This is a genomic window from Pseudomonas sp. GZD-222 (assembly GCF_049310525.1).
Taxonomy (GTDB): domain Bacteria; phylum Pseudomonadota; class Gammaproteobacteria; order Pseudomonadales; family Pseudomonadaceae; genus Aquipseudomonas.
On sequence record NZ_JBMOWO010000008.1, the window covers coordinates 1 to 48,946 of the forward strand.

Sequence of the window (48,946 nt, forward strand, 5' to 3'; positions counted from 1 at the left end):
CCGTGTGCCGGGGAGAGAACCATCCGCTGGGGGGGGGGGCCCTACCACACCCCCCCCCCCCCCCCCCCCGCTCCTACAGGTTTGGAGATTCTGTGAGGCAGATCAGTCGTAAATGACTTTCTTCTTCCAGTCTTCGGTGGTATCGGTCTTCAGGCCTTCGGTCAGCTCGTTCACTTCGTCTTCGGCAGGCTCCAGCTGGCTCAACACCTGGGCATTGGCCCGGGCCAGCAGTTTTTCCATGTACTCGAGTTGCTCGCGATATACCGCCGGATCGGGTTGCTTGCGCAGGTACTGGACACCACGTTCGAAGGCCAGGCGGGCATGGCCGGGTTGATTCTGCTGCAGTGCTTGCTGGCCGAGGTTGTTGAAAAACTCGATGTGCAGCAGGACCAGGATGTGGCGGATTTCCTTGACCCAGTACTTGGCTTCGTTGGTAGGCAGAAAGCCTTCCTGGGCGGCTCGGGTGATCTGGTTGTGCATGCCTTCGAGCAGAAAACGTACATCCTTGGCCCGGGCTTCGGTCTGAATCGGCGCAGGCGGGTTGTTCACTGGCAGCGCTTCACCCTGGGCGATCAGGCCTTCAAGTTCGCTGATGCGCGCACGGATGCTGCGGCTGTTCTTGTCCAGCGCCAGCTGGCGCTGGTTGAGGTTGAGCTCAAGACGGGTCAGCAGCAGCTTCAGGGCTGGGGTCATCAACTGGCCGGGGAAGGTCTCGGTGATCTCGCCACAACGACGCAAGCGGTCGGCCAGTTCAATCTTCAGCCGGGCACGCTCGAGCTTGTTGTTCTCGACTACGTTGTTCAGGTAGCCGATCACAATCAACAACGCGATCCCTGCCACGATAAGCAGGGTGATCATAAGTGGTGTCACCGTTAACGCCTCATACAGGATGATTTACCATTTGAGTGTAGTGGCTAAGCTTTTAGCCGGATAGAGTTGTTTAGCGGATGTCAGGGACTCCCTGATGGCATTTTGCTTTTTAGCTTGCCTCGCAAAGCACTGGGAAGTCATTGATTTAAATAAATTTATACACAGGGGTTGACGGGTTGCCAATGCATCCCTAGAATGCGCGCCACTTGCAGCGTAAAGCACACAGCGAAACGCGGCAGGGAGTGAATGTTGTAGTGTGTCCCCTTCGTCTAGTGGCCTAGGACACCGCCCTTTCACGGCGGTAACAGGGGTTCGAGTCCCCTAGGGGACGCCAATGCGGGAATAGCTCAGTTGGTAGAGCACGACCTTGCCAAGGTCGGGGTCGCGAGTTCGAGTCTCGTTTCCCGCTCCAGATTCAATCGACGCAAGTCGGTCAAGAAAGAGGCCCAAGGGCCTCTTTTTTTGTGCCTGAAATTCCTCCTTCCCCCATTCCCCGTACTTGCATAGCCCAGTTCCCGGGCCAACGCACCTGTCATTTCTACCAGTTTTCAAGTGTTCCGGATGCGGATTCAATGATCACCAGCGGCTGTCAAGCCTTGTTCATGATCCTGCATTGCGAAGGGACCCCTGATGAATCACTCAGCAACACTGCACCTTGCTTTGCTCGCCGATGAAAACTTCCCCGTGCCTGTTGTTCCGGCGGTCGTCAAAGACGATTCGGGAACTGACAACCCTGAGGGGGTGGTCATGCGCGCTGCGCTGGGTGAGGCGCTGGAGGTGATCGTGCCGGCATGGGATTTCTCCACGAGACCCGAAGCTCCGGATCTGCTGGAGCTCGGGTGGCGCCCGGATGGTGCGGCATTCACCACGGTTGATAGTCAGGAGTTTGTACCGCCCATAGCACCGGGGGATAAAACCTTGCATGTGCCAATGGACTCGTTGCAGACGGGGCGCTATTCGCTTTCATACCGTGTCACCCGTCGAAACAACACCACCGACTCTCTAATTAAACGTATCACCATCGACCGCTCGCCCCCTAATGACAACCAAAGGCCTTTGGCCGCGCGATTTCCGGATGAATTGGTGGGGGTTATCACCGATCAGTATCTGATCGATCATGGCGAGGTGATTCCCACGGTTCCGTCCTATCTGGACATGCGGGCGCTGGATCGGGCGCAGTTCTACTGGTCCGAGCTTGACCCGATGCCCGATGACACACCTGTGTTGGGCGAGCGGGTATTCACGCAGGCGGATATCGACGCCAGGCATCTACCGTTGACCATCGCGGAAGCTGCTGTGCGCGCCAGTGGCGCGGGCAGGCGGTACCTCTTCTACCGTCTGCACGACCTGGCCGGGAATGAGAGCCCCCTTTCCTACGCATCGCCAATCCAGGTCGATCTGGTTGCCGCGCCATCCAACTTGCCTCCACCACGAATTCCGTTATCCGCGCGGGGGTTCATCGATCGCCAGCATGCGCGTGAGGGGGCCGTAAACCAGGGCGGCGTTACCGTTGAGATCGACGCGTATAACAATGCGGAGCCTACGCACTTTGTCGTGATCGAATGGGGAGGGCGTGAACTCCAGGAAATCCCGGTCGACCCGAACGGATTTCCGTTGAGCAGCTATGTGCCCTGGATGGACCTGGTTGCCAACGGCCTGGGGCCTGAAAGCGCGCAGGTTACCTATCGGATTCGCTATGGCGGCTCGTACTCGCAGCCGTCTCCCGCCGTCACTGTGCCATTCGATTTCACCGTTGCCGGGCAGGACCATGTCAATGCGCCGGCACTGTTGAACACCACGCTGGCCAAAGTCGAAGTACGTGGGGCGGTTTCAGACCTGCCCAACCAGCTCACGGCTCAGGATGACGGGCACGATGCACGGTTGCTGGTGGCGTTGTTCGACGATCCACAGCCGGGTGACTACCTGGAAGTCTTTTGGGGGGCGGTGCTCGAGCCTGCTGCTCGCTATGACGTACAGCCTGGCGACGCAGCAGGCAAGCCTCTGGAACTGTCCGTGCCGTGGCGGGTCATCGAGCAGGACAAGAACAACGTCGCGCTGCCAGTTGCTTACATCACCAGCAACACTGTCAACCAGCAACAGGCGCCGGCCACTGCGGTGTCGGTGGTCATTGTGCCGATCGAGGGTCTGCCGGTACCTACGTTCCCGCATGCCGACCGGCAAGGCTATCTGAACTGCTGCGCCACGCCACGTTTATGGGAGGGGGTTACCCTGCGCATCGCCGGTAATCCGAACTTCGCCCAGGGCGACGCGGTCGAGGTGACCTGGCAAGGCTATGAAGACCTTGGCGCCAACCGGCCCATCCCGGGAACGCAACTGATCATCCCCAAGGTGTTGAGTGCGAGTGAAGCGGCTGATGGTTTCGAGGTGGTGATCCTGCCTTACAGCACGCACATCGAGCCGATGGAAGATAACGGATCCGCCGTCGCCAGTTACACCTTGACCAAGACCGATGGTGGTTTCGGCCGGTCACGACGCGAATTGGTCTATATCACTCGAACCATGCCCAGCGGGCAGGTCTGTGGTCCCGATAATGATCTGTGTAATCAAACCTGAAGTTTTTAGTTAGCAAATTTACTTGGTTATAGCCAGTAACAACACGACGTCACTCGCGATTTCGTGGCGTCTTTCTGCGGCCTGAAAAAGTCCGTATTTATCAACAAGAGGTTGCAAACATGGGTATCAAAGAGAAATTAACGGCCAAGCAGGCCCGCGCGCTCAGTCGGGCATTGAGGATGAGTACGCTCGATGATCTGGATAATCCGGTGTTCAATGTGGCTAATCCTTTATTGCCTGATACTGTGGATGATGACCCTAATCAACTTCACAAGGACATTCAGGGAACAAACCTGATACTTGATATTCCTGTGTTTGATCAGGGTGCTGATAACAGGCCGGGTCGAATTACTTTGTATTGGCAGGGTAATGCAATAGGTACGCCTCATGCCTTCACCACGCCCATTGCGCCGGGAGATTTTCCTGTTCCCATGACACTTCCTGCCTCGGCGACTCAGGCAGAGGGCAGTTTCAATCTACATTACGATGTCAATATTCGTGGGAATATCAGTCAGTCGCTGCCAATGGCTATCAATATTGATAAGACAGCCCCCAACGGCGGCCAGCCAGGAGGGCTGGTGACACTGCCCGCAGAAGTCGAAGCGAACGGGATTACCCGGGCGTACCTCGACGCCAATGGCAATAAGGTAGTGGTGACGGTGGATGGCAACTACACGGACGCGAAGATCGGGGACGTTGTGGAGGTGTGGTACGGCATCTCCATTCCGCTGGCAACGAAGGTAGGTGAAGTTACCCGAGCCAACCTGGCTGATCCGGTAACCTTTGACCTTCTTGAAGCAATGCTTGGGGAGGAGGGCGAGAAATCCCTGTTTTATAAACTGGCGGATCGCAAAGGTAATATTGGGCCGGATTCGCAATACAAGAGAGTCAATGTCGAGCTTACTGCCCCGCCTGCCGCGCTGCGTCCGCCCAGGGTGCCGCTGGCAGGTGATGGTCTGATTGATTATGCAGACGTCGTGGCGGGCGTGCGGGTGTTCATCGACCCCTATACAAACTGGTTTTCCCGCGATCTGGTGGTCGTCACCTTCGATGGCACCGATCACGCACCGCAGCAGATGCCGCAGAGCGGTGCCGATATTCTTCTTCCCTATGCGCTGGTGTTTGGGGGAAATCTCGGCGAAAAAGATTCAAGAGTCACTTACCGCATCGTTCGTGGGAGCAATTCCTTCCCCGAACAGACTGGCCTGGCTTTCAAGGTCGACCTGCGCACACCAGGTCCGGATCCGGAAGACCCTCCTAAAGAGGTGCACCCGGCCCTGAATGTGCCGGTAGTCAAAGGGGCGGTATCCCCGGAAAACCAGTTGCGCGATGCGGACCGGAACCAACCCGTCAATGCAACAGCGCTTATCTACGCCGGTTCTGCCGTCGGCGAGTATGTTCAGTTGTATTGGAATGGCGTGCTGGTGCCAGGCGCCCGTTACGATATTGACGGTAGCGAGGCGGACGATTTTCCGATGCCCTTCGTCATTCCCTGGGCCACCATTGATGCCGCCGGAAACGGTGACATTCCCTGCCACTATGTCCTCAAGCATGGTGTCAACGATAACGAACTGAGTTCGGCGGCGAGGACTGTCGATGTCGAGGGCGTACCCATTGTCGTGCCGACGCCCGCATTCCTGAACCTCGACCTGACGTTTCCACCTGACCAGATTCTCAACTGCCCGGCATTGCGTGTCGACAATGGCGTGCTGGTGGCGGAAATCGAGGTACCAGCCGGGGATGCGCGGTTAGCAGGTCAACTACTGACATTCACTTATCAGGGTTGGTCCGATGAAGCGGGTACCGTGCCTATTGATGACACAATTGATACGTTTGATTACACGCCTAGTGTGGAGGAGGCTGAAAATGGCTTCGTGGTCCAATTGCCCTATGAAACGGCCCTCAAGGAAACCCGCCAGGCCTATGGCAGTATTCATTACACAGTCGATATCGGAGGGGTGACGGTAGATTCCCCTCGGCATCTGGTGATTGTCGAGTTATGGCGTCCAGGTGGCTTCTTCTGTGAGATTCCTACCCCGCCAGCCCGTCGGTAGATAAAAAGAAAGGGAAGCTCATTGAGCTTCCCTTTTCTGTGTCTGTTCGAATGAGTGGCTTTAATGGGTGCAGCAGAGGGGCCGTTAGAAGTCGTAGCGCAACCCCAGGTTGACCCCATACGGCTGCTCGATATGTTCGCCATTGGCGTACTCCAGGTCGAGATGCACCTGCAGCCCGTTCTTCAGCCCCAGGGCCAACCCCGTTCCCAGTTCGCCGCGCGAACCGGACAGGTCATTGTTGAAGCGGTTGTTGTTGACCTTGACTGCATTACCCTTGGCGAACTCATGTGCCCAGGCCCCGCGCAGGTAGGGTTGCAGCTTGCCACCGTTTGCCAGTTCGAAGGTCCGGCCTGCGGTCATGCCGGCTTTGCCGAGCAGCGAATGGGTGCGCTCGCCATCGGCCTCCAGGCCGTTGTCGAGGCTGAAGTCCTTGCCCTGGATGACCACTGCCGACCATTGCGTGAAGGGTTCGATGAAGTAGCCGTCGGACAACGGAATATGACGCCCGAACTCGGCGGACACGCCGGTCCCGACATTGTCGTAGTCGCCTTTGCTGTGGCTGCCGTCATTGATCGCCACCTTGGCGCGGTTCTGGAAACGATTGAGCTTGGCCAGGCCGTCGAAGTAGTAGCCCGATTCGGCATCGAGCCAGGTGGTGTAGGCGCCGATGTAGTAGCTGTCGACGCTGCCGGAGGTGCCTTCGTCGAGATCCAAGTCCGACTTGCTGTAGCCCACCAGGCCGCCGGCCAGCCATTGCCCGTCACCCCACGGCAGGCGCCCGTCGGCACCGATCGACAGGCCATGCTGCTTCTGCTGGTAGCCGGTGCCACTGGCATCGGCGACGTTGTATTTGTTGCCGTAGCTGCGCATCCACAGACCCGGCTGGCCGCCATTGAAGCGCAGCTCGCCCATGCGGCTGCGCAGGGAGGTCAGCTCGCCGTACCACACGGTGGGTGCGGTGTTGAACAAGGCCATTACCGTGCGTGTGCCCGGGCTGACAGAGCGTTTTTCCGGATCGAGGAACCAGTCGGTACCGCCCGTGCCGTTACCCACCGAAGACAGCTCGTACGCCCAGGCGCCCACCGCAACGGGTTTGCCATTGTACAGGCTGAATTCGGCATCGCCGGCCGCAGTGCGGACCAAGGTCAACTGTTCAGGGTTGCTCGGGTCGACCCCAGAGTCGGCGATCAGCAACTGGTGATTGCCGCCGGCGTTCTGCGTGACATTCAGTACGTCGTGCTGATTGCTGCTGAAATCGACATTCATCGCGAACACCCCGCTGCCGCTGAGATTGGCGACGTTCAGGGTGTAGAAACTGTTTTCCGAGCCCATGTTGACTCGCCCACCGTTCATCGCCAGGGTGCCGAGCCGGGTGTCTTCGGTCATGGTGTAGCTTGACTGGTTGCCGATGCTCAATTGTTCGACATTCACCAGGCGACCGGTGAAGGAGGACCGGTTGGCAAGGGACAGCGAGCCCGTACCGCCAGCCTCGACCTCGAAGTCACCGTTCCACTGCGCTTGATCCAGTGCGAGGCTGGCGCTGCTGTCGGCACTGACCTGAACTTTGCCATTCAGTTCGCTGCGATTCAGCGAGACGGCGGCGGTGGACGCATCGCGTACCAGCAGCGCGACGTCGTCGGCACCCACGAGCGTGGCGCCGTTGCGTAATTCAATCGTGGCACTGGCCCCTTCTTCAATCAACAGTGCGGGGCCTGTACGCCCGGTAACTTCGGTGTTGTCTAGTACCAGCCTGGGATCAGTGAGATTTTCCGGATCGCTTACGATCAATATGCCGCTGGTATCGCCGCTGATACGGCTACTGGAGGCGATAACTTCCCCACCCAGAATATTGATACCGCTGCTGCCGGTGTCGCGGCCGGTGACAATGCTGTTGTTGAGCTGCAAGGTGCTGCCCCCCGTCACCACTGCGCCGGCAACGCCACCAACGATACGGCTGTTGTCGACCGTTACCTGCGAGCCGGTGGTTGAGCCGATCTGGCGATTCACCGCCAAGCCCCAGAAGTCGGCAGTAATATCCGCATCGTTCACGCTGGCTGTACTGTTGGTAACAATCAAACCGTCGAATGCACCACCGGCTATGGTTGCACCGTTGATCTGCAGATGGGAGCCGGAGTTGATGTTCAGGGTCCGGGTGGTTGCACCATTGACGGTCAAGCTACTGCCGTTACGCACGGTATAACCATCCACGGGCGTCGACGCGTCGATAACCAGGCTGTCGCCATTGTCGACAATGGCGGCGTTGACCAGCGGCGCGGAGAGTAACAACGGTAGAAAGAAGGGGAAAACGGACTTGATCGGGAAGGGCGGTTTTATATGGTTGTTTATCGACATAGTGGCGATCCTGATGGCTGGAATCAGAGACGGAATGGAATGGGGCCTATTGAATCGAGCCTCGTCAGTCAGGTCTGTAGGAAAATTCATCAGCTGGCGCGCCCAGAATCCATGCGCGAAGTACTCTCCTTATGTCGAAATTTGAAGGTGCCTTATTAACTAGTGTCTAAGTTTCCCCGTGCTTTGCCTACCTGCTGTTTTTGTCAGTAGACAAGTTTGTATATGTATGGATTGAGCTTTTAGTGTTGCTGAGTTGTTCCGCTTACCTGATAAAAATGCCAGTATGAAAAGCCAATTCTCAGGTATTAAATGATTGCCACTTATCTACTCAATGAAGAGGGTGGCCAGCATGCTGTTGTCAGAAGAAAATAAAGAGTTGGATAAAAACCAGGGGTTGTTTCTCTCGGCGGCCCCCCTGCAACTGGTGGAAGTGGAGATTCCCGGCAAGACCGGGCCAGTGCCCAGTGGTGAATGGGGGGTCAATGTCGCTGCGGCGCGTGAGAACTTCCCGCGCCAGGGCCTGCAGTTGTTCGTTCCCCCCTGGTCGAACATGGGGCGAGGCGATAGCGTCGCCGTGTTGTTGGGTGACACGGAGATCACCCGCAAGCCAATTTCTGCGGAAGAGGTCGATACCCGCCAGACCCTCTTCATCCCGCCCAATCGGTTGAGCAACAGCATCACCAGCATCAGCTACAAGGTCACACGGATTGGCCAGGCGCCAGAGGACTCCGCACCTACCCGGGTGCTGATCAAGCTTGACCGCCCAGGCGGCCAGGACCAGGACGGCAACACGCCGGGTCATTCCGAACTGAAACTGAGTTTGCCACAGGAGATCATCGAGGGCGGTGTAGACAAGGAAGCCGCTGCCGAAGGCGTGGTGGTCACCATCTTGCCGTACCCGTTCATGGCCGAGCACGACGAGATCCGGGTGACCTGGGGTGGCCAGTTCGTCACCCATACCGTGACCGTGGCCGAGGTAGACCGGCCCATTGAAATCAGGGTGGAGGAAGCGACCATCCTGGCCGCAGGGGACTCGGGAAGTGATGGTCTGGCTGTCGCTTTTGAAGTCTACGACCTGGTGGACAACCAGTCCGAGGACTGGAGTGCCGAGGTTCGCGTGATCGTAGATACCGAGAACTTGCGGCTGGCTGCCGGGATCCTTCAGGAAGCCGTGAACAATGTCCTCGATCTTGACAAGCTGGGCAATGCTCCGGCGACGCTGCGGGTCACTGCTGAGCGTCCCGATTTTGTCGAAGGTGATCAGATCATCGTACGACTCACAGGTACCAGCGCCGATGGCACGCCGGTTGATATCACCTATCCCCCACAGGTCGTCGACAACATTCCTCATGTCTACGACATATCAGTGCCCAATGCCGATGTCCGGCGCCTGGCCAAGACCCAAGGGGTTTTCAGTTACCAGTTGAAAAAAGTTGATAGCTCGTTCCTGCAAGCCAAGGGCCGGTTTATCACCATCATCGGTGAGCCCGCGCAATTGGTTGCGCCGCTGGCCAAGGATGAACAAGGGGGGAGTCTGGATCCGCAACTGCCGTTGACCACCATCGAAGTGCCGTGGGACGACAGCATGGCCGCAGGGCAGGTGATCGACCTCAAATGGTATGGCACCAAACCCGACAGCAGCGCGTACTTCCCGGAACTTCCACCTCACGACATTACCAATGGCGAAGCGAACGCCAAGCAACCCATTCCCTTTTACGTCGACGGCAGTCACCTGCTGGCCATCGAGGGCGGGACCCTGGAACTTTACTACGAACTGTACCCAGTGGATGACAGTGCGGTGCGCCGATCGCTTTCCACACCGCGCTACAACGTCGGGGAACCGAGGGCCGAGTTGCCGGCGCCGACTGTTCTCCATGCGCAAGGCGGTGCGCTCGACCCTGACACCTTGCCACCGAGTGGCACTAGCTTGGTCGTCAAAAGATACACCGGCATCGCTATCGGCGACGAGCTGCATTATGAGTGGGAGGGTTCAGTAACTGGGCCCTTTAGAGACTGGATCACGATCAACCGGAACAATTTTGAACGCCCCGAGTTTACCTTGGCAATTACCCTGGACAAGGTCAGAGGCGATCTGAACGGGACGGTCACCGCGTCTTACTGGGTCAGGCGCCAGGATGACAGGGTCAGCCAATCCGATCTGTTGCTTCTGCAAATCGGCGAAGCGCAGGAACAATTGCTCGACCCTGTAACCGTCGCCGAGCTGGTTGAGGGTACGTTGGACCTGAACGATGTCCGTAACGGGGCGAATGCCAAGCTGGATGCCTATGAGCAGATGGCAGTCGGCGATGTTGTCTATCTGGAATGGACTGATAACCAGGGCAACTCCTACACACCTGAGGGGGTGGACATCACTGGCAATATGCTCGGCAATCCGGTGCCGTTTGTAGTGCCCTTTGTCGAGATCGAAAAGAACCTGAACAGTACCGTTACTGCAATCTGTAGAGTGGAATTGGCATCGGGGCAGACGCTGCGCACCCGGGATCTGATCTTCTCCGTGCAGCAAGAGCAGGTGCCGGCCCTCGACCCTGTAACCGTCGCCGAGCTGGTGGACGGTAACCTCGATCTGCGAAATGTGCTCGAAGGCGCCAATGTTCAGCTCAAAGCCTATGAACAGATGGGCGCCGGTGATGTGGTGTTCCTGGAGTGGACTGACGATCAGGGCAATGAATATAAACCAGAGGGCAGGCCCATTAGCGGCGGGATGGTTGGCAGGCCGGTGGCATTCATCGTGCCTTATACCGAAATCCAGAAGAACCAGGACAACAGCGTCTCGGTGATCTGTCGAATCGAGCTGATCGAAGGCGGCGAGCTACGCACCCAGGCGCTGACCTTTGCGGTTATCGAAAGTGCAGCGCCAGCGTTGCCCGCGCCAGAGGTTGCCGAAGCAAATGACGATGGCGTGATCGACCCCACTACGGTGACTGCAGGGGCGACGGTGGTGATTGGCAGTACGGCTGCGTTGGTGGTTGGCGACAAGGTCAGGGTGGTGCTCTCTGGCAAGGTGGGCGATACCCGGACGCATACGGTGTCGACGCCTGGCGTGCAGCGCATCACAGTGCCTTATGCGGTTATCAAGGCCAACGAAAACACCAGTATCGCACTGCAGTATCACGTGCAGCGCGGCGGCACGGGGCCGGAGGCGCCTTCACCGATTGCCGAGTTCGATGTGCGTGTGATCATCGGTGGTGGCCAGCTGAAAATCCTCGGTGCCCGATTCAACCGCAGTACTTATCGCTCTTCCGGGTCACCTCGCTATCTGCAGGCCTTTCATGCGGTCAGCAATCAGCCGCTGCAGGCGGAGTGGAAGTATTCCACCGACGTACAGTGGACGGTCGCTAGCCGTTGGCGGGACATTCAGCCGCACTTGCCGCTGCAAGTACGCACCACTGATGACCAGTTGACACTCAACCCGGCCAACATCATGGGCAGTGGTGCCGACACCACGGTGAACGGCACCGCCGCGTTTGTAGCCCATCGTGATGATGGTCGTGTGCGTGGTTGGGGTAATCCGCTCTTCGGTGGACAAATAGAAAGCACGATCAGGACCCTGGATGACATCGTCGAGGTGAGTTGTACCACCAGTGCTTATGCAATCCGTCGGGTCAACGGGATTGTGATGGCCTGGGGCAATGCTACCAATGGCGGCGAGATGGGAGGCGTCTCGCGAGAGGGTTATGCCTCGGTAGTGGGCAATGGTGTGGCGTTCGCCGGCATCAAGACGACGGGGCATGTGGTGGCCTGGGGAGTTGCTGCCTCCGGTGGCAACGTTCCCGCCCCCATCAACGGCTACACCGATATCGCCAAGGTCGTGGCGGCGAGCACCGCGTTCGCTGCCCTGCGCACGACCGGGCAAGTGGTTGCCTGGGGCGTCGCGGCCGCCGGTGGTACGGTTCCAGACCTAATCGCTGCGCTGACTGACATCGTTGACATCAACGGTAATTTCAGCGCTTTTGCGGCCATGCGTGGAAACGGGACCGTAGTGGCTTGGGGGAATGCCACTTCCGGCGGTAACGCCGAGGCAGTCGCCGATTACACCGACATCGTTGAAATCAGTAGCGCCAACGCCGGTGCGTTTGTGGCCAAGCGAGCCACCGGCCATGTGCTGGCATGGGGCAGTGCACCCCATGGCGGAACCCTTCCGGAGGCCATTAGAGGTCTAACGGACATTATCGACGTGGCCTCCAACTGGAACGTGTTCGCTGCGGTACGCGCCAATGGCTCAGTGGTCGCCTGGGGAGGAACGGCGGCTACCGGGGGCGTGGTACCGGATGAGATCGCTGACTTGACAGATGTGGTTCAGGTAACAGGTTCTTCCAAGGCATTCGCGGTATTGCGTCGCAATGGCATGGTGATGGCCTGGGGAGACCAAACAGTTGGGGGCGACATTACGCCAGTGCGCGCTGATCTGGTCGATGTCCAGGCCGTCTATAGCAACACCCACGGTTTCGTTGCCTTGAGGCGCGATGGCCGGGTGGTTGCATGGGGACAAGCAGCGGGCGGAGGTGACAACTCGGCGGTTCGTGACCAGCTGGATGGATTCGTCTCTTATCGCGCCGCGCCGGCGGCCCGTGGGCGGGCGCTGTCCGCCCAGCGGGCGATCAGCGCTGCGGCCCTGGTTGGCTGACGCAGCGAGATTCATGGCCAATGCTCCGGTGCATCAAGGCGTGCACCGGAAGCTTTCCACACCTTTAAGGGTTATCAGCTATGACACAGTTCAATGCTGCTTTGCATCAAGGTTTCGAAAAACCGTACATAGAAGGGTACAGCGGTGATCAGCTCGATCCGGGGGAGTTCCCCGCCGACGGTGTTCAGCTGGTTGCGCCGCCCGCCAATCTTGCACCTAGGGATTATCTGTTCTTTTACATGGATGAAGATGAGCTCGATTGGACCCGTGTACCGGCCGCCGGGCCTGGTACTGGAGTAAAGATACATGTCGCAAAGGAGACGTTCACTGCTCGCCGTGGTCAAGAGGTCGACGTTTACTACCAGGTTTCGGCTACCGAGCAAGGAGCGCGCAGCGAATCGACGAGATGGCGCCTGACCCTGGGCAGCGCTTTCGAGGGTGACGTGCTACTGGACCTGAGCCCCCACGATTATGTTGTCTCGGCCGACAAGCCGCCGCGGCAGATTCCCGAGTTTGCCCAACTCAAGCGTGAAGCCAGCGGCGGCGTTGCGCCGTATCGCTACACCAGCAGTGAACCGAAGGTCGCCACTGTCGATGACAGCGGGCAGGTCACAGCCCTCGCCAATGGCGTATGCCAGATCACCGCCACCGACAGCCAGGACAAGGTCTTGCGCTACAGCCTGACGGTCAAGGGTATTCGCCGGGTGCATTTCCTTACCCCCAGGGCGGACTGGGCAGGTATGAAGCTGGCATGCGACGCGGCCAACCTCATTCCTGTGCCGTTGAGCCAGCTCAAACGCCTGTGGCGGCTCTACGACCCCAGCTCCCGCCCCGTCGGTGCTTACCTGGGTTACTTGCCCTATGTCTTCTGGACTGCGGACCAGCTTGGGGCTGGCACGGCCTATGTTTACGACCTCGATGGCAGCGATGCCGAGGGCAATGCCAGCACTCTGGATGAACGAGAGTACCGGCAGGTACTGGGCATCGATCCAGACTGAGGCACGATTGAGTGCCCTGCCTGGGTCACAGTAACGCTTTCACCCTTCTTTTTCTCTTTCATGCCAGGTCAGGAGTCCTCATGAGAAATTTCAGCGCCCGTCTTTTTCCACCTCGTCGCGAGGGCCAGGGCATTCTGGCTCCGCGCCCATTGTTCATTGCCGGCATGATTGCGCCGGTCGAGCACGGTGATGCGGGGATCAACATCGCCGTGGTCGAAGGCGATCCGAACGGTTTGCTGACGATAATCGACCCCTATCTGGACATGCAGGAGGGGGATCGGCTGACGGTGCTTATCGAGGGTGAGCGGGTGCTGGATTTCCCCGTGGAGCAGGCGGACGTCGGCGAGCGGCTGTTCTTTTACCTGCCCAAGGCGCAGTTCCAGCCTGAATGGGTGGAGGATATTCACTTCGAGTTGCTGCGTCAGGGCTCGACGGTGCCGGAGGAATCGGTGCCGTTACGCCTGCGGGTCAAGCTCAACCTGCCGGGCGGTGTCGACAAGGAACCGCACTTGCCTGGCCATTCCGAGCTGCTGCGCCCGCAAGTACCCCAGGACATCATCGACAACGGCGTCGATGCCGAATGGGCTGCCAGGGGGGTACCCGTCACCATCGACACTTACCCTGACCGGGCCGCCCGCGATACTGTGGTGCTGCGCTGGGGCAGCGTGCGTATTCCGCGGCTGATCAGTGAGAGTGAAGCCGCCGGGGATGAAGCGATCGAGATACTGGTCGACCAGGATGCCATCCTGGCGGCCGGTGATAGCGATGCCTTGGTGTTGCTTTACGAAGTTTTCGATGAGGTGTGGAACTACTCATCGGACTGGTCGCGCTCCACTGCGATTAACGTCGAAGCCGGCGCCTGGCGGCTTGATCCGCCGATCATCAAAGAAGCGGTCGCTGGTGAGATTGACCTGATCGCCCTGGGGCCGAATGACGTGACGGTACAGATTCGCCTCGATGGCGCGCCATTTGCCCTGGGTGACACCATCGAGTTCACCTGGATTGGCACACCGCGGATGGGCGCGCCTCTGGTTCACAAGGAGTCGCTACTGATCGACAACCTGCCTGCGATTCTCGACCTCAAGGTCCCCAACCTCGATATCCGTGCCATCGCCTCGGGTACGGGCGATGCGGCTTATGTGTTGAGGAAAGCCAACGACGACCCTCCGCAGTCGTCCAAGCGTGCTTTTGCCAGGGTTGTCGGCGAGCTCTCCGAGCTGCCTGCTCCGGTGATCCTGCAAGCCGTGGGTGATTTGCTCGACAGCAGGCTGGATTACGCCTGGGTTCAGCTCGGGCCTTATCCGGGCATGGCCGTCGGCGATGTCGTCAACCTGGTCTGGCAAGGCAAGCGCGCTGATGGCAGACCGTACCTGCATGAGGAGGAGGTGGATGTCAGCGACAATGCTGTCGGCAAGGCTCTCGAGATACTGCTAGAAGCTGCGCATATCTCCGTGCTCGATGGCGGCAGTCTGGAACTGTACTACCGTGTCAGCAATGAGCGGGCGGTGACTTATGATATCCGCGAGTCGGCACGCAGTTACTTCAACGTGCTCGAATTGCGCCAGGAGCTGCCTGCGCCGGTTGTCGAGGAGGCCGATGGCGATGTACTCGATCCAGAAGCGATAATCCCCAACGGTGCGACCTTGCGGGTCGACTACGCCGAGACCGAAGCGGGCGATGTGCTCACGTACTTCTGGCAGAGTGTTTACGCCAATGGCAACGCCAGCGACTGGGTGCCGGTCACCGAAGCGTCCAAGGGACGCCCGGTGAGTTTTCGCATCGGCTCCTCGTTGGTCGAGGTGTCGCGTGGTACCACCATCAATGTTTTGTACTCGCTCAAGCGCGCAAACCAGACCCGGATTTCTTCCGTCCTCGAGCTGTATATCGGTACACCGATACCTGTGGCTGTCACTCGGCTGATTGATAGTTGGGGTGAGGTGGTCGAAGGCGGCACCACTGTCGATACCGCCGTTACCCTGTTCGGTACGGCCCGGGTGGCATTGGGCGTTGAACTCTTTGACGGTGACACCGTGGTAGGGCAGGCAGGGGCGAACGAGGAAGGCGTATGGCGATTCCCGATGGTGGAGCTTGCGCCCCGGCGTTATGACCTCAAGGCCAGGGCTCTGTATGGCAGCGGCACGGAATCGCAGGTGTGGAGCTTTACGGTGGTGGCTGACGTGGTGCCAATGATCACTGGTGTGGCGGATTCGCGAGGGGATGTCGCCAATGGTGGAGCCACGGTCGACACGGCGATTACCCTGACAGGAGACGCCAGTGTCGGCCAGCAGATCGAACTGTTCGAAGGTGCGGCGTCCTGGGGCAGGGTGGATGTCGATGGTGAAGGTAAATGGCGTCTGCCAAGAACCGGCCTGGCAATCGGACGCTATAGCCTGAAGGCCAAAGCCTGGTATGGAGACGAACACGAGTCCGAAGTACGTACTTTTCAGGTGGTGGCCGAGGCCGGTCCAACTATCACCCGTGTGATCGACTCCAGGGGCGAGCTGGCGGAGGGGCAGACGACAGTCGATACCATCGTCACCCTGTCCGGCACAGCCAGCATCGACCAGTCTCTCGACGTACTCGATGGCATGGGCGTGCTCGATACCGTGCGAACCGATGCTCAGGGCAACTGGACTTTGACCCTCAACGGCCTGGCCGTCAAAGCCTACGTCATCAAAGCCAGGGCGCTGTACGGCAGTGGCAGGGAATCGGCTGCACGCAGCTTTCGCGTAGTCGACTACGTATTTCCTACCCTCGACAGCGTCAGGGATTCGAAAGGGGAGGTCGCCGATGGCGGCGCTACGGTCGATACCTCGGTCACTCTGGGGGGCAAGGGCAGTGCCAACGAGCAAGTGGAGATCTTCGAAGGGCAGACGTCCAGGGGGAGTGTGCGGGTCAGTGCCGGCGGTGACTGGACCCTGGCGCTGAGCAGCTTGCCGGTCAGGACTTACGGTTTCAGGGCCAAAGCTCTGTATGGCAATGGTGAGGAGTCGGCGGTGCGGACTTTTACGGTCTATGCCGAAATCCGGCCGAGCATCACCAGTGTCAAGGATTCGCGTGGTGAGGTCGCCGAGGCAGCCACCACGGTGGACACTTCACTGACCCTGGCCGGCAAGGCCAGCATCAACCAGCAAGTGGAGTTGTTTGACGGTACCACGTCGCTCGCGACGGTGACGGCCAGCGCCGCTGGCGATTGGACTTACCCGTTGCAGGGGCTGGCGGTTCGAGCGTACCGGCTCAAGGCCAAGGCGTTGTATGGCAGTGGCCAGGAGTCGGATGTCCGTTCGTTCAGTGTGGTGGCCGAAGTCGCGCCGACGCTCGCCAGTGTGAGGGACGCCAGGGGCGAGGTCGTTGAAGGCGGTTTCACCTACGATGCCAGCGTCAATCTGTCCGGCAAGGCCAGTATGGGGCAGCGGGTCGAGGTCTTTGATGGCACAGTGTCACGCGGTGCAGCGCCGGTTAACGGTAGCGGCGACTGGTCCCTGAACATGACCGGGTTGACGGTCAAACAGTACAACGTCAAGGCTGTGGCCCTGTACGGCCGTGGGCTGGAGTCCGCGCCGCGGGCGTTCGAAGTGCGCCAGGGAGCGACACCGGTGATCACCCGTGTGCTTGACAGCAGAGGCACTGCAATCGGCAATGGCGGTCGCACCTATGAAACTTCCGTTACTTTGCACGGCACGGCGCAAGCAGGGCAGCAGGTCGAGATCCTCGACAACGGTGTTGGGAAAGGCAGGGTCACTGCCAGCAACGGCACCTGGCAGTCGACAGTCTCCGGCCTGACGAGGGTGCAGCATTCTTTTACTGCCCAAGGACTTTATGGCAATCAACCGGTGTCCGCTGCTTGGCGGGTAATTGTCGAATCGCGGCCGCCGCTGCAAATCGACACTAGCGCTATGGCGCTCAACGGTGTGATTTACCTGCGTTCCGACAACGGTCAGGGCCCCAGCCCTCGACCTGGTAATACTTCCCGGCAACGACAGGCATCAGGTGGCACGCCGCCACTTGGCTACAGTTCGAACAATGCCAATGTGGCCAGTGTAGATAGCAGCGGGACTGTACTGTCGCGGGGTAATGGTTCGGCAACCATTACCGTCAGTGACAGCTCAGGGCAGTCCAGGAGCTACAGCGTGACGGTGCAGAATGTTCGTAGAATGAATTTCATGGGGGCATCGCAATACATCGTAGGGTGGGATCAGCGTCTGTTTTTGGCGGACTTGCGGGAAATTTACAATCAATACAGACCCGGCGGCGGGCTCGCTCAGATTGGTTGGCCTGGCGGCAGATACTGGGCGAGGGATCAGCGATTGATTTGGAGTCCGTTCCCCAGGCAGCAGGCCGCCTTCAAGGATATGAATGGAGGAGGCGAGGGCTGGGAGATGCAAATCGGCCCGCATTACCCTGGTATCCGCTTGAGTTGAAAGGTATCGACAAAATAGCCAATGCCGACCCTTGATTCGTATTGGTGCTGGCCGGGGCGGTGACTTTTGCGACTGGGAAGTCATTGATTTAAATAAATTTATACAAAGGAGTTGACGACCTTTCCCGGCATCCCTAGAATGCGCGCCACTTGCAGCGTAAAGCACACAGCGAAACGTTGCAGGGAGTGAATGTTGTAGTGTGTCCCCTTCGTCTAGTGGCCTAGGACACCGCCCTTTCACGGCGGTAACAGGGGTTCGAGTCCCCTAGGGGACGCCAATGCGGGAATAGCTCAGTTGGTAGAGCACGACCTTGCCAAGGTCGGGGTCGCGAGTTCGAGTCTCGTTTCCCGCTCCAGATTTTGTACTGCAGCGTTGGCGCGCTGCAGGATTGGAAAGAAGGGCATCAGCACTTTTTTCTGTCCGGCTTTCCGGATGCTTCAGTTTTGCGGGAATAGCTCAGTTGGTAGAGCACGACCTTGCCAAGGTCGGGGTCGCGAGTTCGAGTCTCGTTTCCCGCTCCAAATAAAGAACGTCGTTCGATTGAACGGCGTTTTTTTTCGTCTGGATTTTGCCTTTGTCAGGCCGGCAGGGCTGTTTTCAGTCCTGCCGACCTCGCAGGTCAGTGCTTGCTGTCGTCGTCAGACATGCTCAGCAGTTGCTTTTCCTGGTTCCAGTCAAATGGCTCGTCGTTCTGCTCCGCTTCATAGCGGCGCTCTTCCAGGGTCTGGTACACCTGCTGCTCCTCGTCGGGCATGTAATGCAGGCAATCGCCGCCGAAGAACCACAGCAGGTCACGTGGCACCAGGTGGGCAATCTGCGGGTAGCGCTGGATGACCTGGCACATCAGGTCCTGACCCAGGTAGATACTCTCGGGATCGACGGGCATCTGCAGCATCAGGTTGTCGAAGCGCTCCAGGAACAGCGCGTGGCTTTCTTCCGGCACCTGCTCGGCCTCACCCAGGGCAACCAGAATGGTGCGCAGGTGGGTAAGCAGGGCGAGATGGTATTCCAGGCGATCGGTAGCCATGCAGGCAGTCCTCTTGAGCAAAAACGGGCGCGGGAGTATACGGCTCCCAGCGCCCGATGTCCCGGCCCTTAGCGAATTTTGCCGGGGCTAGGCAGCAGCGCCTCCTTGCTGAAAGCATCGACATCAATGACGCGGCGACGGGCTGCTTCGGCGGCATGCAGGGTTTGCGCCTCCGCAGCTTCAAGGGCGCCTGTGCGCAAGGCTGCATCGATGGTCGATTCACCCGGCGCGGAATTGACCTGGCCACTCTTGAGCGCTTGATGCAGTTTTTTATGCAGCGGCTCGCACTCGTCGAGCAAGGTGCAGGCATGCTGCAGGGCACCCACCGGGTCATCGGCATCCTGCGGGCGATAACAACCGGCAAGCAGCTCTTCCAGGGCCGGGTCGCCCTTGGCGCGTCCGATCAGGGCGGCCACTTCGGCATCCAGCTCATCACTCGGGCCGGTATGCCGGCGCCCGAATGGAAACACCACCAGACGCAGCGCACAGCCAATGAAGCGATTGGGGAAGTTGTCGAGCAGACGGTCCAGTGCCTTCTCGGCCTGCCCGAGGCTTTCTTCCATGGCCCAACGCAGCAAGGGTTGCAGGTGCTCCGGGGAGCCGAGGTCGTGATAGCGCTTGAGGGCGGCCGAGCTCAGGTAGAGGTTGCTCAGAACGTCACCCAGGCGAGCCGACAGTCGTTCGCGGCGTTTGAGTTCACCACCGAGCAGCATCATGCACAGGTCGGCGAGCATGGCGAAGGCTGCAGCCTGGCGATTGAGCGCGCGGAAGTAACCCTGGCTAAGGGCATCACCCGGGACCTTCTCGAGATGACCCAGGCCAAGTCCCAGGATCAAGGTGCTGGCAGCGTTGCCGAGCGCGAAACCAATGTGCTGCATGAGCAGTTGGTCGAATTCCTTGAGCGCCTGATCGTGGTCTTCGCGTGCGGCCAGGGCCATTTCCTTGAGCACGAAAGGGTGGCAGCGGATGGCGCCCTGGCCGAAGATCATCAAGTTGCGCGAGAGGATGTTGGCGCCTTCGACAGTGATGAAGATGGGCGCGCCTTGCCAGTTACGCCCCAGGTAATTGTTCGGGCCCATGATGATGCCCTTGCCACCGTGTACATCCATGGCGTGCTGGATGCACTCGCGACCACGCTCGGTCAGGTGATATTTGAGAATGGCCGACAGCACCGAAGGCTTTTCCCCCAGGTCCACAGCCTTGGCGGTGAGCAGGCGAGCGCTGTCCATCAGGAAGGCATTGCCGCCGATCCGTGCCAGGGATTCCTGAATGCCTTCGAAGGCCGCCAGCGGCACATTGAACTGCTCGCGCACCCGCGCATACTGGCCAGTGACCAGGCTGGTGTACTTGGCAGCACCGGTGCCTACCGCTGGCAGCGAGATCGAGCGACCCACCGACAGGCAGTTCATCAGCATCATCCAGCCCTTGCCGAGCATATCCTTACCGCCGATGAGAAAGTCCAGCGGGATGAACACGTCCTTGCCGCTGTTCGGCCCGTTCATGAAGGCGGCGCCCAGCGGCAGGTGGCGCTGGCCTATTTCTACGCCGGGGGTGTCGGTGGGGATCAGTGCCAGGCTGATGCCCAGTTCCTCTTCCCCGCCCAGCAGGTGCTCCGGGTCGTAAGCCTTGAACGCCAGCCCCAGCAAGGTAGCGACGGGGCCGAGGGTGATGTAGCGCTTTTCCCAGTTCAGGCGCAGGCCGATAACCTCTGCGCCTTGCCACTGGCCTTTACAGATTATCCCGGTGTCGGGCATGGCGCCGGCGTCGGAACCGGCCAAAGGACCGGTGAGGGCAAAGCAGGGGATTTCTTCAGCGCGGGCGAGGCGCGGCAGGTAGTGCTGGCGCTGTTCGTCGGTGCCGTAGTGCAGCAGCAACTCAGCCGGGCCGAGGGAGTTGGGCACCATGACCGTCGATGCCAGGTCGCCGCTACGCGTGGCCAGTTTCATCGCCACCTGAGAGTGAGCGTAGGCGGAGAAGCCCTTGCCGCCGTACTCCTTGGGGATGATCAGGGCGAAGAAACCGTGCGACTTGATGTGTTCCCAGGCCGCAGGCGGCAAGTCGAGGTCCTGGCCGATCTGCCAGTCGCTGACCATGGCACAGAGCGCTTCGGTGGGGCCGTCGATGAAGGCTTGTTCTTCTTCGCTCAGTTCTGCCTTGGAATAGCCAAGCAGGGTGTTCCAGTTCGGGCGGCCGCTGAACAGTTCGCCATCCCACCACACGGTGCCCGCATCAATCGCTTCGCGCTCGGTTTGCGACATCGGCGGCAAAGTGCGTTTGAACCAGCCGAACATTGGACCGCTGAAGACTTTGCGGCGCAGGTCCGGCAGCAATACCAGCGCGGCCTTGGCCGCCAGTACCAGCCAGAGGATTGCCAGCAGCCAGCCTGGGGCGTGGCTGAAAATCCCCATCAGCAACACGTACACAGCAAGTGCAGCCAACGCTGGCACGGCGGCAATGCGTCGGTGGGCAATATAGGCCGCGCCGATCACCAGAACCACTAACCACAGCAACAACATAGTCATTCCTCCGTGAAACCAAGGGCTTTCTGCGATCCATCAGAGCTTAGACGGCATCCGACAATCGGCTTGTCAGAACAGTGACAGGCGATGAGCGCAGGAGTTCGCCGTAATGCGTGGGCGATTGTCAGGGCCGGTGCCTGGGGTAGACTGGGCGACCGCACATTCATCAGGACGACGTCATGCTCAAGATCTGGGGCCGGAAGAACTCAAGCAATGTCAGGAAAGTATTGTGGTGCGCGCAGGAGTTGGGGCTGGAGTATGAGTCGGTCGATGCCGGCGGCGCCTTTGGCGTGGTCAACGAGCCCCGCTACCGGGCGCTGAATCCCAATGGCCTGGTACCCATGATCGAAGATGACGGCCTGGTACTGTGGGAGTCCAATGCCATCGTCCGCTACCTGTCGGCGCAGTACGGTGCCGAGTCTGGCTGGTATGAAGCAGATGCGCGTCAGCGCGCCGAGGCGGACAAGTGGATGGATTGGGTGACATCGTCGCTGGCCACGCCGTTCCGGCCGCTATTCTGGGGCATCCTGCGCACCCCTGCCGAGCAGCAGGACTGGGTGGCGATCAATGCCGCGCACAAGACCTGCGCACAGTTGCTGTCCATCGCTGATCAGGCCCTGGCCCATCAGCCATACCTGTCCGGGGATGAGCTGGGCATGGGTGATATTCCCCTGGGCTGCTTTGCCTATGCCTGGTTCGAGATGCCCATCGAGCGTCCCGAAATGCGCCATCTGCGCGCGTGGTATGAGCGTTTGCAGGAACGCCCGGCCTATCAGGCCGCCGTGATGACCGCGTTGACCTGATTCCTGGGGTAAACCTGCCTGCGGTAATCCTGATAGTTATTATCGATACACATGACTGTACTTGTATGGCCTGGGCAAGCACCATGGCCCTATTAACTGCGGCCGGCATGCCCGGTCGCGTCTTGAACCTTTCAAACTGGTGCGCGACCCGCTATGAGTTCTGCTCTGTCCATAAGGCAGCTAACCAAGACCTACGGCAACGGTTTCCAGGCCCTCAAGGGTATCGACCTGGATGTCGCCGAAGGGGACTTCTTTGCCTTGCTCGGCCCTAATGGTGCCGGGAAATCCACCACCATCGGCATTCTCTCGACCCTGGTCAACAAGACCAGCGGCACGGTGAGTATCTTCGGTAATGACCTCGACCGTCAGCCAGCCGCGCTCAAGCGCAGCATTGGCGTGGTGCCGCAAGAGTTCAACTTCAACCAGTTCGAGAAGACCTTCGACATCGTCGTTACCCAGGCCGGTTACTACGGCATTGCGCCGAAAGTGGCCAAGGAGCGCGCCGAGAAGTACCTCACCCAACTTGGCCTGTGGGATAAGCGCGATGTGCCGTCGCGTTCCCTCTCGGGTGGCATGAAGCGCCGGCTGATGATCGCCCGGGCGCTGATCCATGAGCCGCGCTTGCTGATTCTCGATGAACCGACTGCGGGTGTGGATATTGAACTGCGCCGCTCGATGTGGAGTTTTCTCACCGAGCTGAACCAGCAGGGCATCACCATCATCCTCACTACCCATTACCTGGAAGAAGCCGAACAGCTGTGTCGGCACATCGGCATCATCGACCACGGCACCATCGTCGAAAACACCAGCATGCGTGCATTGCTGGGCAAGCTGCATGTGGAGACCTTCCTCCTCGACCTCAAGCAAGACCTGCCCCAGGCGCCGAATCTGGTCGGCTATCCGTGCCGGCTGATCAGCCCGCACACCCTGGAAGTACAAGTGGACAAGGATGTGGGCATCACGGCGCTGTTCGGCCAGTTGGCCCTGCAGAACATCGAAGTGCAAAGCCTGCGCAACAAGACCAACCGTCTCGAGGAGTTGTTTGTGTCACTGGTTGAGAAAAACCTGGCGAAGGTGGCGGTATGAGTTCGGAACTGAGCGCCAACCTGGTCGCCCTCAATACCATCGTCTATCGCGAAGTGCGCCGATTCACCCGGATCTGGCCGCAGACCTTGCTGCCCCCGGCGATCACCATGGTCCTGTACTTTGTGATCTTCGGTAACCTGATCGGCCGGCAGATTGGCGATATGGGTGGCTTCACCTATATGGAGTACATCGTGCCGGGGCTGATCATGATGTCGGTGATCACCAACTCCTACGGCAACGTGGTATCGAGTTTCTTCGGCAGCAAGTTCCAGCGCTCGATTGAAGAGCTGATGGTATCGCCGGTGTCGCCGCATACCATTTTGATCGGCTACACCCTGGGCGGCGTATTGCGCGGGCTGGCGGTGGGCGTGATCGTCACCTTGCTGTCACTGTTCTTCACTGACCTGCAGGTGCATCACCTGGGCGTGACCATTCTGGTGGTGTTGCTGACGGCGACGATCTTTTCCCTGCTCGGCTTCATCAACGCCGTGTTTGCGCGCAACTTCGACGATATCTCGATCATTCCGACCTTCGTCCTGACGCCTCTGACCTACCTGGGCGGCGTGTTCTACTCGATCAACCTGCTGCCGCCGTTCTGGCAGACCGTGTCGCTGGCCAACCCGGTACTGCACATGGTCAATTCGTTCCGCTACGGCATCCTCGGGGTCTCGGATATCCGCATCGGCGTGGCCATCACCTTCATGCTGGTTGCCACCGCCGTGCTGTATTTCGGCTGCGTGCGCTTACTGGTCAGCGGACGTGGAATGCGCACCTGAGACCTTCTGCTTGCGCCGGCGCCACTGCCGGCCCACCCACCAGCGCCAGTAGAGCATGGTCAGGCAGTAGGCCAGGGCGCCAAGCAGCAGGCCGCAGACCACCGAGCCAAGCAGGAAGGGCTGCCACAACGTGGACAGCTCGCCGGTGATCCATTCGAAGGTCAGTTCTTCCGGCAAGGTTCTGGCCGGCACCTGCATCAGCCAGGCGCCCATCTGGTAGGTGCAGTAGAACACCGGGGGCATGGTGAAGGGGTTGGTCAGCCACACCAGGCTGACGGCAATCGGCATGTTGCCGCGCACCAGAATCGCCAGGCTGGCGGCCAGCAGCATTTGCATCGGAACCGGAATGAACGCCGCGAACAGGCCAACAGCCATAGCCCGCGCAACTGAATGTCGGTTCAGGTGCCAGAGGTTCGGGTCATGCAGCAGACGGCCGAGAAAGCGTAAGGATTTGTGTTCCCTGATGCTGGTCGGGTCGGGCATGTAGCGTTTGAAGAGACGACGCGGCATGTAGGCTCTCGACTGGGTGAAGAGGGCAAGTATGCACGGATTCTAAAAAGGCCCCATTACAGACTTTGTGACAATTATTGAGAGAGCTGCCGGCCTCACTGATCTAAGCCTCAGAGGGTGGATTACTTCTGGAGCTTGAAACCATGCGCACAGGGATGTTGGCGCTGGCACTGGGCCTGCTTGGCCTGAGTGTTTTACCGGTTTTGCCATCGGTCGGGTTGGTGGCCGTATTGGCCCTGTGCGGACTTGTTTGCCTGCCGTGGCGAGCACGTCCGCTGGGTCTTTTCCTGTTGGGACTGTGTTGGGCTTGCCTGTCGGCTCAGCAGGCCCTGGATGATCGCCTCGCTGCGGCGCTTGATGGGCGTACCCTGTGGCTGGAAGGCAAGGTGGTCGGCTTGCCCGGTCACGATGGCCGATCGGTGCGTTTCGAACTCGACGACCCGCAGTCGCGTCGTGCACAGCTGCCGCAACGCTTGCAGCTGAGCTGGTTTGGCGGGCCAGAGATCACTAGCGGTGAACGCTGGCGGCTGGCAGTCACGCTCAAACGCCCCTATGGCTTGCTCAATCCTCACGGCCCGGACCGTGAGGCGACTTTGCTGGCACGGCGAATCGGGGCCACGGGTAGCGTCAAGGCGGGGGAGCGGCTGACGGCTGCCGAAGGCGCCTGGCGCGATAGTGTGCGTCAGCACTTATTGAAAATAGATGCCCAGGGACGCGAGGCGGAGCTGGTCGCCCTGGTACTTGGTGATGGTGCAGGTTTGGCCCGGGAGAGCTGGCAAGTGCTGCAGGCGACCGGCACCGTGCACTTGCTGGTGATCTCCGGGCAGCATATCGGCCTGCTGGCCGGATTGGTCTATGGGCTGATCGCAGGGTTGGCCCGGCTCGGCTGGTGGCCACAGGCCTTGCCCTGGCTGCCCTGGGCGTGTGGCGCAGCCTTGGTCTCGGCCCTGTGCTATGGCCTGCTGGCCGGATTTCAGGTGCCTGTCCAGCGCGCCTGCATGATGCTCGCCGTGGTCCTGCTGTGGCGCTTGCGCTATCGCCATCTGGGTATGTGGATACCGCTGTTGCTGGCGCTCAACGCCGTGTTGCTGTGGGAGCCGTTGGCCAGCCTTCTGCCGGGGTTCTGGCTGTCGTTCGTCGCGGTTGCGGTGCTGGTGTTCACCTTCAGTGGGCGGCTGGGGGCGTGGAACGCATGGCTGGCGTGGGGCAGGGCGCAGTGGTTGATTGCCTTGGGGTTGTTGCCGGTGCTGATTGCCCTGGGGCTGCCGGTAAGTCTCACGGCGCCGTTGGCCAACCTGGTTGCCGTACCCTGGATCAGTCTTGCAGTACTGCCGTTGGCGTTGTTGGGCACCTTGTTGCTACCTGTTCCACTGCTGGGGCAAGCCTTGATCTGGCTGGCAGGCGGATTGCTGGACGGGTTGTTCCGTCTGTTGGAGCACCTGGCCGAATTGCAGCCTGCCTGGGTGCCGGAGCTGTTGTCATGGCCACTTTGGTTGTTGTTGGCGGCGGGGGCATTGCTGGTGTTGCTACCCTCGGGCCTGCCAATGCGCGTGCTGGGTTGGCCGTTGTTGCTGCTGGCGGCATTTGCGCCCCGGGAGCGGATTGCGCATGGCCAGGTGGAAGTCTGGCAATTGGACGTGGGGCAGGGCCTGGCCATCGTACTGCGTACCCGCCAGCACACGATGCTGTATGACGCCGGGCCTGCTTTGGGTGGTTCTGACCTGGGGGAGCGCGTCGTGTTGCCGACTTTACGCAAACTGGGCGTAAAGGCGGTCGATCTGATGCTGCTCAGTCATGCCGATGCTGATCACGCCGGTGGTGCACAGGCGATCAAGCGCGGCCTGCCGGTGCTTGAGGTGCGGGGTGGCGAGTCTGCGAGGCTTCCAGCCGCCTTGCAGGCACAGTCCTGTGTCAGCGGCGAGCGCTGGCAATGGGATGGTGTGAGCTTTTCTGTCTGGCAGTGGCAAGGCGCTCGCGACAGCAACCAGGACTCCTGTGTACTGCTGGTCGAAGCAGGAGGTGAGCGGCTGCTGCTGACAGGTGATCTCGACGCTTCTGGTGAGCGGGCCTGGCTCACTGACTGGCAGGCCGGCCGGGTGGACTGGCTGCAAGCTCCGCACCATGGCAGTCGCACCTCATCCAGTCAGGCGTTGCTGGTGGCCACGGCGCCGCGCGGCGTACTGATTTCGAGAGGGCGCTACAACGCGTTTGGTCACCCCCATGCCGAGGTCGTGGAACGCTACCGGACCAATGGCATCGAAGTGTTCGACAGCGCGGTAGACGGTGCTCTGCGCCTGCGTCTGGGGACTTTTGGCGAACCGCTGGGCCTGCGTAGCCAGCGGCGATTCTGGCGCGACCCGAGCTGACGACCTTCGGCAGATGAGCGTCCCAGGGTCCTATGGTAAAGTGGCGGACTTTTTCTGGGGGATGCTAACTGTGTGGGAATTGGTCAAGTCCGGTGGTTGGATGATGCTGCCGATCATTCTGAGTTCCATCGCTGCCATGGCTATCGTTGCCGAGCGTCTCTGGACCCTGCGTGCCAGCCGGGTTACGCCTCCTCACCTGCTGGGGCAGGTGTGGGTATGGATCAAGGACAAGCAGCTCACCAGTGACAAGCTCAAGGCCCTGCGTGCCGATTCGCCGCTGGGCGAGATCCTCGCGGCAGGCCTGGCGAACTCCCGTCATGGTCGCGAGATCATGAAAGAGTGCATCGAAGAGGCCGCCGCCCGGGTCATTCATGAGCTCGAGCGCTATATCAATGCCCTGGGCACGATTGCCGCCATGGCGCCGTTGCTCGGTTTGCTCGGTACCGTGCTGGGCATGATCGATATCTTCAGTGCATTCATGGGCACCGGCATGACCACCAACGCTGCGGTGTTGGCTGGCGGTATCTCCAAGGCCCTGATTACCACTGCGGCTGGCCTGATGGTCGGTATTCCGTCGGTGTTCTTCCATCGCTTCCTGCAACGACGCATCGACGAGCTGGTGGTCGGCATGGAGCAGGAGGCGATCAAGCTGGTTGAGGTGGTGCAGGGCGACCGTGACGTCGACCTCGCCGAGGGCAAGGCGTGAAGTTCCGGCGCAAGGCACGGGAGACCGTGGACATCAACCTGGCGTCGCTGATCGATGTGGTGTTCATCCTGCTGCTGTTCTTCGTGGTGACCACCACCTTCACCCGTGAAACCCAGTTGCGCGTAGAGCTGCCGGAATCTGTCAGTGGTGCGCCGGCACCCGACAACGAACTCAAGCAGCTGGACATCACCATCAGCGCCGATGGCGTCTACTCGGTGAACAACCACCTGTTGCCCAAGAGCGATCTGGCGACCCTGACCGAAGCCCTGCAGAAAGAATCTGCCGGTGATACCAAACTGCCGTTGTCGATCAGTGCCGACGGCAAGACCCCGCACCAGGCGGTGGTCACTGCCATGGATGCGGCCGGTAAGCTCGGTTTCAGCCAGTTGCGCATGACCACGGTCGAGGCTGCCCAGGGGACACCTTGATGGCATTTGCCGACCGTCTGCTCAATGCCTGGTACACCGGGCATCCGGCGCTGTCCGTGCTGCGCCCGCTGGAGGCGTTGTACCGCCGCGTGGTGTTGCGCAAGCGTGCGCGATTCCTGGCGGGGGAGAGTGTCAGCTACCGCGCGCCGGTACCGGTGATTGTGGTGGGTAACATCACTATCGGCGGCACCGGCAAGACCCCGATGATTCTCTGGTTGATCGAGCATTGCCGCCGGCAAGGCCTGCGCGTTGGGGTGGTCAGTCGCGGTTATGGTGCCAAGCCTGCGCAGTTGCCCTGGCGAGTAAATGCCGAGCAGAGTGCGGCCGAGGCCGGCGATGAACCGTTGCTGATCGTACAGCGGAGCGGTGTGCCGCTGATGATCGACCCCGATCGCTCGCGTGCGGTTCAGGCGTTGCTGGCCAGTGAGTCGCTGGACCTGATCCTGTGTGACGACGGTATGCAGCATTACCGCCTGGCTCGTGACCTGGAGTTGGTGTTGATCGATGCCGCTCGCGGCCTGGGTAATCGCCGCTGCTTGCCTGCCGGACCGCTGCGTGAACCGGTGGAGCGCCTGCAAGCGGTAGATGCCGTGCTCTACAACGGCGCTAACAGCGACCGCGTGGATGGCTTTGCTTTCGCCTTGCAACCTACCGCGCTGGTAAACGTGCGCAGCGGCGAGCGCCGCGGGCTTGATCACTTCGCCCCTGGCCAGGCCGTGCATGCGGTGGCCGGTATTGGCAATCCGCAACGTTTCTTCAATACCCTGCTGGGGCTAAACTGGCAGCCTGTGCCACACCCTTTTGCCGATCATGCCGAGTACAGTGCCAAGGCCTTGAGTTTCACGCCTGCGCTGCCGCTGATCATGACTGAAAAGGACGCGGTCAAATGCCGCGCCTTCGCTGCTGACGACTGGTGGTACCTTGCAGTCGACGCTGCGCCTTCGCCAGCCTTCCAGGCCTGGTTTGATGCCCAGCTCGATCGCTTGTTGCCCGGCTCGCGGCACTCCTGATTCGTTTCTTTTTCCGGCCACTGGCCTGAGGAATACCCATGGACACCAAATTGCTCGACATCCTGGCCTGCCCGATCACCAAAGGCCCACTCAAACTCAGTGCCGACAAGACCGAGCTGATCAGCAAGGGCGCAGGCCTGGCGTATCCGATCCGCGACGGTATTCCGGTCATGCTGGAAAGCGAAGCCCGCACCCTGACTGATGATGAGCGTCTGGATAAATGAGTCTGACCTTCACTGTGGTAATCCCGGCGCGCCTGGCCTCCACCCGCCTGCCGGGCAAGCCGCTGCTGGCAATCGCCGGCAAGCCGATGATCCAGCATGTCTGGGAGCAGGCGCGCAAGAGCAGCGCCCAGCGTGTGGTTATCGCTACCGATGACATCGGTATCTACCAGGCCTGCGAGGCCTTTGGCGCTGAAGTGCTGATGACCCGCGACGACCATGACTCGGGTACCGACCGTCTGGCCGAAGTGGCGGCGAAACTCGGTCTGGCTGCCGACGCCATCGTGGTCAACGTGCAGGGTGATGAGCCGCTGATTCCGCCGGTCATCATTGACCAGGTCGCGGCCAACCTTGCGGCGCACCCGGAAGCCGGCATCGCGACCCTGGCCGAACCGATCAGCGATGTCACTGCGGTTTTCAATCCCAACGCGGTCAAGGTGGTCAGTGATTGCAACGGCCTGGCCTTGACCTTCAGCCGCGCGCCGCTGCCCTGGGCGCGAGATGTGTTTGCCCAAGGCCGGGACACCTTGCCTGACGGCGTGCCCTATCGTCGTCATATCGGTATGTACGCTTACCGCGCCGGTTTTCTCCATGACTTCGTTGGCTGGGGGCCGTGCTGGCTGGAGCGCACCGAATCGCTTGAGCAGCTGCGTGCCCTGTGGCATGGCGTACGTATTCACGTTGCCGATGCCATTGAGGCACCACCGGTTGGTGTCGATACCCCTGAAGACCTGGAGCGCGTACGGCGCATTCTGGAGGCCTGATGCGGGTTCTGTTCGTTTGCCTCGGCAACATCTGCCGCTCGCCCACCGCTGAAGGCGTATTGCGCCATCAGCTGCAGGCCGAAGGTCTGGGCGACTTGATCGAAGTGGCCTCGGCCGGTACCGGTGACTGGCATGTCGGCAAGCAGCCGGACAGCCGTACTCGCCGCGCCGCGCAACTACGCGGGTATGACCTGTCGCAGCAGCGCGCGCAACAGGTCAAGGCCGGGCACTTCAATGACTATGACCTGATCCTGGCGATGGACAAGAGCAACCTTGGCCATTTGCGGGCCATGCAGCCCGCCGGGGCAAAGGCTGAGCTGGATCTGTTCCTGCGTCGTTATGAGGGTGCGCTGGATGAAGTGCCGGATCCTTACTACGGCGGTGAGCAAGGCTTTGAACAGGTGCTTGACCTGATCGAAGCGGCCTGCCGCCAATTGGTCATCGAACTCAAGGGTCGTCTATGAGTGCTCAGTGGCAGGAGCAGGTATCGCTCAAGCCGTATAACACCTTCGGCATTGATGTCAGGGCGCGGTATTTCACCGACGTGCACAATGATGCCGAAGTTCGCCAGGCGCTGGCCGACGCCAAGCAGCGGGAGGTGCCGGTGCTGGTCATCGGTGGCGGCAGCAATCTGCTGTTGACCGCAGATGTGCAGGCGTTGGTAATGCATATGGCCAGTCGCGGTCTGCGCATTCTGGCTGATGATGGTCAACGGGTGATTGTCGAAGCCGAGGCGGGTGAGCCTTGGCATCCTTTCGTTCAGTGGAGTCTGGCTCAAGGCCTGGCTGGACTGGAAAACCTCAGCCTGATTCCCGGTACTGTCGGTGCCGCGCCGATGCAGAACATTGGTGCTTATGGGGTCGAGATCAAGGATGTCTTTGTCGGGCTGACGGCGCTGGATCGCCAGACCGGCGAATTGCATGAGTTTGATCTTGAAGCGTGCCAGTTTGCCTACCGCGACAGCCTGTTCAAGCAGCACCCAGGGCGCTGGCTGATTCTGCGGGTACGCTTTGCCTTGAGTCGTGTCATGCAGGCGCACCTGGACTACGGGCCGGTACGTCAGCGTCTGAGTGAGCAGGGCATCAGCCAGCCAACGGCGCAGAATGTCAGCGATGCAATTTGCAGCATTCGCCGGGAGAAGCTGCCCGATCCGGTCGAGCTCGGCAATGCCGGGAGCTTTTTCAAGAACCCGGTGGTCGCCGCTGTGCTGGCCGACAAGATTCGTGTGCAGCATCCGGGGCTGGTGGCTTATCCACAGACTGACGGGCAGATGAAACTGGCAGCCGGCTGGTTGATCGAGCAGGCGGGTTGGAAAGGGCACCGTGACGGTGATGCGGGCGTGCACCGATTGCAGTCGCTGGTGTTGGTCAATTATGGCCAGGCCACTGGCCTGCAACTGCATCAACTGGCGCAGAAAATCCAGGCCGACATTCTTGAGCGCTTTGGCGTCACGCTGGAGATGGAGCCGAATCTGTACTGACTCCCGTAGGGGTGTTGGTCCAGGGTGGGAGCGGGCTTGTCCCGCGATTGCAGCGTCAGTTGCAACGTATCGCGGGGCAAGCCCGCTCCCACCTGGTTAAGTCAGCATCTCCCGGCCACCGGCCATAAAAAAGCCCCGCCAGTTACCTGGCGGGGCTTTTTATTGCCTGGAAGATCAGACGAGCGGCTTATGCTCTTCTGCGGTTTCCAGGGTTTCTGCTTGCTGCTCTACCGGTGCGGCTTGAGCAGCGGCTGCAGCGGCTGCTTCGGCTTCACGCTTGCGGCGACGCACTTCACGTGGGTCGTTTGGTGCGCGGCCGTTCGGCAGCGTGACTACCGGGGCTTCTACCACAGCTGGCTCGGCAGCAGGGGCTTGTTCCTCGACAACAGCTACTGGCTCGACGGCTACCGGCTGGGTTGCTTCGGCTTCAACCGCAGGCGCCTGAACAGCTTCTGGCTCGCGTGGTGCTTCAACAACCGGCTCGGCGGCGACGGCTACTTCAACCGGCGCTTCTACCGCGACTTGAGGAGCAGCTTCGACAACCGGCTCGATGCTTGGCTCAACCACGACCACAGGCTCGCTGACTGGCAGCTCGACCACCGGGGCGATTGCCACTTCTTCAGCAACAACCGGCTTCGGATCTTCAGCTACCACCGGCTCGACTACAGCCGGCTCGATTGCTTCAACGACCTCTACGGCGGCGACTTCAACAGTTGCCGGGGCGGCTACAGGAGCGGCCTCTTCAACAGCTGCAGTAGCGCGTTCAGCTTGAACGTGGGCCTGGGCTTCGGCTTCAGCGCTGATGTTGCTGGTCGCGACGGCGGCGGTAACGGCCAGACCGGCTGCCAGTTCGGCACCCGACGGCTCGTTGCCTTCTTCAGTGCCATCTTCGGAGCCTTCAACGACATTGCCGTTGGCATCACGCTGACGCTCACGACGGTTGCTGCGACGACGCTGACCGCGGGAGCGGCGACGTGGGCGCTCGCCCTCGGTGCCTTCCTGGTTGTCATCCTGCAGCAGCTCTTCGTTCGGCAGTTGTTCTTCAGTCGCTTCAGCTACCTGCTCGACCGGGCTTGGCTGACGCTCTTCGCGAGGAGGACGTGGTTGACGCTCTTCACGCGGAGCACGTTCTTCACGAGGTGCACGCTCTTCGCGTGGTGCACGTTCTTCACGTGGGCTGCGCTCTTCGCGCGGTGCACGTTCTTCACGAGGCTGGCGTTCTTCACGCGGTGCACGCTCAGGACGCTCTTCACGCACGGCTGGAGTGGCGGCGTCCAGCGGCTCGCGCAGCTCGCGGACCGGACGGTCTTCGCGGGAGCGGCGCTCTTCACGTGGTGCGCGAGGCTGACGCTCTTCGCGTGGCTGACGTGGAGCACGCTCTTCGCGGGCCTGAGTTTCTTCACGGGCTTCGCGCGGTTGACGTTCTTCACGCGGCGCGCGCTCTTCGCGAGGCTTGCGATCTTCATCGCGACGGCCATTGCGGTTGCGGCTCTGCTGACGACCGTTACGACGCTCTTCGTTGCGCTGCGGACGCTCGGTGGCTGGCTTTTCGGCAACCACTGGGGCGGCAGCCGGTTCTTCCTTGCCGGCGAACAGGCTGACCAGCGACTTCACCAGGCCTTTGAACAGGCTTGGCTCTGGCGCGGCGTGTACCGGTGCAGCAGGTTGTTCCGGGGCAGCGGCCGGGACCGGTGCGTTGGCGCGAGCCGGTGCGGTCTTGACTGCGGCTTCCTGGCGAACCAGGGTGCGGGTGGCGGCGGTCGGCTGGACTTCTTCGGTCTCGGCAGCGGCGATTTCGTAGCTGGATTGGCTGCTTTGAGCTTCCGGGCTGTCGTCACGCAGGCGCTGGACTTCGAAATGCGGGGTTTCCAGGTGGTCGTTCGGCAGGATGACGATACGCGCCCGGGTGCGCAGTTCGATCTTGGTGATCGAGTTGCGTTTTTCATTGAGCAGGAAGGCGGCAACCGGAATCGGCACTTGCGCGCGAACTTCGGCGGTGCGGTCCTTCAGGGCTTCTTCTTCGATCAGGCGCAGGATCGCCAGCGACAGCGATTCGACGTCACGGATGATGCCGGTGCCGCTGCAGCGTGGGCACACGATGCCGCTGCTTTCGCCCAGCGAAGGACGCAGGCGCTGACGGGACATTTCCAGCAGGCCGAAGCGCGAGATGCGGCCGACCTGTACACGGGCGCGGTCGGCTTCCAGGCACTCGCGCACCTTTTCTTCGACGGCGCGCTGGTTCTTGGCCGGGGTCATGTCGATGAAGTCGATGACGATCAGGCCGCCGATGTCACGCAGGCGCAGCTGGCGGGCGATTTCTTCAGCCGCTTCCAGGTTGGTCTGCAGGGCGGTTTCCTCGATGTCGCTGCCTTTGGTGGCGCGCGCCGAGTTGATGTCGATGGACACCAGGGCTTCAGTCGGGTCGATTACGATCGAGCCGCCGGACGGCAGGTCGACCACGCGCTGGAAGGCGGTTTCGATCTGGCTTTCGATCTGGAAGCGGTTGAACAGCGGCACGCTGTCTTCATACAGCTTGATCTTGCTGGCGTACTGCGGCATCACCTGACGGATGAAGGTCAGGGCTTCTTCCTGGGCGTCGATGCTGTCGATCAGTACTTCGCCGATGTCCTGGCGCAGGTAGTCGCGGATGGCGCGGATGATGACGTTGCTTTCCTGATAGATCAGGAAAGGCGCGGCGCGGTCCTGCGAGGCTTCTTTGATCGCGGTCCACAGCTGCAGCAGGTAATCCAGGTCCCATTGCATTTCTTCGCTGCTGCGGCCAAGGCCTGCAGTGCGCACGATCAGGCCCATGTCGGCAGGGGCGACCAGGCCGTTCAGGGCTTCGCGCAGTTCATTGCGCTCTTCGCCTTCGATGCGACGGGAGATGCCACCGGCACGCGGGTTGTTCGGCATCAGTACCAGGTAACGGCCAGCCAGGCTGATGAAGGTGGTCAGGGCTGCACCCTTGTTGCCACGCTCTTCTTTCTCGACCTGGACGATGACTTCCTGGCCTTCGCTGAGCACTTCCTTGATGTTCACCCGACCTTCCGGGGACTTCTTGAAGTATTCGCGGGAGATTTCTTTCAGCGGCAGAAAGCCATGGCGCTCGGAGCCGAAGTCGACGAAAGCGGCTTCGAGGCTGGGTTCGATCCGGGTGATCCGGCCTTTGTAGATGTTGGCCTTTTTCTGCTCACGCGCACCGGACTCGATGTCCAGGTCGTAGAGACGTTGGCCGTCTACCAGAGCTACACGCAACTCTTCGGGTTGAGTCGCGTTAATCAGCATTCTTTTCATGTAATACCGTCGGTTTCCGGGCTGCCGGAAACGGCGTTCGGCACACACGACTTCTCACGGTCGGTGTCAGGTGCGCAAGGGGTGGCGGGCCACCCCCGTGTCCAGCGACTGTCGAGCCAGACTGGTAACCCAGTACTGCCGAAGTCGCGACGACGCGTCCTGCTTGCTGTGGTGTCAAATGCACTCAGTCAGGAGGAGGAATCAGCCTTCGGCCGTGGACACCCAGGGGCATCTTGATCAAGACCGGGTCCGGTCGCCTGGCCAAAAGGCCTGTGGACTGGACGCAGTACTACACGGTCCGACGGTTGTGCATCTCCACCCTACACGTATCCCTGATAATTCGGGTGCTGCCGCGCGCTGAATCCGCAACGGGTTGCATTTATCGCCAGCTCCAATTCGGGAGCCCGCGCCTTTTATGTCCAAGGCTGGTATTTCCGAAGCCTTTGCCATGAATGCGTGAAATTGACGGCACTGACAGAGTGGCATCGAAAAAAACATCGGGGAGGGCAAAACACCGCTCTTGAAGTTTTTTATCGGTCTTCTCTGCACGGCGCTGGTGGCGATTCCAGGCATTTCTGTAAACTGGCGAAAGCCCCGTCGGACGGCCTCGCGTCCTAGAGATTTTGCGTCGGTCAGGGCCGGCTATAAGCCGTGAGTCCGCTGGCCAGCCGCTTTTGGCGGCGTTCGCGACTATAGCAGCAATCATTAAGTGCTTCAAATCCATAAAAAATTGTTATGATTGATAAATGACGACTAATGCCCCTCCGACCTCCGGCGTCCAGCTGATTGAGGTCGCGCCGGAACTTGCCGGCCAACGAATCGATAATTTCCTCATAACGAAGCTCAAGGGTGTTCCCAAGACCTTGATTTACCGCATTTTGCGTAAAGGCGAAGTGCGCGTGAACAAGGGCCGGATCAAGCCTGAGTACAAGTTGCAGGCCGGCGATATCGTGCGCGTGCCGCCCGTTCGTCTGCCTGAGCGTGACGAACCTGTGCCGGTGGCCCAGGGTTTGCTTCAGCGTCTCGAGGCTGCCATCGTCTACGAAGACAAGGCCTTGATCGTGCTGAATAAACCCGCTGGTATCGCCGTACATGGCGGCAGCGGCTTGAATTTTGGGGTGATCGAAGCCTTTCGTCAGATGCGTCCTGATGCCAAGGAGTTGGAGCTGGTCCATCGCCTGGATCGCGACACCTCCGGCCTGCTGATGATCGCGAAAAAACGCAGCATGTTGCGCCACCTGCATGCCGCCCTGCGCGGTGATGGCGTCGACAAGCGTTACATGGCGTTGGTGCGTGGCCACTGGGCGACGGCCAAGAAACAGGTCAACGCCCCGTTGCTCAAGAGCAATCTGCGTTCCGGCGAGCGTATGGTCGAAGTCAACGACGAGGGCAAGGAGGCGTTGACCCTGTTCCGCGTGCTGCGCCGCTTCGGTGACTTCGCCACGATCGTCGAGGCGCGCCCGATCACCGGCCGCACCCACCAGATCCGTGTGCACGCCCTGCATGCCGGGCACTGCATTGCTGGCGACAGCAAGTATGGCGATGAAGATTTCACCCGTGAAATTCGCGACCTGGGCGGCAAGCGCCTGTTCCTGCATGCCTATGCGTTGACTGTGCCGCTGCCTGATGGTGGTGAGCTCAAGCTTGAAGCGCCGGTCGACGAGATGTGGTCCAAAACGGTGGAGCGCTTGAGTGCGGCGTGATTACGATCTGCTGATCTTTGACTGGGATGGCACCCTGGCGGACTCGATCGGGCGCATCGTCGAGGCCATGCATCTGGCTGCCGGTCGCGCCGGTCACGCCACCTGCGATGACGAGGCGGTCAAGGGTATAATCGGCTTGGCGCTGTCCGAAGCCATCAGCACACTGTATCCACACCTGGATGCCGAGCAAGTGGCGGTATTCCGTCAGCACTATGCTGATGTGTACATGGCGCTGGATGAACAGCCGTCGCCGCTGTTCGACGGTGTGGTGGAAACGCTGGAGGCTTTCCGCGCACAGGGCTATCGTCTGGCGGTGGCTACCGGCAAGGCGCGTCGCGGTCTGGATCGGGTGTTGCGGGCCAATGGCTGGCAGGATTACTTCGATATCACCCGGGCTGCCGACGAAAGTCGCGGCAAGCCCCATCCGCAGATGCTTGAAGAAATCCTGCGGCATTGCCAGGTCGAGCCGGGTCGTGCGTTGATGGTCGGCGATTCGTCGTTCGATCTGCTGATGGCCGGTAACGCCGGTATGCATTCGGTGGCGGTCAGTTATGGGGCTATGTCACCGCAGGCATTGGCTGCTTTCGGGCCGCAAGTCTGTATCGAGCATTTTTCACATTTGCAGGCCTGGCTGAGCCGCGCGCCTGCTGCAGTAATTCCAGGGTAGGTGAGCATGGCTGACGAATGGAAGGCGCCTGACGCCGACAGCAACGAAGAGCAGAAAAGCTGGAAGCTGCTGGAGAAAACCCTCCTGGCAGGCGTGCAGGAGCAGCGTCGTGCGCGGCGCTGGGGGATCTTTTTCAAGCTGCTGACCTTTGCCTACCTGTTCGGCATCCTTGCGCTGTTCAGCCCCTTGATGAGCATGGACAAGGCTGCGTCCCGAAGTGTCAATCACACTGCGCTGGTTGAAGTGCGCGGGGTGATCGCGGACCAGGAGCCTGCCAGTGCCGACAATATCGTCGGTGGTTTGCGCGAAGCGTTCAAGGATTCGAAGACCAGGGCAGTAATCCTGCGTATCAACAGCCCGGGCGGCAGTCCGGTGCAATCGGGTTACATCTACGATGAGATTCGCCGCCTGCGCGCCGAGTATCCGCAAATCAAGTTGTACGCGGTGATCAGTGACCTGGGTGCTTCCGGTGCCTACTACATCGCCAGTGCCGCGGACCAGATTTACGCAGACAAGGCCAGCCTGGTTGGCTCCATTGGTGTCACGGCTGCCGGCTATGGGTTTGTCGGCACCATGGAAAAACTGGGTGTCGAGCGTCGTACCTACACCGCTGGTGAGCACAAAGCCTTCCTTGATCCGTTCCAGCCGCAGAAGCCTGAGGAAACGGCGTTCTGGCAGGGTGTACTGGAAACCACGCACAAACAGTTCATCGCCAGCGTCAAGCAAGGTCGCGGCGAGCGTCTCAAGGACAAGGAGCACCCTGAGCTGTTCAGTGGCCTGATCTGGTCGGGTGAGCAAGCGCTGGCGCTGGGCTTGGTGGATGGCCTGGGCAGTGCCGGCTACGTGGCCCGCGAAGTGGTGGGGGAGAAGGAGCTGGTCGACTTCACCATCGAAGAGTCGCCGTTTGATCGCTTCTCCAAGCGCCTGGGTACCAGCATTGCCGAGCGTCTGGCGATGTGGATGGGCTTCCAGGGGCCGTCATTGCGCTGATTGTTTCGTGAATCGAGAAGCCGGCCTTTGGGGCCGGCTTTTTGTTTTTTGGGTGGGGGCGGCGGTGCGACGACTCGACTTGCCCCGCGATGCGGTTTGCCAGGCAGGGCGCAATCGCGGGGCAAGCCCGCTCCTACAGGATTACGCCTTCGGCCTGGAGCATGTCGACCAGGCGGATCAGGGGCAGGCCAACCAGGCTGGTGGCGTCGACTCCGTGGGTGCTCTGGAACAGGCTGACGCCAAGTCCTTCGGCTTTGAAGCTGCCAGCGCAGTCGTAAGGCTCCTCGGCGCGCAGATAGCGTTCGATGCGCGCCAGGTCCAGTTCGCGCATGTTGACTGTAAACGGTACGCAGTCGACCTGACAGTGGCCGCTCTGGGTGTTGAGCAGGGCAAGGCCGGTGAGGAAGGTGACATGGTTGCCACTGGCGGCGAGCAACTGCTCGCAGGCGCGCTCGAAGGTATGCGGCTTACCGAGGATCTGTTCACCGAGCACTGCCACCTGGTCGGAGCCGATGATCAGGTGTTCGGGATGGCTCGCGGCCAATGCCTGGGCTTTCTCCCGGGCCAGACGCTTGACCAGGTCAACGGCGGGCTCTTCGGGTTGGCGCTGTTCGTCGATATCCGGGGAGGACCAGCTGAAAGGAAGGCGCAAGCGTTCAAGCAATTCGCGCCGATAGGGCGAGCTGGAAGCCAGTAATAAAGGCAGCATGATAAACTCCTGGGCAGGTGAAACGATTCTAACATGCTGAACGGAGCCGAATTTCCTTTGACAGGGGCGGGGGTCATCCCTAGAATGCTGCGCCTATGTTGAATGACCCGATTCCACCTCACGTTGACCCGCGCAAATTGGCCGATCGTGGTGTTTCCCTCGAAGGAACACTGCAGCTCGCCGATTTGGAGAGACTCTGCGACCCGCTTTCCGACAATGTCGGTACGGTGCAGGCTAAATTCGATTTTGAGCGAGACGAGCAGAAGGCTGTGGTTATCCACACCGACCTGAGCGTCGAAGTCAAAATGGTTTGCCAGCGTTGTCTTGAGCTGGTCACCCTGCCGATCCACAGCGAATGTACTTACGCCGTGGTGAAGGAGGGTGCGAATACCCAGTCGTTGCCGAAAGGTTATGACGTGCTGGAACTGGGCGAAGATCCTTTGGATCTGCAGGCTTTGGTCGAGGAGGAGCTTTTGCTCGCCCTGCCCATCGTGCCTGCTCATCATCCGGAAGAATGCCAGCAGCCGGCGGGCGCCGATGAGCCCGAACCGAGCAAGGACGAGGTAACACGGTCCAACCCGTTCAGTGTATTGGCGCAGTTAAAGCGTGACCCAAACGTTTAGGAGTTAATCAATTATGGCTGTTCAGCAGAACAAAAAATCCCGCTCTGCCCGTGACATGCGCCGTTCGCACGACGCTCTCTCGGAAAACGCTCTGTCCGTAGAGAAAACCACTGGTGAAGTACACCTGCGTCACCACGTATCGCCAGAAGGCGTATACCGTGGTCGTAAAGTGATCGACAAGGGCGCTGACGAGTAATCCTTGTCCGCTCAGATCATCGCGATTGACGCAATGGGCGGGGACTTCGGTCCCCGCAGCATTGTTCAGGCGAGTATTGCTTGCCTGTCGGCTACACCCTCGCTACACCTGACCCTTGTCGGTCAACCCTCCCTCCTTGAAGATCTTGTCGCTGGCCAGTCGGCAGCGGATCGCGCACGCCTGCAGATTGTTGCTGCCAGCGAAGTGATCGGCATGGATGAGCGGCCGTCCCAAGCGTTGCGTGGCAAGCCTGACTCGTCGATGCGCGTCGCCCTGGAATTATTGCGTGATGGCAAGGTTCAGGCCTGCGTGAGTGCGGGCAATACCGGTGCGCTGATGGCGCTGTCTCGCTATGTCCTCAAGACTCTGCCCGGTATTGATCGCCCCGCGATGGTGGCGGCCATTCCTACTCAGGCGGGGTACTGTCAGCTGCTCGATCTGGGGGCCAATGTCGACTGCAGTGCCGACAATCTCTTCCAGTTCGCCGTGATGGGCTCGGTGGCTGCGCAAGCCCTGGGTATCTCGCGCCCGCGCGTGGCGTTGCTGAATGTCGGCACCGAAGACATCAAGGGCAATCAGCAGGTCAAGCTCGCCGCCAGCATGCTGCAGAATGCCCGGGGGCTTAACTACATCGGTTTCGTCGAAGGCGACGGCCTTTATCGTGGGGAAGCGGATGTGGTGGTCTGCGACGGCTTCGTCGGCAACATTCTGCTCAAGTCCAGCGAAGGTCTGGCGACGATGATTGGTGCACGCATCGAGGCCCTGTTCAAAGGTGGGCTCGGCGCGCGCCTGGCCGGTGCGCTAGCCATGCCGCTGCTTAAGCGTCTGCAGGCCGACCTGGCGCCGGCGCGACATAATGGCGCAAGCTTTCTCGGGCTCCAGGGTGTCGTCATCAAGAGCCATGGTTCTGCTGGCGTGCAGGGCTTTCAGAGCGCTATCCAGCGTGCCTTGATCGAAATCCAGGAGAACCTGCCGCAGCGCCTGCACGGACGTCTGGAAGACCTGTTGCTTTAGGCATATGCCGCAGGAAGTGGTTAAATGTGACCGCTTGGTCCTCGTTATCATCCAAGTCTTCAGTTTCTTGTGCTCAGCCTGGTGCTGGGCGCTTCATTTCCGACGACAAGATCATTAGGGGCTTGTTCAATGTCTGCATCCCTCGCATTCGTCTTTCCCGGTCAAGGTTCGCAGTCCCTCGGCATGCTTGCCGAGCTGGGCGCCCAGTATCCACTGGTCATTGATACCTTCCGCGAGGCCTCCGAGGCTCTGGGCTATGATCTCTGGGTGTTGACCCAGGAAGATCCGGAAGGGCAACTCAATCAAACCGACAAAACCCAACCGGCCATTCTCACTGCCTCGATCGCCCTGTGGCGTCTGTGGCTGGCAGAGGGCGGTGCGCGTCCGGCTTTCGTTTCCGGTCACAGCCTGGGCGAGTACAGCGCGCTGGTTGCCGCAGGCAGCCTGAGCCTGGGTGACGCCGTGAAGCTGGTCAAGCGTCGTGGCGAACTCATGCAAGAGGCCGTTCCGGCCGGGCAGGGCGCCATGGCGGCAATCCTCGGTCTGGATGACGCTGTTGTCGTGGGTATCTGCGCTGAAGTAGCCCAGGGCGAAGTGGTCAGCGCGGTTAACTTCAATTCCCCGGGTCAGGTCGTGATCGCCGGTGCCAAGGCCGCTGTCGAGCGTGCCATGGAAGCCTGCAAGGCTGCCGGTGCCAAGCGCGCACTGCCGCTGCCGGTCAGCGTACCGTCGCACTGCGAGCTGATGCGCCCGGCTGCCGAGCGCTTTGCTGAGTCGGTCAATGCCATCGACTGGCAGGTCCCGCAGATTCCTGTGGTGCAGAACGTCAGCGCCGCAGTGGCTGCTGACCTCGACACCCTCAAGCGCGATCTGCTTGAGCAGCTGTACAAGCCGGTTCGCTGGGTCGAGTGCGTACAGACCCTGGCCGCCAACGGCGCTTTGGAGCTGGTCGAGTGCGGTCCGGGCAAGGTCCTGGCGGGCTTGAACAAGCGCTGCGCCGAAGGCGTGAACACCTCTAACCTCAATACCCCGGATGCTTTCGCCGCCACCCGTGCGGCGCTGGCCTGATTTAGGAGAAGCTTGCATGAGCCTGCAAGGTAAAGTTGCACTGGTTACCGGCGCCAGCCGTGGTATTGGCCAGGCTATCGCCCTGGAACTGGGTCGTCTGGGCGCTACCGTCATCGGTACTGCCACCTCCGCTTCGGGCGCCGAGCGTATCGCCGCGACCCTCAAGGAGCACGGTATCACCGGTACCGGTCTGGAGCTGAACGTGACCAGCGACGAATCCGTCGCTGCTGTCCTGGCCAAGATCCAGGAGCAGTTCGGTGCGCCGACCATTCTGGTCAACAACGCCGGCATCACCCGTGACAACCTGATGATGCGCATGAAAGACGACGAGTGGTTCGACGTCATCGACACCAACCTGAACAGCCTCTACCGTCTGTCCAAGGGCGTGCTGCGCGGCATGACCAAGGCGCGCTGGGGTCGTATCATCAGCATCGGTTCGGTAGTTGGCGCCATGGGTAATGCCGGGCAGGTCAACTACGCGGCAGCCAAGGCCGGCCTGGAAGGATTCAGCCGTGCACTGGCGCGTGAAGTCGGCTCGCGTGCGATCACCGTCAACTCGGTTACCCCGGGTTTCATCGACACCGACATGACCCGTGAACTGCCTGAGGCTCAGCGTGAAGCGCTGCAGACCCAGATCCCTTTGGGGCGTCTGGGCCAGGCTCAGGAAATCGCCAATGTCGTGGCTTTCCTGGCTTCCGAAGGCGCGGGTTATGTGACTGGCGCAACGATTCCGGTCAACGGCGGCATGTATATGTAAATCCGATGTGACGGATTGCTTCAAAAAAATGTCATACGAGCTGTCTAAAATCCGTTATAAAGCTGCAACCAGATTCTAGTCGGTTGGCAGGTGTGGTCTGGCGAGGCGTGTTGCGCTTGAAAAGCAGACGTCTTTCTATACACTTACACACCGGCCAGCCGCCTGACATATGTCCATTAGGAGTGAAAACAAGGTATGAGCACCATCGAAGAACGCGTCAAGAAAATCGTCGCCGAGCAACTGGGCGTTAAAGAAGAAGAAGTAGTGAACACTGCTTCCTTCGTCGAAGATCTGGGTGCCGATTCCCTTGACACCGTTGAGCTGGTGATGGCTCTGGAAGAGGAATTCGAGACCGAAATCCCTGACGAAGAAGCCGAGAAGATCACTACTGTTCAAGCTGCTATCGACTACGTCACCAGCCACCAGGCTTAAGACGTTGTAGTCGTCGCTTCTTGTCATGGAAAAACCGCACTGCCGTTACTGGCGTGCGGTTTTTTCTTTACAAGAGATGTAGTCAATTGAATAAGGAGAGTGCTGTGTCGCGTAGACGCGTCGTGGTCACCGGTATGGGTATGCTGTCGCCACTGGGTACGGATGTGCCGAGCAGTTGGCAGGGCATTCTGGCTGGCCGCAGTGGCATAGGTCTGATTGAACATACGGACCTGTCTGCCTACTCCACCCGTTTTGGCGGCTCGGTAAAGGGCTTCGAGGTTGAGCAATACCTGTCGGTCAAGGAAGCCCGCAAGCTCGATCTGTTCATTCAGTACGGCCTGGCAGCCGGTTTTCAGGCTGTGCGCAATTCCGGCCTGGAAGTGACCGATGCCAACCGCGAGCGCATTGGCGTAGCCATGGGCTCGGGTATCGGTGGCCTGACCAATATCGAAGAAACCAGCCGGACTTTGCATGAGCAGGGCCCGCGGCGCATTTCGCCGTTCTTCGTGCCGGGTTCGATCATCAACATGATTTCCGGGTTCCTGTCGATCCACCTGGGTGTACAGGGACCTAACTACGCCATTGCCACGGCGTGCACCACAGGTACCCACTGTATCGGCATGGCGGCGCGCAACATTGCCTTCGGTGAAGCCGACGTGATGATCGCTGGCGGTGCGGAAATGGCGGCTTGCGGTCTGGGCATGGGCGGCTTCGGTGCCTCGCGCGCGCTGTCGACCCGCAATGACGACCCGACCCGTGCCAGCCGTCCGTGGGATAAAGGCCGTGACGGTTTCGTCCTCGCCGACGGTGCCGGTGCGCTGGTGCTGGAAGAGCTCGAACACGCCAAGGCCCGTGGTGCGACCATCTATGCCGAACTGGTTGGTTTTGGCATGAGTGGCGACGCCTACCACATGACTTCGCCGCCAGAAGATGGCAGCGGTGCCGCGCGTTGCATGGTCAATGCCCTGCGTGACGCTGGCCTGAATGCCGATCAGGTGAACTACATCAACGCCCATGGCACCTCGACTCCAGCCGGTGACCTGGCGGAAGCCTCGGCGATCAAGTCGGTGTTCGGTGATCACGCCTACAAGCTGGCGGTCAGTTCGACCAAGTCGATGACTGGCCACCTGCTGGGTGCTGCCGGTGCAGTGGAAGCGATCTTCAGTGTGCTGTCGATCAACAGCCAGGTAGCGCCGCCGACCATCAACCTGGATGAGCCAAGCGAAGGTTGCGACCTGGACTTCGTGGCGCATGAAGCGCGCAACATGCCGATCGACACCGTGCTGTCCAACTCTTTCGGTTTTGGCGGTACCAACGGCTCGCTGGTGTTCCGCCGGTTCGCCGGCTGATGCACAGCTGGATTGATGGCCAGGCGGCAGATGCAGTCAACCTGCAAAGCCGCGCGCTGGCCTACGGCGATGGTCTGTTCGAGACCATCGCGGTCAGGGCCGGTCGGCCATCATTGCTCGAGTATCACCTCGAGCGCCTGGCGCTGGGTTGCCAGCGCCTGGCGATCAGCGCCGATCACGGCCTGATTCGCGAAGAGCTATGCCGTTATGCCAGCGTGCTGGGTGACGGCGTACTCAAACTGATTCTCGTCCGTGGTGACAGTCAGCGCGGCTATGCGCCTGCTGCTGGTGCGGCACCACGGCGTATTCTTCAGAGTAGTCCTCTGCCCGCGTATCCCGCTCAGCATGCCGAGCAGGGTATTGGTCTTTTTCCCTGTAACACTCGTCTCGCGGAACAACCGCTGCTGGCCGGACTCAAACACCTCAATCGCCTTGAGCAGGTGTTGGCGCGTGCCGAATGGCAAGATACCGAGCATGCCGAAGGATTGATGCGCGATGTTTCCGGTCGCATCATCGAAGGGGTCTTCAGCAACCTGTTCCTGGTGCGTGACGGCGAGTTGCTGACGGCTGATCTGAGCCGTTGTGGTGTGGCCGGGGTCATGCGCGCCGCCCTGATCGAGCAGGCTGGCGTGGCCGGAATCGCCCTGCGCATTAGCGATCTTTCCCTGCGGGATCTGGAGCAGGCCGATGAGGTTTTCGTCTGCAACAGCGTTTACGGTATCTGGCCGGTGCGAGCATTTGCATCGCTGAACTGGTCGCCGGGTCCGCTCACCCGTAAACTGCAGGCCATTGCCCGTACGTTACTGGATGCTTGATTTGTGAGACGTAAATTCTTGGTGCTGCTGGAAACCGGATTGATTCTGGCAGGCCTGATATTGGGCTTTTCGGCGTGGAAAGTGAATTCGGCACTTGAGCAGAACCTGCACATCAGCCAGGAGCAACTGCTCGACGTACCCACCGGTACCAACCCCAATCGCATGTTTTACCGCATGGAGAGCCAGGGCCTGCTGGATGATGCCTTCTGGCTGCGGCTTTACTGGCGCTTCAACATGGCCGGTGTGCCATTGCACACCGGCGAGTACCGCATGACTCCTGGCATGACGGTGCGCGACCTGTTCGAGGTGTGGCGCCGTGGCGACGTTGTGCAGTACAGTCTGACCCTGGTCGAAGGCTGGAATTTCCGTCAGGTGCGTTCGGCGTTGGCCAAGCACGAAAAGATCAAGCAGACCCTTGATAGCCTCAGCGATGCCGAGGTGATGGACAAGCTGGGTCACCCTGGGGTTTTCCCGGAGGGGCGGTTCTTCCCCGATACTTACCGCTTTGTGCGCGGGATGTCGGATGTAGAGTTTCTCCAGCAGGCCTACGCGCGTCTCGATGAGGTACTGGCCAAGGAGTGGGCGGAGCGTCCTACCGATTTGCCCTATCGCGATCCGTACCAGGCGTTGATCATGGCATCGCTGGTGGAGAAGGAAACCGGTGTGCCCCAGGAGCGCGGCCAGATCGCAGGCGTGTTCGTGCGCCGTATGCGCATCGGCATGTTGCTGCAGACCGACCCGACCGTGATCTACGGCATGGGCGAGCGCTACAACGGCAAGATCACCCGCGCCGACCTGCGCGAGCCGACGCCTTACAATACCTACACCAACGCCGGGTTGCCGCCGACGCCGATTGCCATGGTCGGCCGTGAGGCAATTCATGCCGCGTTGAATCCGACGCCGGGCAGCAGCCTTTACTTCGTCGCTCGCGGCGATGGTAGTCATATCTTTTCCGACGACCTCGATGCGCATAACTCGGCGGTCCGCGAGTACCAGATCAAGCGCCGTGCCGACTACCGGTCGAGCCCGGCACCTGTAATCGAGCCTGAAGTTGAGCCCCAAGCGGCGCCTGAAGCGGCCCCTGAGGAAGCGCCAGGCGTCGAGTCACAGGCCCCGGAATCCACCACTGAGGCATCTCCTGAGCCTGTGCCTGAAGCGTCGGCACCGGCCAGTGAAACCTCTTCGCAATGATCAACTGTAAGGACTGCCTGTGAGCGGCTTGTTTATCACCCTGGAAGGTCCCGAAGGCGCGGGCAAGAGCACCAACCGTGAGTACCTTGCCGAGCACTTGCGCGCCCAGGGCGTGGATGTGGTACTGACACGTGAGCCTGGTGGCACCCCACTGGCCGAACGGATCCGCGAGCTGCTGCTGGCCCCCAGCGATGAAAAAATGGATGCCGACACCGAGCTGCTGCTGGTGTTTGCTGCCCGTGCCCAGCATCTGGCAGAAGTGATTCGTCCGGCCCTGGCCCGTGGTGCCGTGGTGCTCTGTGACCGCTTTACCGATGCTACCTACGCTTATCAGGGCGGAGGTCGTGGCCTGTCGCTGCAGCGCATCGCTACTCTGGAGCAGTTTGTTCAAGGCGATCTGCGCCCGGATCTGACCCTGGTTTTCGATCTGCCGGTGGAAATTGGCCTGTCCCGTGCGGCGGCCCGTGGTCGCCTGGATCGTTTCGAGCAAGAAGGCCAGGCCTTCTTCGAGGCCGTACGTCAGGCTTACCTGGCGCGTGCCCAGGCCGCCCCGCAGCAGTACACGCTGATCGACGCCTCGCAGTCGCTGGCACAGGTGCAGCAAGCGCTCGACGCCTTGCTGCCACAGATCCTGGTGCGTTGCCGTGGCTGAGGCCTACCCCTGGCAGCAGGCCTTGTGGCAGCAGCTGGCCGGGCGCACCCAGCATGCGCATGCCTATTTGTTGCATGGCCCGCAAGGCATCGGCAAGCGCGCCCTGGCAGAACGCCTGATGGCGTTGTTGCTCTGCCAGCGACCTGCCAACCTGCAGGCCTGCGGGCAGTGCAAGTCATGCCTGTTGCTGGCAGCCGGCAGCCATCCAGACAACTATGTGCTGGAGCCGGAGGAGGCCGACAAGCCGATCAAGGTCGACCAGGTGCGCGACCTGGTGTCCTTCGTGGTCCAGACCGCGCAGTTGGGTGGGCGTAAAGTAGTGCTCATCGAGCCGGTCGAAGCGATGAATATCAATGCCGCCAACGCCTTGCTCAAAAGCCTCGAAGAGCCTTCCGGCAATACCGTGTTGCTGCTCGTCAGCCACCAGCCAAGCCGTCTGTTGCCGACCATCAAGAGTCGCTGTGTGCAGCAGGCATGCCCATTGCCCGGTACTGCCCAGAGCCTGGACTGGTTGAGCAAGGCGTTGCCGGACAGCGGTGAGCAGGAGCGCCTTGAGTTGCTCAGCCTGGCTGCCGGTTCGCCGCTGGCGGCCGTCAGTCTGCAGGCGCAGGGTGTGCGTGAGCAGCGTGCGCTGGTGGTCGACGGGGTGAAGAAACTGCTCAAGCAGCAGCAATCTCCCAGCCAGCTGGCCGAAGCCTGGAATGCCATACCCTTGCTGCAGCTGTTCGACTGGTTCTGCGACTGGTCGAGTCTGGTCCTGCGCTATCAGTTGACCGAGGACGAGGAAGGTTTAGGCTTGAGCGATATGCGCAAGGTCGTGCAGTACCTGGCGCAGAAGAGCGGCCAGAGCAAGGTCCTGGAGATCCAGGACTGGATCCTCGCGCAGCGCCAGAAAGTCCTGGGCAAGGCCAATCTCAATCGCGTGCTGTTGCTCGAAGCACTGCTGGCCTCCTGGGCCATGTTGCCCGGCCAGCGTTGAGCCGGGCTGTCCCTTTATTTCATTCAGCGTTGTCATGTGCCCATGCTTGTAGATTCCCATTGCCACCTCGACCGTCTCGACCTCACTGCTCATCAGGGCTCTCTGGATGCAGCTCTGGATGCTGCCCGTGCCCGCGGTGTCGGTCACTTCCTGTGTATCGGCGTCAGTGCCGACAACGCCAAGGCGGTCAAGGACCTGAGCGAGCGTTATAGCGACGTCGACTGTTCGGTGGGTATCCATCCGCTCGACCTGACACCCGATGGCGCACCGCCGCTGGCGTGGCTGCTCAAGGAACTCGAGCACCCGCATGTGGTGGCGATCGGTGAAACCGGACTGGACTACCACTACGAGCCAGAAGCCGCCGAAGTGCAGCAGGATTCTTTCCGCCTGCACCTGCAGGCGGCGCAAGTGACCGGCAAGCCGGTCATCATTCACACCCGTGCTGCGCGTGCCGACACCCTGGCCCTGCTGCGCGAAGCAGACCTGAGTCAGGCCGGTGTGCTGCATTGCTTCACCGAAGACTGGGACATGGCCAAGGCGGCCCTGGACCTGGGTTACTACATCTCGTTGTCCGGTATCGTCACCTTCCGCAATGCCGATGCCTTGCGCGACGTTGCCCGGCAAGTGCCGGCCGATCGCCTGCTGGTCGAAACCGACTCGCCTTACCTGGCGCCGATTCCGCATCGCGGTAAGCCGAATCTGCCGGAGTATGTGCGGGAGGTAGCGGAGTTCGTGGCCATGGTGCGAGGTGAAAAGTACGAGCAATTGGCGCAGCAGACCACCGCCAACTTCAAGCGCCTGTTCCCACTGGCGCGTCTGTAGGAGCTGGTTTCGGTGGGAGCGGGGGGGGGGGGGTCGGGGGGGGGGTGGGGGAAAGAACAAACGAGCGGGAGGAAA

General features: G+C 60.4%; 38 protein-coding genes and 5 tRNA genes. 36 read left to right on the forward strand and 7 right to left on the reverse strand.

The window, feature by feature from the left end:
- Positions 1-102 precede the first annotated feature (102 nt).
- Positions 103-870: a hypothetical protein gene (locus ACO6VD_RS01185; protein ID WP_422416458.1), complete on the reverse strand. Its 768-nt coding sequence runs from the start codon at positions 868-870 to the stop codon at positions 103-105.
- A gap of 258 nt (positions 871-1,128) precedes the next feature.
- On the opposite strand from ACO6VD_RS01185, the gene ACO6VD_RS01190 reads away from it, so the two are divergent.
- The 4 genes from ACO6VD_RS01190 to ACO6VD_RS01205 all read left to right on the forward strand — a co-directional run bounded on the left by ACO6VD_RS01190 (position 1,129) and on the right by ACO6VD_RS01205 (position 5,498).
- Positions 1,129-1,204 (forward strand) — tRNA-Glu (locus ACO6VD_RS01190).
- Between the two features lie 2 nt (positions 1,205-1,206).
- Positions 1,207-1,282 (forward strand) — tRNA-Gly (locus ACO6VD_RS01195).
- 218 nt (positions 1,283-1,500) lie between these two features.
- Complete coding sequence (locus tag ACO6VD_RS01200; protein WP_422416460.1) at positions 1,501-3,444, forward strand: hypothetical protein; 1,944 nt, start codon at positions 1,501-1,503, stop codon at positions 3,442-3,444.
- Between the two features lie 119 nt (positions 3,445-3,563).
- Positions 3,564-5,498, forward strand: a complete 1,935-nt coding sequence (locus ACO6VD_RS01205; RefSeq protein ID WP_422416462.1) for a hypothetical protein — start codon at positions 3,564-3,566, stop codon at positions 5,496-5,498.
- An 84-nt stretch (positions 5,499-5,582) separates the two neighbouring features.
- On the opposite strand, the gene ACO6VD_RS01210 is transcribed toward ACO6VD_RS01205, so the two are convergent.
- Positions 5,583-7,850: an autotransporter outer membrane beta-barrel domain-containing protein gene (locus tag ACO6VD_RS01210; protein ID WP_422416464.1), complete on the reverse strand. Its 2,268-nt coding sequence runs from the start codon at positions 7,848-7,850 to the stop codon at positions 5,583-5,585.
- Positions 7,851-8,226: 376 nt separating this feature from the next.
- Here ACO6VD_RS01210 and ACO6VD_RS01215 point away from each other — a divergent pair, with 376 nt between their 5' ends.
- The 6 genes from ACO6VD_RS01215 (at position 8,227) to ACO6VD_RS01240 (ending at position 18,435) form a co-directional block, all read left to right on the forward strand.
- Positions 8,227-12,495: an RCC1 domain-containing protein gene (locus ACO6VD_RS01215; RefSeq protein ID WP_422416466.1), complete on the forward strand. Its 4,269-nt coding sequence runs from the start codon at positions 8,227-8,229 to the stop codon at positions 12,493-12,495.
- Positions 12,496-12,575: 80 nt separating this feature from the next.
- Positions 12,576-13,493, forward strand: a complete 918-nt coding sequence (locus ACO6VD_RS01220) for an Ig-like domain-containing protein (protein WP_422416468.1) — start codon at positions 12,576-12,578, stop codon at positions 13,491-13,493.
- An 80-nt stretch (positions 13,494-13,573) separates the two neighbouring features.
- Entirely contained in the window at positions 13,574-17,914 is a 4,341-nt protein-coding gene (locus ACO6VD_RS01225) for a hypothetical protein (RefSeq protein ID WP_422416470.1), read from the forward strand.
- Between the two features lie 201 nt (positions 17,915-18,115).
- Positions 18,116-18,191, forward strand: a tRNA-Glu gene (locus ACO6VD_RS01230).
- A 2-nt stretch (positions 18,192-18,193) separates the two neighbouring features.
- Positions 18,194-18,269 (forward strand) — tRNA-Gly (locus ACO6VD_RS01235).
- A 90-nt stretch (positions 18,270-18,359) separates the two neighbouring features.
- A tRNA-Gly gene (locus ACO6VD_RS01240) sits at positions 18,360-18,435 on the forward strand.
- A gap of 98 nt (positions 18,436-18,533) precedes the next feature.
- On the opposite strand, the gene ACO6VD_RS01245 is transcribed toward ACO6VD_RS01240, so the two are convergent.
- Both ACO6VD_RS01245 and ACO6VD_RS01250 read right to left on the reverse strand, forming a co-directional pair.
- Positions 18,534-18,941, reverse strand: coding sequence for a PA2817 family protein (locus ACO6VD_RS01245; RefSeq protein WP_422416471.1), 408 nt, complete (start codon positions 18,939-18,941; stop codon positions 18,534-18,536).
- A gap of 68 nt (positions 18,942-19,009) precedes the next feature.
- Complete coding sequence (locus tag ACO6VD_RS01250) at positions 19,010-21,457, reverse strand: acyl-CoA dehydrogenase (protein ID WP_422416473.1); 2,448 nt, start codon at positions 21,455-21,457, stop codon at positions 19,010-19,012.
- Between the two features lie 182 nt (positions 21,458-21,639).
- Between ACO6VD_RS01250 and ACO6VD_RS01255 the strand changes: the two genes are divergently transcribed.
- The 3 genes from ACO6VD_RS01255 (at position 21,640) to ACO6VD_RS01265 (ending at position 24,125) form a co-directional block, all read left to right on the forward strand.
- A complete protein-coding gene (locus tag ACO6VD_RS01255; protein ID WP_422416475.1) occupies positions 21,640-22,263 on the forward strand; it encodes a glutathione S-transferase family protein in 624 nt (207 codons plus the stop codon).
- 153 nt (positions 22,264-22,416) lie between these two features.
- Positions 22,417-23,349 (forward strand): ABC transporter ATP-binding protein, encoded by a 933-nt coding sequence (locus tag ACO6VD_RS01260; RefSeq protein ID WP_400172542.1) that lies wholly within the window; start codon positions 22,417-22,419, stop codon positions 23,347-23,349.
- Positions 23,346-24,125: an ABC transporter permease gene (locus ACO6VD_RS01265; protein ID WP_400172543.1), complete on the forward strand. Its 780-nt coding sequence runs from the start codon at positions 23,346-23,348 to the stop codon at positions 24,123-24,125. Before ACO6VD_RS01260 ends, ACO6VD_RS01265 begins: the two co-directional genes overlap by 4 nt.
- Here the strand turns inward: ACO6VD_RS01265 and ACO6VD_RS01270 are convergent.
- Positions 24,093-24,635, reverse strand: a complete 543-nt coding sequence (locus tag ACO6VD_RS01270) for a DUF2062 domain-containing protein (RefSeq protein ID WP_400172544.1) — start codon at positions 24,633-24,635, stop codon at positions 24,093-24,095. The two genes, ACO6VD_RS01265 and ACO6VD_RS01270, sit on opposite strands and share 33 nt — an antisense overlap.
- Positions 24,636-24,778: 143 nt before the next feature.
- Here ACO6VD_RS01270 and ACO6VD_RS01275 point away from each other — a divergent pair, with 143 nt between their 5' ends.
- The 8 genes from ACO6VD_RS01275 (at position 24,779) to murB (ending at position 31,610) form a co-directional block, all read left to right on the forward strand.
- Positions 24,779-27,001, forward strand: a complete 2,223-nt coding sequence (locus tag ACO6VD_RS01275) for a DNA internalization-related competence protein ComEC/Rec2 (RefSeq protein WP_422416478.1) — start codon at positions 24,779-24,781, stop codon at positions 26,999-27,001.
- Between the two features lie 70 nt (positions 27,002-27,071).
- Positions 27,072-27,707 (forward strand): MotA/TolQ/ExbB proton channel family protein, encoded by a 636-nt coding sequence (locus ACO6VD_RS01280; RefSeq protein ID WP_400172546.1) that lies wholly within the window; start codon positions 27,072-27,074, stop codon positions 27,705-27,707.
- Entirely contained in the window at positions 27,704-28,135 is a 432-nt protein-coding gene (locus ACO6VD_RS01285; RefSeq protein WP_400172547.1) for an ExbD/TolR family protein, read from the forward strand. Before ACO6VD_RS01280 ends, ACO6VD_RS01285 begins: the two co-directional genes overlap by 4 nt.
- Positions 28,135-29,145 carry a tetraacyldisaccharide 4'-kinase gene (lpxK, locus tag ACO6VD_RS01290; RefSeq protein ID WP_422416481.1) on the forward strand — a complete coding sequence of 337 codons (1,011 nt, stop codon included), beginning with the start codon at positions 28,135-28,137 and terminating at the stop codon, positions 29,143-29,145. Before ACO6VD_RS01285 ends, lpxK begins: the two co-directional genes overlap by 1 nt.
- A gap of 38 nt (positions 29,146-29,183) precedes the next feature.
- The gene (locus tag ACO6VD_RS01295; protein ID WP_003247142.1) at positions 29,184-29,369 is read left to right on the forward strand and encodes a Trm112 family protein; all 186 of its coding nucleotides are present in this window, start codon (positions 29,184-29,186) and stop codon (positions 29,367-29,369) included.
- On the forward strand, positions 29,366-30,130 hold the full coding sequence (kdsB, locus tag ACO6VD_RS01300) for a 3-deoxy-manno-octulosonate cytidylyltransferase (protein ID WP_422416484.1): 765 nt from the start codon (positions 29,366-29,368) through the stop codon (positions 30,128-30,130). The genes ACO6VD_RS01295 and kdsB overlap by 4 nt, the downstream gene beginning before the upstream one ends.
- Positions 30,130-30,594, forward strand: a complete 465-nt coding sequence (locus ACO6VD_RS01305) for a low molecular weight protein-tyrosine-phosphatase (protein WP_422416486.1) — start codon at positions 30,130-30,132, stop codon at positions 30,592-30,594. The genes kdsB and ACO6VD_RS01305 overlap by 1 nt, the downstream gene beginning before the upstream one ends.
- A complete protein-coding gene (gene murB / locus ACO6VD_RS01310) occupies positions 30,591-31,610 on the forward strand; it encodes a UDP-N-acetylmuramate dehydrogenase (protein ID WP_422416488.1) in 1,020 nt (339 codons plus the stop codon). Before ACO6VD_RS01305 ends, murB begins: the two co-directional genes overlap by 4 nt.
- A 174-nt stretch (positions 31,611-31,784) precedes the next feature.
- On the opposite strand, the gene rne is transcribed toward murB, so the two are convergent.
- A complete protein-coding gene (gene rne, locus ACO6VD_RS01315) occupies positions 31,785-34,904 on the reverse strand; it encodes a ribonuclease E (protein ID WP_422416490.1) in 3,120 nt (1,039 codons plus the stop codon).
- 746 nt (positions 34,905-35,650) lie between these two features.
- Between rne and rluC the strand changes: the two genes are divergently transcribed.
- The 3 genes from rluC to ACO6VD_RS01330 are packed head-to-tail and all read left to right on the forward strand — an operon-like array spanning position 35,651 to position 38,264.
- Positions 35,651-36,607, forward strand: coding sequence for a 23S rRNA pseudouridine(955/2504/2580) synthase RluC (rluC, locus tag ACO6VD_RS01320; protein WP_422416492.1), 957 nt, complete (start codon positions 35,651-35,653; stop codon positions 36,605-36,607).
- Positions 36,597-37,274, forward strand: coding sequence for an HAD family hydrolase (locus ACO6VD_RS01325; RefSeq protein ID WP_422416494.1), 678 nt, complete (start codon positions 36,597-36,599; stop codon positions 37,272-37,274). Before rluC ends, ACO6VD_RS01325 begins: the two co-directional genes overlap by 11 nt.
- A 6-nt stretch (positions 37,275-37,280) precedes the next feature.
- Positions 37,281-38,264, forward strand: coding sequence for a S49 family peptidase (locus ACO6VD_RS01330; RefSeq protein ID WP_422416496.1), 984 nt, complete (start codon positions 37,281-37,283; stop codon positions 38,262-38,264).
- 133 nt (positions 38,265-38,397) lie between these two features.
- Here the strand turns inward: ACO6VD_RS01330 and ACO6VD_RS01335 are convergent, their stop codons facing one another.
- Positions 38,398-38,973 (reverse strand): Maf family protein, encoded by a 576-nt coding sequence (locus tag ACO6VD_RS01335; protein ID WP_422416498.1) that lies wholly within the window; start codon positions 38,971-38,973, stop codon positions 38,398-38,400.
- A gap of 95 nt (positions 38,974-39,068) precedes the next feature.
- On the opposite strand from ACO6VD_RS01335, the gene ACO6VD_RS01340 reads away from it, so the two are divergent.
- From ACO6VD_RS01340 to ACO6VD_RS01395, 12 genes are all read left to right on the forward strand, one after another.
- Positions 39,069-39,596 carry a YceD family protein gene (locus tag ACO6VD_RS01340; protein ID WP_045187160.1) on the forward strand — a complete coding sequence of 176 codons (528 nt, stop codon included), beginning with the start codon at positions 39,069-39,071 and terminating at the stop codon, positions 39,594-39,596.
- Between the two features lie 13 nt (positions 39,597-39,609).
- The gene (gene rpmF / locus ACO6VD_RS01345) at positions 39,610-39,792 is read left to right on the forward strand and encodes a 50S ribosomal protein L32 (RefSeq protein ID WP_010223221.1); all 183 of its coding nucleotides are present in this window, start codon (positions 39,610-39,612) and stop codon (positions 39,790-39,792) included.
- Positions 39,793-39,795: 3 nt separating this feature from the next.
- Positions 39,796-40,806 carry a phosphate acyltransferase PlsX gene (plsX, locus tag ACO6VD_RS01350; protein WP_422416500.1) on the forward strand — a complete coding sequence of 337 codons (1,011 nt, stop codon included), beginning with the start codon at positions 39,796-39,798 and terminating at the stop codon, positions 40,804-40,806.
- Between the two features lie 129 nt (positions 40,807-40,935).
- Positions 40,936-41,874, forward strand: a complete 939-nt coding sequence (gene fabD / locus ACO6VD_RS01355; RefSeq protein ID WP_422416502.1) for an ACP S-malonyltransferase — start codon at positions 40,936-40,938, stop codon at positions 41,872-41,874.
- 16 nt (positions 41,875-41,890) lie between these two features.
- Positions 41,891-42,631 (forward strand): 3-oxoacyl-ACP reductase FabG, encoded by a 741-nt coding sequence (gene fabG / locus ACO6VD_RS01360; protein ID WP_400172559.1) that lies wholly within the window; start codon positions 41,891-41,893, stop codon positions 42,629-42,631.
- Between the two features lie 195 nt (positions 42,632-42,826).
- Positions 42,827-43,063, forward strand: a complete 237-nt coding sequence (gene acpP, locus ACO6VD_RS01365; RefSeq protein WP_003175607.1) for an acyl carrier protein — start codon at positions 42,827-42,829, stop codon at positions 43,061-43,063.
- A 104-nt stretch (positions 43,064-43,167) separates the two neighbouring features.
- On the forward strand, positions 43,168-44,412 hold the full coding sequence (gene fabF / locus ACO6VD_RS01370; RefSeq protein ID WP_400172560.1) for a beta-ketoacyl-ACP synthase II: 1,245 nt from the start codon (positions 43,168-43,170) through the stop codon (positions 44,410-44,412).
- Positions 44,412-45,227 carry an aminodeoxychorismate lyase gene (gene pabC / locus ACO6VD_RS01375; RefSeq protein ID WP_422416505.1) on the forward strand — a complete coding sequence of 272 codons (816 nt, stop codon included), beginning with the start codon at positions 44,412-44,414 and terminating at the stop codon, positions 45,225-45,227. Before fabF ends, pabC begins: the two co-directional genes overlap by 1 nt.
- A 3-nt stretch (positions 45,228-45,230) precedes the next feature.
- Entirely contained in the window at positions 45,231-46,418 is a 1,188-nt protein-coding gene (mltG, locus tag ACO6VD_RS01380) for an endolytic transglycosylase MltG (protein WP_422416507.1), read from the forward strand.
- Positions 46,419-46,437: 19 nt separating this feature from the next.
- Positions 46,438-47,070: a dTMP kinase gene (gene tmk, locus ACO6VD_RS01385; protein WP_422416509.1), complete on the forward strand. Its 633-nt coding sequence runs from the start codon at positions 46,438-46,440 to the stop codon at positions 47,068-47,070.
- Positions 47,063-48,049, forward strand: coding sequence for a DNA polymerase III subunit delta' (locus ACO6VD_RS01390; protein ID WP_422416511.1), 987 nt, complete (start codon positions 47,063-47,065; stop codon positions 48,047-48,049). The genes tmk and ACO6VD_RS01390 overlap by 8 nt, the downstream gene beginning before the upstream one ends.
- 42 nt (positions 48,050-48,091) lie before the next feature.
- Positions 48,092-48,871: a TatD family hydrolase gene (locus tag ACO6VD_RS01395; protein ID WP_422416513.1), complete on the forward strand. Its 780-nt coding sequence runs from the start codon at positions 48,092-48,094 to the stop codon at positions 48,869-48,871.
- Positions 48,872-48,946 lie beyond the last annotated feature (75 nt).

What these genes read in the sequence shown, in the direction of transcription:
- fabD (WP_422416502.1), top strand. Translation starts at nt 40,936, where the DNA reads ATGTCTGCATCCCTCGCATTCGTCTTTCCCGGTCAAGGTTCGCAGTCC.
- ACO6VD_RS01395 (WP_422416513.1), top strand. Translation starts at nt 48,092, where the DNA reads ATGCTTGTAGATTCCCATTGCCACCTCGACCGTCTCGACCTCACTGCT.
- rluC (WP_422416492.1), top strand. Translation starts at nt 35,651, where the DNA reads ATGACGACTAATGCCCCTCCGACCTCCGGCGTCCAGCTGATTGAGGTC.
- rne (WP_422416490.1), bottom strand. Translation starts at nt 34,904, where the DNA reads ATGAAAAGAATGCTGATTAACGCGACTCAACCCGAAGAGTTGCGTGTA.
- ACO6VD_RS01305 (WP_422416486.1), top strand. Translation starts at nt 30,130, where the DNA reads ATGCGGGTTCTGTTCGTTTGCCTCGGCAACATCTGCCGCTCGCCCACC.
- ACO6VD_RS01295 (WP_003247142.1), top strand. Translation starts at nt 29,184, where the DNA reads ATGGACACCAAATTGCTCGACATCCTGGCCTGCCCGATCACCAAAGGC.
- ACO6VD_RS01260 (WP_400172542.1), top strand. Translation starts at nt 22,417, where the DNA reads ATGAGTTCTGCTCTGTCCATAAGGCAGCTAACCAAGACCTACGGCAAC.
- ACO6VD_RS01275 (WP_422416478.1), top strand. Translation starts at nt 24,779, where the DNA reads ATGCGCACAGGGATGTTGGCGCTGGCACTGGGCCTGCTTGGCCTGAGT.
- ACO6VD_RS01220 (WP_422416468.1), top strand. Translation starts at nt 12,576, where the DNA reads ATGACACAGTTCAATGCTGCTTTGCATCAAGGTTTCGAAAAACCGTAC.
- ACO6VD_RS01255 (WP_422416475.1), top strand. Translation starts at nt 21,640, where the DNA reads ATGCTCAAGATCTGGGGCCGGAAGAACTCAAGCAATGTCAGGAAAGTA.
- ACO6VD_RS01335 (WP_422416498.1), bottom strand. Translation starts at nt 38,973, where the DNA reads ATGCTGCCTTTATTACTGGCTTCCAGCTCGCCCTATCGGCGCGAATTG.
- ACO6VD_RS01265 (WP_400172543.1), top strand. Translation starts at nt 23,346, where the DNA reads ATGAGTTCGGAACTGAGCGCCAACCTGGTCGCCCTCAATACCATCGTC.
- ACO6VD_RS01200 (WP_422416460.1), top strand. Translation starts at nt 1,501, where the DNA reads ATGAATCACTCAGCAACACTGCACCTTGCTTTGCTCGCCGATGAAAAC.
- pabC (WP_422416505.1), top strand. Translation starts at nt 44,412, where the DNA reads ATGCACAGCTGGATTGATGGCCAGGCGGCAGATGCAGTCAACCTGCAA.
- acpP (WP_003175607.1), top strand. Translation starts at nt 42,827, where the DNA reads ATGAGCACCATCGAAGAACGCGTCAAGAAAATCGTCGCCGAGCAACTG.
- fabG (WP_400172559.1), top strand. Translation starts at nt 41,891, where the DNA reads ATGAGCCTGCAAGGTAAAGTTGCACTGGTTACCGGCGCCAGCCGTGGT.
- ACO6VD_RS01340 (WP_045187160.1), top strand. Translation starts at nt 39,069, where the DNA reads ATGTTGAATGACCCGATTCCACCTCACGTTGACCCGCGCAAATTGGCC.
- kdsB (WP_422416484.1), top strand. Translation starts at nt 29,366, where the DNA reads ATGAGTCTGACCTTCACTGTGGTAATCCCGGCGCGCCTGGCCTCCACC.
- ACO6VD_RS01205 (WP_422416462.1), top strand. Translation starts at nt 3,564, where the DNA reads ATGGGTATCAAAGAGAAATTAACGGCCAAGCAGGCCCGCGCGCTCAGT.
- ACO6VD_RS01245 (WP_422416471.1), bottom strand. Translation starts at nt 18,941, where the DNA reads ATGGCTACCGATCGCCTGGAATACCATCTCGCCCTGCTTACCCACCTG.
- ACO6VD_RS01225 (WP_422416470.1), top strand. Translation starts at nt 13,574, where the DNA reads ATGAGAAATTTCAGCGCCCGTCTTTTTCCACCTCGTCGCGAGGGCCAG.
- ACO6VD_RS01270 (WP_400172544.1), bottom strand. Translation starts at nt 24,635, where the DNA reads ATGCCGCGTCGTCTCTTCAAACGCTACATGCCCGACCCGACCAGCATC.
- murB (WP_422416488.1), top strand. Translation starts at nt 30,591, where the DNA reads ATGAGTGCTCAGTGGCAGGAGCAGGTATCGCTCAAGCCGTATAACACC.
- ACO6VD_RS01210 (WP_422416464.1), bottom strand. Translation starts at nt 7,850, where the DNA reads ATGTCGATAAACAACCATATAAAACCGCCCTTCCCGATCAAGTCCGTT.
- rpmF (WP_010223221.1), top strand. Translation starts at nt 39,610, where the DNA reads ATGGCTGTTCAGCAGAACAAAAAATCCCGCTCTGCCCGTGACATGCGC.
- ACO6VD_RS01330 (WP_422416496.1), top strand. Translation starts at nt 37,281, where the DNA reads ATGGCTGACGAATGGAAGGCGCCTGACGCCGACAGCAACGAAGAGCAG.
- lpxK (WP_422416481.1), top strand. Translation starts at nt 28,135, where the DNA reads ATGGCATTTGCCGACCGTCTGCTCAATGCCTGGTACACCGGGCATCCG.
- ACO6VD_RS01250 (WP_422416473.1), bottom strand. Translation starts at nt 21,457, where the DNA reads ATGTTGTTGCTGTGGTTAGTGGTTCTGGTGATCGGCGCGGCCTATATT.